The sequence below is a fragment of the Cytobacillus sp. QJM3NY_8 genome, from assembly GCF_056173585.1.
On the sequence record NZ_CM149681.1, the window covers coordinates 3032739 to 3090409 of the forward strand.

The following is a 57671-nucleotide window of genomic DNA, read 5'->3' on the forward strand; positions in this document are numbered from 1 at the left end:
TGCTCATTATTATTTAACTTTTTTGTTGCCTCATGTTCAGGTTCAATCTGAATTTCAGTGCTTCCGTTATGTTGTTTCACTGGAGTATTTCCCTGGGAAGCTTTATCTTCTCGTTCCTTTATCTCCACTGAAATAGAGGAGAGGATCATTTCTAGTTTTTCAAAATCTATCTTTTCCCGTACTTCCTTTAACCTGTTTTCTACGTTGAGCAGCCCTTCAGAAACATAATCAAAGGTATGACCATTATCATTAGTTTGGTTATGATAGTCGGAAAGTTCATTATAAATCTGTTGAAGAGCCGTAAATTGCTGATGCAGCTCCTTTTCGATAGATTCAACTTTAGTAAATCTATCATGTAACACCTGTAACGATCCTTCTGCTTGAACAGTATTAATCCGTTCATACTCGTGATGCATCTGATCTGCAATTTCATCTGCCCTATCTTCTAGTAATTTAATAGTTTCAGGAAAAATAATTGCTGCAGATATTGTTATTGGTTTTGTTGAAACTTGGCTTGAAAAGGAAGCTTCTGTTTCTCCTATTACATGCAGCCCTAAATAAAATGACATGGAACATAAACAAGTAAGTATGATGGCTTTATGAATAGCAGCTTTTTTCATTTTTCACCCCCCTAAGCAAAATGACTTGATAGAAATCATTATTACTTATTTGTCAGAAAATTGTATTGAGAAATTTCCATTACAAAACAACGCTGAAATTTGTCGATTAGACCCGAAAACACTTAAAACACCGCAAAACCCGTCTGAAATTTTCTCAAATTTAATTTCTCTGGTTAATATTGATTTTGCCGAAACTTTTCTGAATAATTCTAATTGTTCCAACAAAAATTCAATAAGGGGTGTGTTTATGAAAAAGAAGAATCAGAATAAGATGAGTAAAAAGGTGGTTATTCCTGCTGTATTGGCTCTTTCAGTGACATTCGGGGGAATAATGCCAACCGTACCAGCTTTTGCAACAGATTCAACCAGCAATTCAACTATTCTCTTTAAAGCTGAAGGATTGAGTAAGCAAGAAGTTGTAAAGGCTTACCTCCAATCAAAAGTGGAAAATCCAGCTGCGAGGTCATTAACCAAAGGAGGGCAATTTAAAATTGTAAGTGAGAAAACGGATCGTGCGACAGGTACATACCATGCACGCACTGTTGAGCAATACAATGGTATTCCAGTATATGGTTCTGGACAAACTGTAGCATTAGATTCGAACAATAACGTATTTGCATCATTTGGCAAGGTCACCCAAACTTTGACTCGTTCAGCCATTCCAACTGAGGCATCCATTTCAGAAGAGCAGGCTATAGAAATTGTCAAAAATGACGTAGAATCAGAGATTGGTGAAGTGAAAAATTATGATGATATAGATTCTGAATTAACGATCTATCCTTATAAAGGCAAGTATTATTTAACCTACCTAGTTAAAGCATCTACTTCTATCCCGGCACCCGGGTACTACCATTACTTTGTGGATGCAGCAACAGGAGAAGTGATCGACAGCTTCAATAAAATTCACAGTGCTGAACCAACGGATCTTTCCCCAGTTACCGCTAGAGGACTGGACGTACATGGCGATATGCAATCTTTCAACGCAGGTAAGGATTCGGAAACTAAAACAAGTTATCTGCATGGTACTTCTGTTGCCAACAGCAATACTGTGCCAATATCGACTTTTGACGCTCGTCGTATAGATGAAACTTTATTCTTAATTTCTTCAGCAATTTTTGGCTTCACGGGATGGGAAGTTTCAACAACCAATACTAGTAACTTTTTTCACAACCCAGCAGCCGTTTCAGCCCATTTCAACTCTGATAAAGTGAACAAATACTATCAAAACGTTCATAAGCGTAACAGCTTAGATGATAAAGGGATGAAATTAATTAATACAGTTCATATTGGGGAAAAGTGGAATAACGCCGGCTGGAATGGAGAACAAATGCTATATGGAGATGGGGACGGAATTGAATTTGGTTCATTTGCAGGTGGTTTGGATATAGCAGGGCATGAAATGACACACGGTGTTATTGAGCATACGGCAAACTTAATTTACGAAAATGAATCGGGAGCGATCAATGAATCAATAGCAGACATCCTCGGTAATTTCGCGGAAATGTACGCAACAGGAGAGGTTGAATGGGATCTAGGAGAGGATAACACCACTCCAAACATTCCTGGCGACGGAGGACTTCGTTCGATGAGTGACCCCGCTTCTAAGAGTGTTAGCACAAAATATATGCCATCAGGGCGTTATCCGGATACCTATCAAGATCGCTACCAAGGTGAATTAGATAACGGTGGGGTTCATATTAACAGCGGCATTAATAATAAAGCAGCTTACTTAATTACTGCAGGCGGTACAAATAACGGAGTAGATATTACAGGAATTGGCAGGACAAAAGCGGAAAAAATCTACTACCGTGCTCTCACTTTATACTTAACGCCAACTTCCGGATTTAAAGAAATGCGTGAAGCAGCTATTCAAGCTGCTCGAGATTTGCATCCAGATAGAAATGGGCAGCCTTCTGCAGAGACCAAAGCTGTTATGGATGCTTATGCTTCTGTAGGAGTAAACTAAGAAACTTACATTTGGCCATGAATGAATTTAGTTCATTCATGGCCTTATTTATTGACATCCCTTTTCACTTTTCTACTTTTCAAAAAACACTGGGTCATTCTAACAACCCACTCAATAACATGATTATGTGCTAATAGTAACTAGTCATAAAGTTGAAAATTGTGGTACTATTGTAAAAATATTATAACTTATTACATAAAGTCATTTAAGTCGCATAAGGAGAGTATCACATGATAGAGGGAGAAATCATTAAATTTTACAGAAAAAAGGCCGGTCTTACCCAGGAACAACTTGGTTTTGGAATTTGCACTCTTTCCTATATCAGCAAGATTGAGCGAGGGCATACAGCTTGTTCTGCAGAGATTATCGAATTACTATCAGAACGTTTGCACCTCGACATAAAGAAAGAAATCCTTCGATTTGAAAACCTGGGGAATCAGCTCAATCAGTGGCATAAGGCCATTGTTATGCGGAGATTAAAAGAAGTAGATGAAATCAATATAGAATTGAAAAAAATCCCTTATATTAAATCTTCGAAATATGCCGCATTATACCAGCTGTTACAGGCAAGGTATTATATCATAAAGATGAATTATAAAAAGACATATTCTATTTTACAGTCTGTACAAAAGAAACACCCCAGCCTCCCCCCTTATGAGAGAAACCTGCTGAAGCATGCATGGGGAATATACTACATATGCAATTGTATTTCATCCAGAACCGAAAATCATCAAAAGGCTATAGAAGTCTTGAAAGAAATAGAAAAGGATGAATATGGAAATCCTGAATACAATTATGATTTAGCCGTTGCTTATCACTGTATCGATTCCAGAGTGATGGCTTATGTGCATGCTGAAAAAGCACTCCGCTATTTTAGAGAAACCAATAATTCCATTATGGCGATCACGGCAGAGTCGCTGATGCTTCTCCAGATTGGAAACGACATACACCTCAATCTAGAAGAGCTAACGGAATCCTATCATAATTTGATTCATCACAGTGAATTAGTGCAAGCCACTGATAAAAAAGGAATGCTATTAAACAATCTTGGGTTTGAACATTTTAGAAGAAAAGATTATGCTCATGCACATAAGTTTTATAAAGAAGCACTTTCTATGACTAATAAGCATTCCACTTCATATCTTCAACGCCTGTACAATTATTTGGAAAGCGGTCTTGCGGGAAAGATAATGCGTAAAACCTCAATATTAAGAAAAGCACAAGAAGGACTTTCCATGGCAAAAAACTTGGAAAACGAATTTTACCATCTATTATTCAAACTTTTTATTTTACTTACAGAGAATAATTTAAATAAGTATTACACCTTCTTAGAGAAAGATGCCCTACCCTATTTTATTACAAATAAGCATACGGTTTTTATAAACAAGTATGCCAAAGAACTATATGATCACTATATGGAAAGCGAAGACTTTCAGAAAGCGGCCCAAATTTCAAAGGTACTTATAGATCCAAATTAGGCTTACGATGAAGATGGCCGGAAAATGATCCGAACTTCTTGAGCTAAACCTTTATTAATGGGATTTAATATAAGTATATTGTTTTAGGAACATTAGTGGACTGGGGGAAATCTTCTCTCAGCTAGTTTAGAAAGGGGTATGATCTTTCCAACAGACTTTCCATTAAGATATGGATTTTAGAACGAAATATTATTTTTTGAAAAAGTATTGATCGCCATGCACTATTCTATCTTTGCTGGGTGCATGCGGTTTTTTCGTGCAAGAAAGCAGTAATTAGCACATTCTTACATAGACAATTTGTAATCCCCGTTCAGAGGAAAATTAAACAAACTTTCCCGAATGATGAGGATTATTAATAAATCTGGTATGGAAGGAAGCTAAAACAGGTAATTCCCCTTTTCACTTTCTTCACTAAAACTTTTTCTTTAACAAGCAAGGATAGCTGCCCTCATTGTACAGGGCAGCTTTACTTTAAGTGAGAACATTCACAAAATCTTGTCGGTAAAAACTAATTCCCTGAAAATTATTGATTGATTTTTAAGATTTCTTCTTTTTTATATTAATGACAAGCTCTTAAGAGCATTATAAATTCCATGCTCATTACAACTATCCGTGATTAAATCGGCTTTCTCTTTAACTTCTGTTTCAGCATTTCCCATTGCGACCCCAATTCCTGATAGTTCCATTAGTTCAATATCGTTCATTCCATCCCCGAAAAAAACAATATCTTCCCGCTTAAATCCATTTTGTTCGGCGATTTTCAAAATGGTATTTGCTTTCGAACCTTCTTTAGGAATGACATCTAAACCAAATTTGTGCCAACTCACATATCTGAATTCTTCGATCGCGTATTTTTGAAGATCTTCTTGCTTGCAGAAAAGCATAGCTTGAACAATTGGGTTTCGTTCCCAATACAATCCATCATAGTCAGGGATCGACCATCCTAGACTTTCGTAAGCCTTAATTAACGACTCTCCAGGTTCTTCGAAATGTCTTTTTATTCCGTTCACTGTTTGGAACACAATCTGATCATTGTTTTCCGCTGCAATTTCAATAAGTTTCATAATAGACTCTTTTGATAACATTACTTCATGCGCTAATTCATGACGAACATATCCAAGTGATCCGTTGCATAAAACATATGTTTCAATTTCAAGCTCGTCAACGATGGATTTTGCTGAAGCGTAGTCCCGTCCTGTCGCAATGCAGATGTAATGGCCTTTTTCTTTAAGAGAAACCAAAGCTTGTTTTGTACTGTCGAGAAACTTCATTTCTGTCGTTAATAATGTTCCATCTATATCAAAGACAATAAACTTTTTATGCACTAACTTTCACCACATTCCACTACTATTTTTTATTCAATCTTTACCACCGTGTTAAACACCTTCAAAGCAGGGTTTTTAAACAGAATCTCTCTCCACAATATGATAAGGTATTTTTACTTTTTCTCTAGATTTTTTTATAACTAGGCTAAAAGCTTGCTCACCAATTTTCGTTAACTGATGATCTACTGTAGTAATCCCCATACCAATACCAATTGGCTGATTTTCTTGACCAATGATTGCTAAATCAGCAGGGATTTTTAATTGCTGAAACTTAGCATATAAATAAATACCACCAGCCACTTCATCTCCATTCGCATAGATAGCTGTGGGTCTCTCCGGTAAATGCAGGAAATGCTCCGCTGCTTTATATCCGTCTTCTAAGCAAAGACACCCTGAAATATGATATTTAGGTTGAAATTCACCAAAAACCTCCTTATATGCACCAATCATTTGCTTCGTGCTATTGCTTTCTATCCTAGCTGTTGTGAAAGCTACAGCATAATGCCCTTTGTTTTTTAATAATTGAAAGGCATCTAGATAAGAAGAATAACGGTCCATATAAGAACATCCAATTTCTTTGTGCTGTGTATATTCACAAGAAACGATAGAACCATACTCAGTATACGGAATGATCGTTTCCCAATCATTTGCTCTTGAAGTGATAATGATGCCATCATACAGCTTGCTTTTTAATTTTTGTAAATACTCCACTTCTTTCTCTTTACTATAGATTGAAGGAAGTACCGTAATCGAAAAATCATGCTCTAATGCCTTGTTCAGTATACCGTTTAATATCTGATCAAATGCTGGATTGTTGTTATATGGGAGAATAACGCCTATTGTTCTGGTTTCTCCTCTAATTAAATCAATCGCATTTTTATTTGGCGTATAGTTCATTTCTTCTATAACTCTAAGAACAGACTCTCTTTTATCTCTGGCAACGTGCTTATAATTGTTAAGGACTCTAGAAACAGTAGAGACAGATACACCTGCTAATCTTGCAATGTCTTTAATATTTGTCATCACATACCTCCCACATATATCAGGAATCAAGAGAACCTACACATTTACATCCAATTTCTGAAAAGCTTTTATAAAGTAAAGGAGGTTTCCATTGTATGCCCATCTTATCGCAATCCTGTGTTTTCCTACAATGAGTGTCGAATGTTCAATGTTTCTCATTTCTCCTTTAAACCAAAAAGATTTTTCAACATTTATTGGCTTGGTGCTTATTACATATAATCTTTTATTAGTTAAAAATAAATCACCATAGTAGATATTTTGTACTCCATCAAAGATTTCCAATAACCCTGTAAGGGTATATAGTACATGTTCATCTTGTTGAAGGTTAATCATTCTGTTCATCTCTCTTCTCCCTTCGTTGAAAATCAGCTTACTTTCAATCTAATTTATGAAATGCATTTCAAGTCAATAGAAAAATCAATAATTGCTAAAACAGCTACAAAGAGACGGATTAACTTTTTAATAAAGCTACCCATTATTAAACTAACATGCGCCTTGATTTTATTAGAAAAAAACTGACAAATTTGAAAACCTTTCTTCAATTACCTCTCGGTCCTGGCGGCTTATTTAAAGTTATCAAACTAAAAAACAGTAGGAAACGATTGCCTCCCACTGTTTTTGTAGTTTATTCAGCTGGTTTTCATTAATCTATTGGAATGGTTAACTGATTTCAATTCACTAACTAGTGTAGAGCCTAATAGCAGTATACCACCAAGCATTTGAATAATTGTCATTTGTTCTTGCAGGATAATTGCGGAAATCAATATAGCTACAAATGGGTCAACATAACTTAGCATAGCTATGCTCTGTCCTTTTAATTTTTCCATACCGGAGAAAAATAACCAAAACCCAATCCCTGTGTTGACGACTCCTAATATTAGAATAAAAGGAATAGAAGAACTTGATACTTCAAAGATGCCAAATCCTTCGGTAAGGAAAACATATGGCATTAACAGTAAAGTGGTTGTTCCAAGCTGAATGATGGTCAGCTCTAACTTTCCCATATCTTTAATAAATTTATTTAAAAGCAATAACGCAGCATAAAATGCTGCTGCGATTAATCCAAAGGAAAGTCCAAGAATATCATCTGATTCTGATGCACTCATGCCTTCACCTACAATCATTAACATACCTATGATTGCTGCACCAATACAAACCATTTTTTTAACGGATAAATGTTCCCTAAGAACATAGGGAGATAGAATCATTACAATCACAGGAGCAAAGTAATAACCTAGCGTTGCATTGGCAATTGTCGTATGGTCATACGATTGATAAAGAAAAATCCAATTTCCTCCCAATGCAATACCTGAAAGAATCAAAAATAAAGCATTCGTTTTTACTAAATTCCAAGGTATTTTTTTCTTCATCATGAAGAATACCAGCAATAAAAATATGCATCCCAGGAAACTGCTTAGTAAAGCACTTTCACTCGAAGCTAAATCAATATATCGGACCACCAAACCAATTGTACCGAAAGTAATCATTGATAATATAAACTGAATTTTAGGTTTCATCTTCTGCTCCTGCCCATCTGCGAATCAGCTTGTATTTCGCAGATTCTTATTATGTTTATTTAACTTCATTTTCAAATCTCAGTCGGAATGCAGACCCTTTCTTGGGGCGGAAACTAAAAGAAGACAGGTGCTTTTTTCATTATTTCACTCACAAAAAACAATTTTTATAGCTCCCCTTTCCTGCCTTGAATTTTTGATATTAATAACATATCATGGTGTCAGATATTACAAAAACGAATGTTTCTCATGATATATATGACAAAACCAGATGGGGAAGGAAAAGAAATATGAATATCCAAAAATATATGGCATTTGTCAGGGCAGCAGAATTCGGCAGCTTCACAAAAGCTGCCGAATCACTGGACTATACACAGTCTGGGATCAGCCGTATGATTAACGATTTAGAAACGGAATGGGGGGTTTCCCTTTTTGAAAGAGGACGTGCGGGTATCAGTTTAACTTCTGATGGCTTAAAATTACTGCCCCAAGTAAAGAGAATCTGCAATGAGTACAAAATCTTAATGACGCAAATCGAAGACTTACACCATATACAGTCCGGGATTATTCGTATTGGGACATTTTCCAGCGTAGCAACTCATTGGCTCCCTAACATGATCAGAGTTTTTAAGAAGGATTACCCGAAGATTGATTTTGAACTTCTGCTTGGTGATTACACAGAAATTGAAAGATGGGTTTTAGATGGACGTGTTGACTTCGGATTTGTACGGCTGCCGTCAAAAGCAGATCTTGAAACGGTTTTTTTGGAACAAGACCGTTTGCTGGTAGTGATTCCCCAAAACCATCCGCTTGCTAATTGTGAGAAGTTTCCAATTAGCGGCTTACTGAACAGTCCGTTTATGCTATTGGAAAAGGGAGCAAAAGCAGAGATTTCAGAGATTTTTGAGATGCACCATATTTCACCGCAAGTTAATTTTACAACTTGGGATGACTATGCCATTATGTCTATGGTGGAAAACGGGCTGGGAATCAGTATATTACCAGAATTGATTTTACAGCGTATACCTCACAAAATTATAGCGAAAGAGCTGGAAGTTCCTGCTTTTAGAAATATTGGTATTGCTGCCAGAGATCAAAAAACACTTTCTCTTGCTTCCAAGAGATTTTTAGAATATTTATCATACAGAAACACGGAGTGATAATACTATATTCTAAATTTAGATTAGCGAAAGCTTATTCAATTAACATGCCCGTTTAGTACAATAAGAAAGCGCCTTAGACTGCAGCTGGTTCTTTAAGTAATGTACCCTATAGATTATTGTGTAATGGTTCACCATTTTTAGCTTAAATGCCATAGGTTCAAGTATTACAAGGAAAGCTGCCCTCATATTTGAGAGCAGCTATATCAAACTCATGTAAATTTTTTCTTAAATTTGATAACTCATATTCGAGAATATCCTTTATATGTTTATCTCCAACTATACTAGAATGAAATGTATTGGATTCAGTCCAATAAACGTCTCTAAAAGTAACCCCATTCTTAAGTTCAATTTCTAAATAAACACGACTCCCATCATGTTGTCCATTAGTATTGAGGGTTTCTATATCTTCTAATTTTAAATTAAGCACGCATCTAGGAAATTCTCCTTAAAAGTTTGTGAGAAAGTATGGATTCTACCTCATCTTCAGTACTTTCAATATATATTTTTCACTAATTTACCCAATGGGTATAGTTCACCTGCTGTTTTTGCTGCAAGAGGTAAGAAGGAAAGTAAATAAAAAAATTACTTCCACGTTTTTTAGAATATTCATGGTTATTCCCTAAAAGAAATTATGAATTAGACAAACCATTTGTTGTATTAAATTCTATAGGGTAAGAGCGAACTCCTTCTTTCCGGTCTGGGACTACTTTTTAGAGGTGGTTATATTTTTGCGGTTCAACTCCAGCTTTTGCTGCATTATCGGCACCCTGTAATTATTTCTGCAAAGGTAATCTTCTGTAAATTCACTCTGGAAAGGATTGAGGTCATTCTTCTTCTTCTCGCCACTCTCCCCTATAACCGCTTTATATTGACCTATTAGATTATCAAAGATTTCATCCCACTTCTGCTTTAACGCATAATCCCTGCCATCAAACCCCATTCGGCTTCTGACTTTATGGTTCTTGAGCAGATTTATGATCGAAGCAGCGAAATCCTCCGCATTTCCAGGTTCACACAAATAACCTGTTACACCATTCTGAATAATGCTTTTAACTCCCCCCGCATTCGCACCAATTACAGGCGTTCCGCTGGCCATTGATTCAAGAACAACGTTTCCGAAGGTTTCTGTAGGAGATGGAAAAACAAACAAATCTGATGCTGAGTACACTTCAGCTAGCTGCTGGGCTGCTAAATAACCCGTAAAGGTCATGTTTTTTGGAGCTGCTTCCTGTAATTGTTTTCGAAGTGGTCCGTCCCCAACAATTAGCCAATGAATATCTTCTTCAAAATGAGGTGGGAGTAATTGCGCTATATCAGGGAGGATATCTACATTTTTTTCAGGTGCCAGTCTGCCTGCATAGGTGAGAAGGTATTTTTTGCTGATGGAGTATTGCCTGCGGACTGATAATTTATCATAGTATGGGTGGAACAGCTTGCAGTCGACACCTCTTGGCCATAATTCAAGGTTTGTAAATCCATGCTGCTTTAATTGCTGCAGTGTTTCTGCCGAAGGAACAAAGATTTTTTCTAAGGCGCTGTGAAACCAGGTCATGTATTTCCAAAGTATGTTTGACAGAAATTTGAGATCATAGAATTCAAGATAATAGTCAAAGTCAGTATGGTACGATCCCACTAAAGGGATATTTAACTTTTTAGCACAGTAAAGACCGCTAAGCCCCAGATTAAAAGGTGTGGCAACATGTATTAAATCGGGCTAAAACTTTTCAAGTTCCTCTTTGATTTGAAAATAATTTGGAAAAGCCACCCTGCATTCTGGATATAGGAAAAAAGAGGCACTTTTGAATCGGCGAATATGGGAAGAAACATACTCATCTGATTGGCTGGATGGCGCAAAAATTTTCAAGGTGATTTTCTGATCGCTTAAATAGTCTGTAAATCTTTTGAGTGTTTTCGCGACTCCGTTGATGTCAGGGTAAAAAGTATCAGTGAAGAAAGCTATTTTCATATGATCTTCCTTCCATTATTTTATCTTGGATGATATAAGGCCTTCCGATTGAAATATAGCTGATAGAATGTCTGCTGATGTCTCGAAGAGAGTAGCAGTTTCTCCCGTCAATTATAACGGGGGATTTCATTCTTTCTGTATATAACTCCAGCGGAAAATGTTTGATTTGTTCCCATTCAGTTGCAATAATAGCCAAGTCGGCATTTTCTAAGGCTATTTGTACATTCATCGTATATTCGATTGCATCTCCTAAAACCTTTCTTGCATTGGGTACCGCAGCAGGATCATATGCGATAACCGATGCGTTATTTTCCAGAAGTCTTTTGGCAATCATTAATGACGCCGCTTCCCTAACATCATCTGTATCCGGCTTAAATGCAAGACCCAGGAGAGCCACTCTTTTGCCTTCTAATGAACCTAATATATTTTTGGCTAGGCTGACGGCCAAGGTCTGCTGACGATTATTCACTTTGATTACGGATTCGAGAAGCTCAAATTTGTGCTGTACATTACCCGCTAATTTCACAAGGGCTTTTGTATCTTTTGGAAAGCAGGAACCTCCATAGCCAATTCCCGCCTGCAGAAAATACGGCCCAATCCTCTTGTCTTTTCCAATCCCATATGCAACTTCTTCAATGTTGGCTCCGGTTTTTTCACATATTGCTGCAATTTCATTAATAAAGCTGATTTTGGCAGCGAGGAAGGCATTTGATGCATACTTAATCATTTCAGCGCTTCGCATATCAGTCTTAATGATAGGTATTTTTAAAGGAAGATAAAGTTCCTCCAATTTTGCTGCTGCGCTTTTTGAATTGGTTCCTAATATTATTCGGTCACCGTTGAAAAAATCAATAATTGCAGAACCTTCTCGCAGAAATTCAGGATTGGAAACAACCTCTGCCTGGTGAGGCGGAGGCTTTACACTTTGAATAATTTCTTTGATTTTTTCATTTGTCCCCACAGGAACTGTGCTCTTTGTACAGACAATAACATCATTTTCAATACATATACCAATAGAATAAGCTGCTGCATGAACGTAATCCAGGTTACTTGTCCCGTCATGGTTTTCCGGTGTACCAACTGCAATAAAGATTATTTCTGCATCCTTATAGGCAATTTTAGGATTTACAGTGAATGCTAAACGGCCGCTTAAGAGGTTGTTCTTCAGCATCTGCTCTAGTCCCGGCTCAAAAATAGGCGATCGCCCCGTTTTAAGAAGCTGAATTTTTTCTTCCATAATATCTGTACAAATCACCCGATGTCCCATTTCTGCTAAACAAACACCTGTAATTAATCCCACATAACCTGTTCCTGCAACAGCTATTTTCATGCAATCCCTCCTCTATACTGACATTGTACTGATGGAAATTTAAACCTTTCTTTAGGACGTGTTAAACTATTGTAAAAAATATGTTTCAGCATTTCTGCCAATCCTTTTTTTCAATAAAAAACAGCCCTGATTGGGCTGTCCGTACTTGCTATTCCTCATTCTCCGATCCTTTCCCGCCAGCCAAAAAGCCACAGCAATGGGTGCATAAAAAATTCAGCCATGCGCTTCCCTCCAATGCATAGTCATCTCTAAGTTTCAAAATGTTGTTTTGGTTAATTAATAAACTGCCTTTAGTTTAAAAAGAAAGAAGTTGCCTAATATGCAGCCAATTCTTGAACAAAAGCACCCTTTAGCCCAATAAAGTTTTTACTTTTTTTATCAAAGTAATGGATACTAGGGTCATTTGTATAACGTTTAGCAGGAAAAGTATTTGTTCTAAGTATGGCGATGATATGTTTTTAAATAAGTAATTTCTATCAGACTGTGAAACAATAATCATATTCCTACTTCCAACATTTTCGCCGTCACTTCTTCGACTCTACGTTCTATATCCGACCCGTTCAGCTTTGGAAGCTTCAACTCACTTACAATTTTTCCGTCCAGCATAAACAGAATACGTTCCGTCCGCGCTGCAACCTTCGCATCGTGAGTTACAAGCATAATCGCAGTACCATCCGCATTGATTTCAGAAAAAATGTCCATTATTTCATGGGCAGATTTTGAGTTAAGGGCACCTGTTGGTTCGTCGCCGAAGATAATTTTCGGACTGCTCATCAATGCTCTGCATATACCCGCACGCTGAAGCTGACCTCCCGAAACCTGTGTAGTATCGCGCGTTTCAAGCTCCGCAATGCCTACCCTTTTAAGAAGCGTTCTTGCCTTCTCCGAAACTTTTGCGATGTTTTTTCGGTTTCCGCGAATTGACGGAAGAATAATGTTGTCGAGAATATTCAGACTTTTTAGCATGGTCGGCTGCTGAAAAATTAACCCCATTTTTGTTCTACGTATATCTGAAAGCTCAGTCTCCCCGAATGCCGATAAATCCTTGCCGTCAAAAACGATCTTTCCGTCATCAACACCATCGATTCCGCTTAAAGCAAACAGTAGTGTAGATTTTCCAGAGCCCGAAGGTCCCATAACTGCTACGAACTCACCCTCGTTTATTTCAATAGATACTCCATCGAGAACAGTGCGCTCTTCATCGCCCTCACCGAAAGTTTTTACTATATGCTCACCAATAATAATCTTCTCCATATGTCTACTCCTCCTACTCCTTTATATTTTCGGAAATTTTTATTTGTCCCGCGCTCGAGGTGCCGATCATGGTTGCAATAAGTGCAATGAATATCATCATCAACGGACTTAGCAGATATGCCGTAAAAGGATTGACCGTAAAATTAAACGTTGACGCTCCGAACGAAGAGATTAGCACGCCCGCAAGGAACTCTCCGAGAGTATTCGCGAGTAGGGTACCGAGAATAATTCCGACAATTAGAACGAAAACTGAACGAGAAACATACTGCGCCCTAATATCCGAGTTTGTAAAACCGAGCGCCTTCATAATGGCAATAGAAGGTCTGTCCTTTGCAACTAGCATTTTCATGAATAATATAGTAACCAGTACTGTAATAACAAGCGCAACAGTAACTGCAGCGTAAGATGCTATTTCAACGGATCTTATTGTCGAGCCGAGGGTCTGAGATACAAATTTATCTATATCTGAAGTCTTTGCAAAATCAAATCGGTCTGAATACTCCGCAACCTTCCTGTCGACAAGGGATTTATCCAAAAGTTCAACACAGAGGATGGTCCACATGACTTTCGCCGAATTGTCGGTGAATACAGCCTTTGCAGTTTTGCCACCATTCGTAACGTCGGAGTATATTCCTGTAACCGTGAGCTTTTTCTCCTTCCCTTCAATCACCAGCGTTATAATTTCGTCTATCTTTGTGCTCAGTTCACCGGCATTTATAGCTGAAAGCGCAATTTCGTCATCACGGGAAGGTGCTCTTCCCTCAGAATACTCTATTGGAAATGCAGAATGGTCACCAAGTTCAACTTTTATATTTTCTTCTAAACCGTTTCTCGCTTTTACTTTAAAGGTCTTTGTTGTCAAAACAGCATACTTGGAAACGGCGTCGTCGCTTTCTATCGTCTTTTCAATTTCATCGGTATTATCAGATGAATTGGCCTGAATACGCATATCGTAGTTTCCAATCCCCATATACTGAATGAAGCTTTTTGAGGAAATTGTGCTGTGCAGGTTCTGTGGAACAATAATGATAAATGCCGAAATCACCAGGACAATAAGTATTGTTGCGTAAAGTTTTTTTCTTGCTAGAACATCCTTGATTCCCAGAAAAACATTCGTACTAAACAGTCTGTTTCTAACTAAGGAAAAACGCTTAGCGTCATTTGTCTTTACCTGAGAAGTTCCAAAGCGTAAAGCTTCCGCAGCGGATATTTTCCGAAATCGTTTCAGCACACCATTGACATAAGCAATAATTGCCAGGAAAACGAGAAGGATACCGATAACTCCTAAGACATTCGCATAAGAAGAATTTTTACTTTCACCTATGAAAAGTCGGATATTTTCAAGAAGCACGCCTTGGAACATAACCGAAAGAATAAATCCAAGAATACTGCCTATCGCCGCTAAGCCTAAGTATTTCGCAAGATAAATCCGCTTTATGTCGGAAATACGCATCCCAATTGCCTTCATTACCCCAATTTCGCGGTAGTCGTCCTCTATTTTCGCAAGGAGCGTGAAGCGTATGCACATAAATGCGATTGTAACCACAAGTGCGCTTACAAGAAGAATAACTGCAATCATCATCCCGTCTGAAATAGCGTTCATCGTTTTGAAAAGCGTATAGGTAACGGTTGGTCCGTTCGCTTCAAGGCCTGCGGAAGCATAGGCTGTTTCAAATTCGCCTATCGCGGAGAAATCCTTTAATCTAAATTCAATTAGATATTCGATACTACCAAAGTCTTTTATTTCCGCAAAATCATTGTTGCTTACAAGAAATCGTTTTGACGCGGAGAGCGAGGAATTCATGGTCGAGTCACGGAGAAATCCCGCAACGGTAAATTCCTTCCCGCTGATTACGGCCTTTTCACCTACTTGGACTGTGCTATCTTTCATAAAGGTTACTGGAACATAAAGCTCGCCGTCAGATACGTTGTTGATGATTTTGCCGTTAAGGTCAAGAAGATAATCGAACTTTTCGTTCTGTAAGCTGAAGCCGTTGTCCTGAACACTATCTGCTAGCGAGTTATCACCTAAAATAATGTGAGCACCGTCCATGCCAAGAAATTCAACTACCTGATACTCTTCGACATTGTTATGTTGCTCTGCAAAGGATTTAAGTCGTGCTCTATCAATATCACCGGAATGCATTTGCATAAAATGTGGAGTTTCAGATTTTGTCATTAACGTGTCCAGTGCACCCGAAAGATTGACCGCCAGTATTACTGCGAGTGAAACAAGCATGGATGCTGCAGCAACAAATATCATTGTTGTAAATGTTATTGCTTTGCTCTTTAAAATGTCATTGCGGAGTATTCTGAAATACATAAGCCACCTCTTTTTTTAAGCTTTTAAATCGAATTCCCAAATTTATTCATTATTTACAGCATTTTCGCTACCAAACATTTGCATAATATTCATCAGACTTCCGCTTTTTGCACCGAGCAGCCTTTCTCCGTTGAATATAATTGCTCGTATCCGTGATGCACGCTCCTCATAGGTCATCTCTACCATATCATCATCAAAAACGGTATTAGCATATGTAACAATCATTTCCATACATTCATACGGGTACGGAGTATTAAATAGGCCCTGTTCAATGCCCTCTTGGATTATTCCCGTCAGTATTGGCGTAACTCCATTGATGATGACCTTTTCTATTTTCTTATGCATAAGGGCATTCTGTGGCTTGTGAATATGCTCCATAATTTCCTGGCTGCTTCCGCCACTTAAATTAATTGATATAACAACTCGGATAATACGTTCGACTACAGGAATACTCTCATCTGCAGCAATTTCCTGCGCAGAGCCTAAAAGACGAACACTATACCGGTCAACCAACGAGTCCATAATATCCTCTTTCGACTTGAAGTGATAATACAGTGTACCACGCGCAATACCGACCTTTTCGAGAATATCATTTGTACTCGTTCCATCAAAACCCTTCTGACCAAAAAGCTCATCGGCTGCATCAAGTATTTCGTTCCTGCGTTCCTCCGCTTCTTTTCTCATTGTTTCACCGCCTTTATGAACCGACTGTCTGTCGATTAAATAGTAACAGACAATTTTTAATTTTATATGGAGTGTTTGTAAATTTTATAAAAATTTCAAAATTTATCCTCAATAGTATTAGTGGAGTTTTCAAAAAAAGAACTGAGTTCAAAAAAAAGTGCGATAATCCCTCATGGATCACCGCATCTAATTTCTCCCCGGTCAATAAACGGTTAAAATCACAATATGATAATACCTGCTAGTATCTAAAAGCAAGAGAGGTTAACACAGTACCGTACTCAATCATTAAATCTTCTGAAATTACACGAATAACTTCCTCCAAAACTGAGAAAAGCCATTCAAAGTAATGAAGAACCGTCTGGAAAATTAGAGATTGGAAAAGTTAAAACCCTAATTCATTTACCAAAAATATTGTCCAGCTATATTAAGAAATATAAAAATGTAAATCTATCGCTAATTACTGGTGTCACAGAAACACTAACAGAAGAAGTATTAAATCATAAGTTAGACGGATCATTCGTTATAGAATCAGACTTTCATCCCGATCTTGTTTCGCATGAAGTGTTTCAAGATTAGAACGGTTCCTCTCTTTCAACTCTTCCAGTGTGGATGGACGCTTATCTGAAATTAAAACAAGTCTAGTGAGGTGTATACAAATTACCCTTCATTAAGTAATTACTGACGAACATCCCTAAAAGCCACAGCGATACCGCTTATTCTACCTAAAATAACCATAGCTGCCCCTGCTTATCCCCCTGGTAATCTCGCATTATTATTACAACTCATAGGAAAAAACAATAGCATAGGCGGCATTAAATTAAAGGTAAGGATGAAAGATAACCATCCAATTGTTAGGAGTATACCTTTACCACTTGTTCATCTTCCATCAATACACCTAGTGCAGCACCATAACCTTTACATTTATACCTCATTCTAGTTTTCGCTTCCCGGCTTCATGACTCTCTCATTCTACCAAGAGGTTATTTTCTTGTTCAAACTCCATTCTCCTTTATTACAGGAATGCTGCCTCTTTAGTTTAAAAAGAAAAAAGCTGCCTGATTAGCAGCTATTTAGCATAAGCACCCCTGGAATCTAAAGTTATAAACCTTGCCACTCTTAAATTAATGCTCCATCATTTCATGGGCAATGTCATGGCCATCCATTTCTGATGGATAGTAAGTAGGCCAATGGGTAACTTCCTCCAACAATTTTTCTCGGTCATCACCCCAATAAAGGTGATAGTGAGCAGCTTCTGTCGGATAGATACTATGATCACTAAACTGAATATATTGAGGAAGACCTTCAGCTTCTGCTTCTAGTTTAAATACATATCTAACCCCTCTATTCCCCGCATCATATGTTAGAATTTCATACCCATCATAGATATACTCACCAGTATATTCTTCTCCATTTTTGAAAAACGTTACCTTGTTCCCCTGAATCTGAATTCGTCCAACATTTGTTTGGTATCCTTCATTATAATATTCCTTATATTCTTTAGCTGTCATCTCACCCTCATGTTCTGCTTTATAAGTAAATACTTCGTCAAGCGTACCATCTTGAAGATATGGGTATACAGACTGCCAGTCTCCTTCCCAGTCGGATAAGGATCGATCCTTCACCTGACTGTCTTCAAAATACCCTTCATAAATTTTTGCTGTTTCTTCATCATGTGCATGAGTATGGCCGTGATCGTGTTCACCCTGTTCATTTGTCTGAGCTGCCCCCTCTGATGAAGGTTCAGATAAAGCTTTTGTTAGTTCCTCTAAGTTGTGCTGCATGAGAGTAAAGTAGTCCTCATTATTCTTTATATCTTCTTCTGTTAAAACCGATAAATTGTGTATGCGTAAAGCCTCTGCATCAATTTCCTTCCTTACTATGTCCGCCACTTTAGGAGTTATATTCTGTTCAAAAAATACATGTTTCAATCCATGTTTTTCAGCGGTCTTAATGATGTTTTGTACCTCTTTATGTGAGGGCTCGTTAGCAGGGCTCAATCCAGATACTGCGATTTGCTCGATCCCATAGCTTTTCTCCCAATAGCCATAAGCAGCATGAGATACAATAATTTTATTTTCAGGTAAATTTTCAAGTTGTGCACGGAAGTCTTGGTCTAAGTTTTCGAGCTTTCCTTTCAACTCCTCAAAGTTTTGGTTAAAGAAATCTTCTTGATCAGGTTTTAATTCAACTAATAAATCTTTTATATGCTCTGCAAGCTGAATAGAACGAATAGGATCCAGCCAAACGTGAGGATCTTGATCCCCATGATTATGTCCAGCATGCTCGTCCTCATGACTGCCTTCTTCTTCATGAGTGTGGTCACTCACTTGGCCATCCTCTCCTTCATGGTTATGTACATGCTTTTCCAAGTTAATTCCTTTTGATGCTTCAAGTATCTTGACGTCATCAGATTGAATAGTTTCCGAGATTTTGTTTGCATATGATTCTAAACCTGCCCCATTATAAATAAAAGCATCGGATTCAGATATTTTTATCATATCTTTGGTGGTTGGTTCATATGTATGCGAATCTGATCCCGGTGGCAGAATAGACTCCACAGAAGCTTGGTCTTCTGCGATTTGTTCAGCAAAAAACTGAAGTGGATATACAGTTGTAAAAATCTTTAACTCTTTGCCAGATTCTTTTGGTTCCTTTTCACTTTCACTGCTGTTTGTAGCTTTTCCTCCACACGCAGCTAGCGTAAAGATGACAATAACTAAACTAAGTAAGCCTGCAAATTTTTTCAACAATTTTACTCCCCCTTTACTTTGTAAATATTTTATCGTAATGATTACGATTTGTAAATAGTAATCATTACGATTTTTTAGTTATAACCATTCAACTAACCTGCACTTCAGTTTAAATAAAAACCACGCGTGAGAACGCGTGGTTTTCTCTGAGGCTGAAGCCAGACCCTAAATGCCCCTGAAGGTTGCCAAATGTACTGCTGTTACTAGCCAGACCTAAAAAGGTCTTTTATTCAAAGTTTTGTTATTATTAATGAATTTCTTCAGAATGTTTTCTTATTATTTTCAATTTCATATTGCTTGCTAAATTGGTAAATAATATGACAGAGGTGATAGCGTGGAGGATAAGAATAATTTAAAACTCACAGCTTCCGAAATAGGCACTCTTTGGGGAGAATTTATAAATGGTACAATGACTGATGTTGTAAATAGATATATGGTCTCAATTATTGAGGATGAGCAAATCAAAGCCATTTTTGAGGATGCTATTAAGACATTCGGAAAACAAAAGCAACAAATTGTATCCTTTATACAGAGTGACGGGTTTCCAGTTCCAATTGGATTTAATGATTCTGACCTCTTCAATGGTAAACAGAGATTGTTTACGGATATATTTTGCTTGAATTATTTACATATCATGACGTTACACGGTTTACTGGGCCACAGCACTTCATTAGGTGTTTCTGTCAGAAAAGACTTAAGGGAGTTTTACGATTCCTGCAATACGGATGCAAAAAATATGTACCACCAAACAATTGAGTTATTACTGCAGAAAGGAAATTTTCAGAGAGACCCTTTGTTTTATCCTGCTAAAAACCCTGAATTTGTTTCCAGCCAGGATTTCACAGATGGATATTTCGGCAAGGGCAGAAAATTAGCAGCAACAGAAATTATTAGTATATCCTTCAACCTTAAAAAAAGCATTATGGCTAAAACCCTTTCTATTGCATTCAGTCAAGTCGCTCAAACAAAAGAAGTAAGGAAGTTTTTAAGCGATTCAGAGAAAACAGCAGATGGACAAATAAAAAAATTTTCAAAAATAATGCAATCAGACAATTTACCCGTTCCGAAATCCTGGGAAACAGAAGTGACAACTTCAACGGATTCACCATTTTCCGATAAGTTAATGTTGTATCATATTGGTTTCTTGTTCCAGGCTGCACAAAACTATCATGGGGCAGGATTAGCATCAGCAATGCGAACAGACCTTGTAACTGCTTATGAAGGAACAATTTTAAAAAATCTTATGGTTACAAAAAAGTGGTTTAACCTTATGGAACAAAATAGGTGGCTAGAACAGCCTCCACTTGCTCCTAATAGAAAAGAGATTTCAGAAGAAGTATAGAGAAAATGGAAAATTTCAAAGTAAACATCTTAAATAACCATCCGCTTTTATAAGCAGGTGGTTATTTTCTTGAAAGTGCAAGAATACTTATTTAACTGACCTGCCCCTTTAGCCAACAAGAAATCGCTTATTTTGGTTAGCTGTCTTGAACATAAGCACCCTTTGCTGTAAGTACTTTTCTTCACAAAGTGTGCTTTTATATGTTCATTGGCTCAATCTTCCCTTTATAAAGAGCGTTGTTGTCGATTAAGCTGTTTTTGTTTTGGAGTAGGAAATTTAAATTTGATATCGAATGAACACATTAATTCATACTAATTTTATAGTATCAACAAGTGAATCAGCACATAAAAACGCTTGGGTTTCCCCAAGTGTTTTGTCATTTACACAATATAAACTGATAAAATTGTTCTACTGTTTCAAAGTAATATTTAGATTCTAATTTCATTTGTTCCTTTATTTCGGGAATACTGTGAGACCATCCAGCAGCGGCAAAATCAACATGACAACTTCTCGCCATCTCCAATCCAGGTTTTAAGTCATCTAACATTAGTGCTTCAGTTTCTTGAAGATTAAAGCGTTTTAAAATCTCCTTAATTGGATATGGATGTGGTTTTCTCTGATGTTCAGGAAGTTCCCATCCAAAGATAGCGTCTGGCACAAAACCACAATGAATAGAATAATCTCTTTCAATTCGGCTTCTCTCAGAATGAGAAACAACCGTCACAATTCCACCTTGTTTTTTAAATTCTTGAATTGTTTCTGCAAACAGTTCATAGAAGTCTGGTACAGTTGATTCGGTATATTTTTTCCATACTGCTTGCTGATATTTTTGCTCTTTCTCTGTGAATTGAATAATGTCTTTGCATAAAGAAGAAAAACCTGGATTGAAACAGTATCTAACAAAATCTTCAAAAGTAATAAGTTTATCACTTGGCCGCAAGTATTTAAGAGCCTCTACAAATGATGGATAGTGTATACCTGGTGTACTTTTTACCCCTGTATCATCGTGGTCTAAGATTAAACATTTATATTTTAAAACCATTATAATCTCCTTTTAAACTATAATATCCTAATCATTAAACATAACTTTTTGAAGTTTAGGCAGAAGTTTCCACGCCGTTTAAATCGTCAACAAAATCGGGTCTTAATGCGATATATGTTGAGGATGTTTGTTCAGAAACAATTGAGTACCTCTGCAACATCAGTTTAATAATTTTAATCTTTTATCTTTTATCTTTTATCTTCGTTATGTATTAATCTAATAAAGGTAAAACACCTTAACTTAATACAGCCTAAGTATAATATTCCTGTATGTTCATGTCATCCTTCTTCTACTAAACTGCCCAGTTAGTTTTAAAAGAAAAAAGCTGCCTGATTAGCAGCTTCCGTTCAACATAACCCCTTTAGTTCACCAACCTCAACCATTTTTTACGATAAATAAGAAGAATCCATTTTGAAAAAAGAAGAATCAAATGGATTCCTTTTTAGCAGATTTAAGTTTGGATTACAACAAAGTTTGATCATTTTCTACCTATGATTTTCAACAATTGCATCCTTAAATTGGATTTTACATATTCCTAAAAAGATATATCCCAAATCCAAGGGTATCTCTGCCCCATTTCAGATATGTACTTCTCCAAGTCCGGATTTTTTGCAGCATCGCATCGCGATCTGGATCTTCAGGATGTTCGCAACAATAATTCTCAATGGACATAGCATAAAGCCACTCATATTCATCCCATTCATCTTCGTTAGCAGTGTAAGACCATAGTGGAATTAAGCCAAGGTTTTCGCCAGCCTTCACATTCTCGAAGTGGGTTAGTAATTCGGATTCTTCAGCTCCCCCAAGCGCCTCTAAATATTCTTTACTTGGCTGCTGCTTCCAGTAGCCTTCACCGATGAGCACATATCCACCCTTTTTTACACACTTTCTCAGCGTATCCAAAGTTTCATGTAACCCTCCTAATGCATGAGTTGAACCAATACAAATTGCTGCCTCAAACGGTTCATTAATTGTCTTCATTGCTGCTTTAGCATCTTTTGTAATGATTTCAATATTATTTAAAACCCCTCTTTTTTCAGCATTTACCTGAAGTTGTTCTGTGAAACCAGCATATTTTTCGATAGCAATACATTTAGCTCTGTATCTTTCAATAATCCGAAAAAGAATCTCACCTTTCCCAGCACCGATATCAATTACTTTGTCATTATCTTTTAAATCAAGTAATTCAATAACTTTGTCTATCTTTGATGAATTCACCGGATTATAAAAAGTGTGGCTTTGATGGGCTATTGCTGAATATCTGTTTCTATCCATAAGACCTCCAGAAACTTATTTTATTATTCTCTATCAAATTTCAAGAAATGGGCAGCTGTTCAATCATCTAGCCTTTTATTTGAACATTACAGCTAGAGTCTTTAAATCAAAGAAATTCTAATAATCTTTCATGCACTTCTATATTTTCAGCAGGCCTCTGTATTTTTATTTTGTATAAAGGGAATAAGCATTCTTATTATTAAGTTTCTCAATGGTGATTTTGAAAAAGAGTTAATCCTCTTTTGGTTTTATACCTTAACTGGTTTATATTTCATAGAGCTCGGCAGCAGCTCCAGGCTTTATTACTTATTCAATTAAAACCCCTTATTCTCCTGCAAAGACTGTTCCACTAGCCTTCCCCTTTATCCATCCATGAAGCGCAAAAATCAGCGCTTCACCACAGAGAGTGAAAATGGATAGGAAGTGTCAATACTGGTAGTTTAAAAAGAAAAAACTGCCTGATTGGCAGCTGAACATGAATATAAGCATTCTTGATTCTTTGCAGTATTAGGTAACCCAAGTATCGAATATATCTTACTCAACTAAGTACCTCCACAGTAAATCCTCCTGGGGCTTTAACATAGAATGTCCATCGATGAGCCATCTTAGGCGGCTTCACATCAAATCCATCATCCTTCAATCGTTGATTGATCTCGTTTACTCGTTCATTACTCTCTTGAAAAAAGCCAATATGAAAGGACTTGGGGTAGTTGGCCCGAGTATCTTTCATCAAAGCTAATAACAATCCGTTATCGTCAGTCATTACAGCAAATGAATCGCTATTTATGCTCTTGGTTTGCAAGTAGAAATATTTCTCCAAGAACTCTCGAGCAGCGTTAACATCGGTGACCGTAAGATTGATATGGTTTAGTTTCACAGGATACACTTCCTTTACTTAGCATTCAAAGTAATTTTACAAGCTTGATTTAGACTTCTTGCTTCCTCCTCTATTGTAGTGAATAAAATAAATTCAGGGATCGACAAATGGAATGAAGTTCACTGCAACTTTTGATTGAAATTAAGCCTTCGGTTTATTGAATGATTAGCACAGTAACAATGTAATTTACTGTAAAGTCTGCTCATATATGACAAACGGGCACTTATCCTTATTCAGGAAAAGCACCCGTTCGTAATATAAGGTTAGCCAGATATTTCTGGTTGACCTTTTTATTTATGGTCTTAATATTACGGTAGTCGGGGTAGAACGTCGCACCCGTGGGTTAAATCCCGTCAACTAAACTGTTCACCCCCTACTTGTATAAACATGTTTCAGGCTGGTTGGGACAACGATCCCGTTTAACAAGCGAACCTATGACATTACAAGAAGCCTTAGGGGATACCGACAATTGTTGTTTTACAAAGGAGGAGATATGATTATGAATCCAGTCATTGGTCTGGATGTTTCAAAAGGTGAAAGTCAGGTTCAAGCATTTTTAGACAAAGGCAAACCGTATCGTAAGAGCTTTAGTATCAAACACAATACTGATGGTTTAGGTAGTTTATTAGAGTTCCTTCATGAAGTAGAGAGTTCAGCTGGTGGTCATCAGCCAACGGTGGTTTTAGAATCAACAGGACATTACCATTTTCCTGTAATTCAATTTCTTGAGGAGCAATGTTTTGTTTATATTGTTGTCAATCCTCTTATCTCCCATCGAGCCAAAAGTTCGAGTTTAAGGAAGGTAAAAACAGATACAATTGATTCTTTTCACCTTTGCGAACTGTTTTATAAAGAAGAATTAGAGCCTTATAAAAAAAGAGGAATTCAACTATTAAATCTTCGTAATCTAACAAGACAACAAGAAAGTATTGCCGAAGTATCAGCACAGACTAAAATACAGCTGCATACCCTTTTGGATCAGGTATTTCCTGAATATAGAGGAGTTTTTGGAAGTTTATATTCCAAAGTCTCATTGCTTACATTATTAGAATTTCCTACTTCAGAAGTAGTGTTAAGTGTGAGTGAAAGAGAAATAACAGAGAAAATAGCTTCGCTATGTATGAGTCGTTCAGATGCATGGGCAAACGAAAAGGCCAAAAAATTAAGGGAAGCAGCCCTTCGTAATCCGTTTCAAAGCAACCTCTACCAGAGTAATATTTTTAATCTAGAGTTATTAGTCAAGATCGTTCTTCAATACCAAGAGCATCTATCTAAGATTGCAGGTGAAATAGATGCCCTCGCTAAAGAAATTGAAGAATATCATATACTGCAGTCTATCCCTGGAATTGGAGAGAAAATCGCCGCCACGATTATTTCCGAGATTGGTGAGATAGATCGGTTCAATGATGCCAAAAAGCTCGTTGCATTCGCTGGAGTAGATCCTAGTGTTTTCTCTTCTGGTAAGTTTACCGCATCTGTAAATCGAATTACCAAACGAGGTTCTAGTAGACTTCGACATGCCTTGTATAAGGCAGTTCAAAGTGGTATTCGTGATGCTCGTAAAAAGAAAACGACTGATAAAATCATCGCACGCAATAAAAGATTAAGAGAGTTTTACGATAAAAAACGTGAAGAAGGAAAACCCTTCAAAGTAGCAGTTATTGCATGTGTTAATAAGCTCTTACATTGGATTTTTGCCTTATTAAAAAGCAGAACTATTTTCCAAGATACAGTTTAAAAACTATATCTAACTAAATACAACAAAACCTTCCAAATTAAACATAGAGGAAGGTTATTTGGCATGAACATTTTTAGTATATCATGACGTTATTATTCTTTTTATTGAAAAATGTTGACAAACTATTAGCTGGTTTAGTCGAATATGAAAAAAGCGCTGCCAATCATACTGATCTTCAACTCTTGCACCATGTAGTTAAATAAGAACTGCCTATTTGCTATGAAGAAAGCTGCTTTTCTTATGTTGTATAAACAGACAATAATACAAATTTATTTTATATAGTGCTTTTTAAAATCTGGGTAAATAGAGAATTTCCGGCGTAAATTCACGAGGTTTTCTCCAAAGCTTTCCTCCAAATGGTCTCTATGTTTCTCCATAATTTCCATTAGGTACAAATCATGAATCATGACTTCTGTAATTGGCATTACTAAACCTACATGCCTTGTCCATGCTGCACGGCTATCTTTCCCCAACGAGACAATACCTGCTACTACTTCTGAATCCATCTGCACTAATAACAATCCATCGTCCACCATACTCTTCTGCAATTTCATGGCCCATATAATGAAGGTAAACATTAGCAAAATCAGAGGCGATTTCCCCATAAGCAATATTTGTTACGTTGACCTCTCTATTTGCTGACTGTCTTATATCAGAATCCAGTTCTTTGAATTCCTCTTTCCATACCTCTAAAAGAATTCTTTTTTTTTCAAATAAAATACATTCTTTTACCTTATCGAGTATTTCATTGCGTCCAGTGATGGTCCAGATATTTTCACGGTCATTTGCAGAACGTTCGAACTCTGCTAGTGATTTTTCTGCCAGTTCAAAATTTTCTTCTGCTTCCCTTCGTCGGTTTTTAATTAGCTCCTTTGCAGGTACAGGAGTATATTGAGGTGTGTTTCCATGACTAACCAGAATGTCTCCTCGTATAGCGATACTATCTAGAACTTCATATATTCTTGAATTATTAGAGTTATATATACAAAGTTTAAAAGTTATTCCATTCATGGTCAGGGCATTATACTTGTTACTAAATTTGAGAATTAATACATAAAAAAGGGTGGATAATCTAAAGATCCACCCGCACACCAAGATTTACCTATTGTCGCGCTCCTGGTTGACATCACCAGGACTAAGGGGGTTCTAAGTTCCCTTAGTTACAATCCATTATATGCCATTTCCTGCTTGTTTATGTCCCAAATAATGTGACCCCTTCTTGTTTGGGGTTTTATTCTGTTATTAGCTGACTCTTCGATTAGAAATTGAATTTAACCAGAGTTTTTACTGGGCTTTCTGCAGGGGAACCGGCTTGGCTTGTCCTTTTGCTTCTTTTCTCTCCCTGGACAATGATTTATAGAGCGAAATGCTAATAATGCCCAATATGATGGTAAAAGGAAGAGCGGAGACCAAGGAAGCAGTTTGCAGCCCTTTTAATCCGCTGCTGGCAATTAACACGGCAGTAATCCCAGCCATTAATACACCCCAGATAACTTTTACCATGTTGGATGGATTCAAATCCCCATCAGACGTCATCATGCCCAGGACGAAAACAGCTGAATCAGCTGAAGTTACGAGGAATATGACGATTAGGACCAGCATAAGCACTGATAACAATGTGTATAATGGAAACTCCTTTAACAGAACGAAAATGGCAGTTGTCACATCTTGCGAAACCGCTTCGGATATGGCGGTACCCTGGAATAAATCCATGTATAATCCCGTTCCTCCGAAAATGGCCATCCATACAAACCCAATAGCCGGAGGGACAACCATTACACCTATTACAAATTCCCTGATCGTTCTCCCCTTTGAAATCCGGGCAACAAAGGAACCGACGAAAGGAGACCAGGCTATCACCCATGCCCAATAAAAAACTGTCCAATCCTGAACCCACGTTTCTCCTGTGTATGGGGTCAAGTAGAAGCTCATTTCCATAAAATGCTGGATATAATCGCCGATGGCAAGGACGAAGCTTTCAAATATGAATACCGTGGGACCTCTGAACAGGAAGAACACCATTAAAGCAAGGACCAAAATCATGTTTGTATTACTCAAAATCTTAATCCCTTTATCAATACCGGTAGTAGCTGAAACAAGATAAAGGGCGAGCATGATGCCTACAATGCCGATTTGCACCCAAGGGTTGTTTGGAACTGAGAAGACATAGTTCAAGCCGCCATTAATTTGCAGGACACCCATTCCCATCGAGGTGGCAATTCCCGTTACCGTAGCAATGACAGCAAGTATATTGACCGCTGACTTCAGCCTTTTTCTTTTTTCTGGGTGATTTGCGCTTAATACTTCGCCTACAAGAACCCTCCTTTTATGACGGTATTGATAGTAAGCAAGAGCCAGTCCGACAATGGCAAAGACTGACCATTGATGAATGCCCCAGTTAAAAAAGGAATATCGCATGGCTACCCGTGCGGCTTCTGCTGATTGCGGCTCTACTCCAGGAAGCGGTGGAGAAGAAAAGTGAGACAGCGGTTCTGCTACACCCCAAAAGACAATTCCTACACCGAAACCCGCGCTGAACAGCATACTGATCCAGGCAAATAAGGAATATTCGGCTTTTTCTCCATCCCGCCCGAGTTTTATGTTTCCATATTTACTAAAAGCAAGGTATAAACAGAAGAAAACAAAAAGAGCTACACTGAGTAAATAAAGCCATCCTAATGATTTACTTGTAAAGTTAAAAACGATAGAGGCATTTTTTGCAAGACTATCAGGTGAAAAGGCTCCCCAAATGGTAAAAAGTCCAACGATTATGGCTGAGATTTTAAAGACTGGATTGTTATATGAAGCGCGGTCACGGTTTTTCTTCAAAATAAAATCCTCCTTATTAATCCTTCTTTTCTTTTATTTGGCTCAATCAAAGCAGTGACCCTGTGTGCCTGCTGGAAAACTGCAATGCAAGTTTGATAGGGCTTTTAATATAAAGCCTGTCTGCATTTCAAAGGTTTAGGAATGTTGTTGAATGACATAAATTATGACTTCAGCTATCTAAAAGGAAAGGAAGACCCTCCGGAGCAGCCGGATCGTTCTTCCTCACACGATATTCAGGCAGCTTGACAGCTGTCTGGTATTATTAAATTAAAAAACTTCTAATAGCTCGATAATTTAAAGCAGACTACTTTCGGTTCTGTCATCTCCTGAATGGAGAATTTGATTCCTTCCCTGCCTAACCCTGAATTTTTCACACCGCCAAATGGCATCGCATCAATCCGGTAATCACTGCTGTCATTGATCATTATTCCGCCTACATCCATTTTGGCAATGGCTTTATGTGCTTTTTCGATATCCTTGGTAAATATTCCGGCCTGCAAGCCATAATTTATGTCATTCGATTTACTGATTGCTTCATCAAGACAAGATACTTGGTACAAAAGTACAACCGGACCAAAAATTTCTTCTTTCGCAATGGTGCAATCTTCCGGGACATTTTCGAGAACAGTAGGCGAATAAAAAGACCCATTCCTTTTCCCGCCTGTTAATATGGCTGCTCCTTTTTGTTTCGCTTCATTAACCATTTTTTCTACCCGGACAGCCTCTTTTTCCGTAATAAGCGGCCCCATATCCGTCAATTCTGATTGCTTATCCCCTACGCAGTATTGATTTGTCCTGGCTACGAATGCCTGTTGAAATGCCTCATAAACGGAATCCTGGATATACACTCTTTGGACACCGAGGCAATTTTGCCCTGCTGCCCAAAATGCCCCGGAAACCGTTGATTCAACAGCCTCTTCCAAATCAGCATCCTCCAGCACAATGACAGGAGAATTGGACCCCAGCTCCATACTTATCTTTTTCAATCCCGCTTTCCGTGTAATTTGTTCCCCGGCGTCCAGACCGCCAGTAAAGGTAATCATCCTTACAGCAGGGTGGGTAACAAGAACATCCCCAATTTCGCTTCCATAACCAGTGATGACCGATAACACTTTAGGCGGCAATCCGGCTTGTTCAAATGCTTCGGCGATTAAAAGGGCGCTGAGAGGAGTCACTGTTGCAGGTTTTACGATAATGGCATTCCCGGAAGCAATGGCGGGACCCACCTTATGCGCTACAAGATTTAATGGATCGTTAAAGGGTGTAATGGCGCCTATAATTCCAATCGGGAAGCGGCGGTAGTATCCCAGACGGTTTTCACTCCCGGGCATTTGGTCAAACGGAATGGTTTCTCCATGAATCCTTCTTGCTTCTTCTGCACTGATCCGGAAAGTCTGAATGGCTCTTTCCACTTCCTTTGAAGCTTCCCGAATGGTTTTACTTCCTTCCTTTGCAATCGTTTTGGCATATTTTTCTTTATTTGCTTCAATGTAGTCTGCAGCCCGATTAATAATCGCCATTCGCTGATGGACAGGAAGGGAAGCAGCAATCTTAGCCCCCTCTTTCGCTTCTTCAATACAATTAAGCATATCTTCCTTCGAAGCTGCTGGTACAGTATCAATGATGCTGTTATCCTGCGGATCACGAACTTCAATTAATCTTTCGCCTGTCGTCCATTCGCCTGCGATAAACATTCTTTGTCCGGTTAGTTGAGTGGTCATGCTTATTACCGCCTTTCCGATTTAGATTGAAATAAGCTGCCTTTCACGATTAATGGAAATTAAGTCAATCAAAAGGGAGAATCCTGTCTCTATTTTCCCTGCTCCTGCACCGCTTAATGTGACTGTGCCCAAAAGATCGCATTGATACGTAATGGCGTTTACAGAGCCTCTGATGGAAGCCAAAGGATCTTCAGCATCCAATTTTTCAGGTGCTATCGAGGCAATAACCTTGCCGTTTTCCTTTTTGGCTTTCGCAATTAGCTTCCAGGACTTTCCTTCCGCCTTTGCCTTCTCAATATCCTGTAAAGTGATGCCTGTAATGCCCTTGCATTCCACTTCCCCTACTGATAAAGGAGCATTCATAACATGGTTAGAGAGGATAACAATTTTATATCTTGCATCGTATCCCTCTACATCACTAGCAGGGTCCGCCTCTGCATAGCCGAGCTCTTGTGCCTCTTTAAGGGCTGCTTCATAAGAAACTCCATCCTGTTCCATTTGGGTCAGAATATAATTGGTTGTCCCATTCAATATGCCGCGGATTTCCGTAATATCATTCCCGGCCAAGGCAGCAGCCGGCATCCGCAACGCTGGTGTACCGCTCATGACCGTCCCCTCGAATCCCCAATAGGCTCCATGCCTTTGCGCCATTTCAGATAGCTCCTGGTAAGCGAGGGCAACAGGGCCTTTATTGGTCATCACTACATTCTTTCCTTTTTCAAAAGCAGCCTTACAGTGGTCTATGGCGGGCTGGCCGGTTTTGACATCTGTATAGGAAACCTCAATAATCGTATCTGCATTGGTGTCCTTGATTGTTCTGATGCTGTCCCATCCCCTGATTAATCCCGGTCTTTCCGGATAATTCTCCAAACTCCCTGTTTCTTGCAATACTTGCAATACTGTACTGATATCCAGGCCGCCTGGATGGTAGATCGACCCTTTCATTAAATCGGAAATGGCGACAATTTCAGCTTCAAATCCTTCGTTCTGTTTAAGTGCTTCTTTCTTATCACGCAGAATTTCCGCCAATCCCTGGCCAACAACCCCAAATCCTATAAACGCCAATTTATGTGCCAAGCATTTCCACCTCCAAGTTTTGGTCAATTTGTAATTTCGGATTCTTTTTTAAAAACATGCCCGCCGTTTGTGCCAAAATGGCTGTTCCGATCGGCAAACAGGCTTCATCCAAATCAAAAATCGGTGTATGAAGATCACGCTGGACCCCCTCTATTGGTGCACATCCTAGGAAAAACATGGATCCTGGTATTTTTTCAGTCACATAGCCGAAGTCTTCCCCGCCAAGGCCAAATGGGCGCCTGGTAATCCCCATGCCTGGATATGTCTTTGTAATGGCGTCCGTTATCCATTCATTGACAGCAGGATGATTTTTTAAAGCTGGCTCCCCTCTTTGTATATTCAATGAAAAGGTTCCGCCCAAATGCTCCACGATAGAAAGCGCTTTCTTTATTTCTGATGCCAAAAAATCACGGACTTCCGGTGTATAGCTCCGAATTGTGCCCTGAATAACTGCCTCAGTCGGAATGATGTTGCTTGCTGTACCTGCATGGATTTGCCCAATACTGATAACGGCAGCATCCAGCGCTGAAACTCTCCTTGCTGTAATTCCATACAGTGCCTGCATGACCGGGCCAAGCATCCAAATAGGATCAGTGCCAAGCTCCGGATAAGCTCCATGGCCGCCTGATCCATGGATTTTCACTTCAAAAACATCCACATTCGCCATACTATAGCCATCACTGATTTGCACTTTCCCTACTGGAAGCCATGGACAGACATGGAGGGCAAGGGCAGCTTCAGCCTGGTCATAAGCCCCTGCACGGACCATATACGATGAACCGGAAAGTCCGTTAGCGTCAGTACTCTCCTCTGCTGGCTGGAAAATAAATTTAACCGTCCCTTTCAATTCGCCCTTTTTAAAATGGTCCGAGAGGAGGAAGGCAGCCCCGAGGAGAATAGAGGTGTGTGCATCATGGCCGCAAGCATGCATCACACCTTCAGTCTTGGACGAATAGCCTGTTCTATTTTCCTCCGTAATCGGCAAGGCATCCATATCAGCCCTCAGTGCAATGACTGGTCCATCTCCCGAGGTCAAAGTGCCTACTACTCCTGTTTCAAGCCCAACTCCTGTTTCTACTTCTATTCCATCTATGTCCTTTAACACATCCGCAACAAAACGGGAGGTCCCGAACTCCTGAAAGCTAAGTTCGGGATGCTGATGAAAATGACGGCGCCATTCCACCAGACGGCCTGCCAAATTATTCGCTTGCTCAACGATTGGATGATTATTTGACATCATCTCTCACCTCGATCGGAACTAGTAATCTACTTTACCTGCAAAACACTTTCTGCATGGCTAAATGCCTGTTCAAAGTCTGCAATGATGTCCTCAATTTCTTCAATTCCGCAGGAGACACGGATTAACCCTTCCGGAATGCCAACAGCTGCACGCTCCTCAGGCGTACATTCTACATGGCTCGTTGTTCGGGCCGGCCCTACTGTTGTTTCAACAGCTCCGAGGTTTGCAGCGCGGTTGGCAAATTGCAATTTCGGTAGCAAATCACGGACTGTATCTACTCCGCCTTTAACAGCAAAGCTGAGCATCCCGCCAAAATCCTTCATTTGTTTTTTGGCAATATGATGGTTTGGATGTGTTTCAATCCCTGGATAATAGACAGATTCCACCATATCTTTTGTCTGCAGGTACTTTGCAAGCTCCATTGCATTTTTACATTGCTGGCGGACACGAAGGTGAAGTGTTTTCATTCCGCGGATCATCAGGTAAGCTGCCATCGGATCCATTGTGGCACCATTGATTTCGCGATAATGATAGATTTTTTCCACAAGTTCATGCGGACCGCAAACGACTCCGCCCAGTGCATCAGCATGCCCGCCGAGGAATTTTGTAGCACTGTGGATAACCAGATCCACACCCAGTGAAATGGGGTTCTGATTCATTGGCGTTGCAAAAGTATTATCCACAATGACGATCGCTCCGGCATCGTGCCCGGCTTTTGCCATGCGCTCAATATCAGTAATCTTGACGGTTGGATTCGTCGGTGTTTCGAGGTAAAGAATTTTGCACCCTTTTGCCACTTCTGCCTCTATTTGCTCGTGATTCCCCGTTTCGCAAAGAACCACATCGATTTGCTGGCGGGGCAGAAATTCCGTAAAAATCTTGTTCGTTCCGCCATATGTGTCCTTCATCGATACAATGCGATCACCCGGCACCAAGAACGTTGATAACGTATTGCTGATTGCAGCCATACCTGTTGAAAAGCTTGTCGCTGCTTCGGCGCCTTCCAGAATTTTCACTTTATCTTCAAATGCCTGTACGGTTGGATTCGTATTTCTTCCATAAATATGTCCCTTTTTCTTTCCAATCGCTACATCATACCACTCATCCATATCATCATATCCATATGCCACACTGAGTACGACCGGCACCTGGGTGGCTCCATGCACCAAATAATCCTTTTCCCCAGCCCATACTGCTTTTGTACCTGCCTGAACATTTTCTTTTACCATACGATCACTCCTTCTCAGTTTTTTATTACCAGTTTTTCGTTCTCAGCCTTCAAGCCGATTTCCCGCTTGACCAATTCACTGTAAGCAAACAGGGCAATGACAGTATCCTGGACTCCTGTACCAGTTAAATCACAAACCGTAATCTCCTCGTCACTTACCCGCCCTCTTAGCCTTCCCGAAGTTAATTGACCCAGTTCGATAACGTGCGATTCATTCGTTAATACTCCTTTGTCAAGGGCGTGATGCAATTCTCCAAGCCTGGCACACTGTGCTTTTGTATCGCATATAAGCTTATCCGCCCGGGCAAGGACTTCTGCTTCAAGCTCCTGCTTATGCTCAGCATCTGATCCCATAGCCGTAATATGAAGTCCGGGATGAAGCCATTCCGCTTTGATCACCGGTTCTTTTGCCGGAGTCGTCGTAATGACCGTATCACTATTACGGACTAAGGCTTCGGCACTCTCAGCCACTTGGACCTCAACCCCCAATTCGGCGGACATATCGGCGGCATATTTTCTCGAACGATCCTCTGACCTGGAATAGACCAGGATTCTTTTATAATCCCGTACGAGTTTGAGTGCCCTTGCCTGGTATCTCGCCTGGCTTCCTGCTCCTATCACGCCTACTGTTTCAATGTTTTTGCGGGAAAGGTAGTTTGCAGCAATCGCTCCCGCTGCGGCTGTCCGTACCTCGGTCAAATAGCCGTTATCCAGCAGGATTGCCTGTGGGATGCCTGTTTGAGTGCTGATCAAGAGCATAAGTCCATTTCCGCTTGGAAGTCCCAGCTTATAATTATTAAAAAATCCGGAAGATACTTTAATCGCAAACATGTCTTCCCCTTTTACATAAGCGGTTTTGACATCCACTTCCCCGTTTTGGTCGTGCAGGTCCACACGCATAATCGGCGGCATGACGGCTTCATCATTTGCAAGTTTCGTAAATCCTGCTTCCACAATAGCAATCGCTTCATTATTCAGTTGCACATACTGTTTAAGTTCCTGCTCTGTAAAAATTAGCATCCTTCCGGTTCACCTCCTAAATTTTTGAAAGTGATGCTTCTTTTATATATAAGTGCCTTGGGAGTTCTGCAAATGTTTCGCATCCATTTTCGGTTACCCTGAATGATTCACTTGCTTCGAAACCGTATTGATCAAGCCAGATACCCGGGATCAAATGGAATGTCATATTGGGCTGAAGGATGGTTTTGTCTCCTTTGCGGATGCTCGCTGTATGCTCACCCCAATCTGGAGGATAGTTCAGACCCATGGAATATCCCAGGCGCGATTCCTTTATAATTCCGCTTTTTTCAATCGATTTTCTCCATGCTTCCTCAATTTCTTCGCAGGCAATCCCTGGCTTAATCATATCCAGACAAGCGTTCAATCCCTCGACAACTACTTCCGAAAGTGATTTAATTTTTTCGGAGGGCTGGCCGATATGGACGGTTCTGGCAAGAGGGGAATGGTAACGCTTATAGCATCCGGCCAGTTCCAGGATCACTAGCTCGCCTGATTTATATCGCTGGTCCGTCCAGGTTAAGTGCGGAGTAGAAGTTCTTTCTCCAGATGGGAGAAGCGGCATGATTGCCGGGTAGTCCCCGCCGAATTCATCCGTTCCTGTTATTTGTGTATGAAAGATTTTCGCTGCCACATCACATTCACGTACGCCTTCATTAACCAGTTCAATTCCCGCTGCCATTGTTTTCTCCACAATTTTAGCTGCTCTTTTCATATACTCGATCTCTGTATCGGACTTTATTATGCGGACCCAGTTTACCAGCAGGGATGCATCCCGGAAACTGGCATTTGGAAGTCCTTTTTTCAGCTGCTCATAACATTTTGCAGTAAAATAATAGTTATCCATCTCAACACCAATGAAACGGTTTTGCTGTCCGATTTGCTTTAAGATTTCTGCCACAAAATCCATTGGATGCCTGGTTTCAGATTGTACATAATCGTCAGGGTAGGGAATAATATTTTCATGATAAAGCCATGTTGTTACTTTGGCTCCATTTGCATCCTGCCCCCTGCCAATCCAGATCGGCTGTTCCTCATCAATGATGATGACAAGCATTTGATGAACATAGAAGGACCATCCGTCGTAACCGGATAAATAATTCATATTAGCGGGATCCGTAATAAGCAATACTTCAATCCCCTCTGCTGCCATTCTTTCTCTTGTTTTCAAGATTCTCTCTTTATACTCTGCTGTTCCAAATGACATGGTGGCGCTCCCTCCTACCAAACCAGTATTTAATTTCTGTTTATAGGTTAATTATAGAGTCAGAGTAAGTAATCTATCATCCGTAAAGTTGTATGAAAATTCAAATTTTATTTTAGTCAAGTTATCGAAAAATTAAGAATTCAAATGATTTAAAAGGTCAGTAAAAATATTGTCTTAAAATATACTAATCGTTATAATGAGTTGCATTTAAATGATAGGAGAGGATGGTTCGTGATTCTCCGGTCAAAGGGAGATCAATAGCTTCAGGGATCCTGGGAAGGACAGAAATCCGAGGTTTATGAAGATCAAAAAAAAAACTGCGGGAGAATCCCTAAAGGATTTTTCCCACAGCTCTCCATTTTTCAATAAAATTAATTTTGACCTGCCATAACGGCATGTTCTCCTATTTTCCAAATTTTTATGCTTAGATCCAAAAGAAATAAATCATCCGGATCAATAAGGGATAAACCAGTCAAAGATTCAATCTTCCTTAGCCGGTACAGCAGGGACTGCCGGTGAAGATTTAGCGATCTCGCTGTCTGACTTACATTTCCATGAAACTGATTATAGGCGATGAAAGTGCCGATCAAATCCATATGCCGCTGCTCATCATATTGTACAAGAGGCTCAATAGTTGACATAATGATTTCTTTCATCTCATTATTGCCGGCCATATTTAATAGCACCCTGTCCACTCTTGTTTGCTCATACATCATTCGCTGTCCGGAACCCTTTTTCCGCCGCCCGATGCTTAAAGCAGTGCTTGCATGACGAAAGCTTTCCCCAAATCCTAAAATTCCTTCAAAAGCATTGCCGATACCCCAGGATATGATAACTTCAGGAAGCAAATTTCCCAGGCGCCGTTCTACAAGATCAAGGAAATTTGTGGCGTTTTCATTTTCCTTTACCCCCGGAGTTTCCAGGAAAATGACAAGCTGTTCACCCTGATAGGTCATCAGCATGTCCTTTTTAAGGGACTGGGCAGCATAGTAGATTTCTTCCTCGATATATTGAATCATGCTTTCAAGCCAATGTTCATATGAATCATAGTCCTGTTTGCGTTTTTGGAATAGTATTTTCATATTTTCCGGATAACCTACAATACACACATATGGTAGTTTAAGATTATATCCCAGCAATTTTGCCCTTGAATCGGCTTGGTCAAGTGATAAGAATTCACCTTTAGAAAGTTCATGGACAAAATCGCTGCGAAGGCGCATTTTTGTCTCTTCAATGGCATTTCTCCTTGAAAGCCAAAGAGCAATCGTAGTTGCAGCATGCTCTAACACGTTAACTCGAAAAAGAGTGAGAAAGGATTCGATTGATTCGGAATCAGGAACCAATACAAAAATATAACCTTGTGGATTGTCGGCTACCTGGAGGACCGGAATCTGAAAAACAAACCGGTTTCCTATCTTAACCATTTGGAACTTTTGAAACATGGGGTCTCCTTTTAATAGAGTGCTTTCTGTCCTTGATGGAAGAATTCCTTGCAGGACATATTTTTTCCACTCCTTTATAAAGGCTTGTGTGTGGATGCTTTTTTTTTGAAGGGTGCCGGATCGGTCTGTAATGGCAATCGGGTAACCAATATGCTTTTCAACGAATTTTGAGATTTCTTTCAGGTCGGTGTTTTTTAGAATGAGCTTAAGAAGCTCCTGCTGAACCTTTTCCGATTTTTCACGTTCTTTATATTCGATATCATTAATCTCTTTCATGACCGATTCGATAATACTGGAAAAGCGGATTTCCCATGGAATCACAATAATAATAAAATTATTCTTTTCGGCCAATTCTATTACCTCAGTGGGAATATCGAAAATGTATCTTCCCAAAGCCACCATCAGGGCGGAAGCGTCGGAGTCGATCACATCCTGAACAAACACTTTAAAAGCTTCAGAGTCATCCCCGCAGCCAATCCCTGTCGTCAATACCGCTTCATTTTTTCGGACAAAGTTTTCCACCGGCATTTCGATGGCTGAAATCCACTGGATATGCCGTTTTTCAGCATATTCCTTTCCCGTAACAATCTTGGCACTATTGAGAATCTTATATTTTAGTACATCTTTAACTGTTAATCTCATGTTGGCTCCCCTCTGAATACCTTAAGATTAGAAAGATCGAAGACTTTTATTATAGGAAACCATATTCAGATAGCAACGTCTACTATTAATTTTACACTTTTCTAGTTTATATTCTATTAATATAATAATTTCAGTATATTTCCATATCATGGGGACCAGTGCTTTACTTTGCCAAAATGGCTCGGGGAAACCTGGATTAGTCATTATATAAAGACTTAAAATAAGCTAATGCCACCGATTTTTTTACTAAAGCCAAAGCTTTAAGGCTAAGCTTTCTTGAATGCAGCGGCATTAAATAGTGATAACTTCTTTGGCACTTATATTATTAAAATGCCATAACTGGCATCTTTCGGTACCTCCTTCACCCGAATAAACATAATACAATCAATTCAGACATTCATTCCCAATCTTCATTACAGATGGCATACTCTTGAATTACCCGATGAATGACAGAAAGATCGACATTATGCCCGCTGATGATTACAGCAACGTCCCCCTCTTGCCGGGGAATTTTCCCGCCTAAAACCGCTGCAACTCCAGTAGCTGCCGCTCCCTCCATAATCATTCTGTGCTTATCTATCATAAAAGCCATGCTGTATGCAATCTCCTCTTCGGAAATCAGATAAGCGTTATCCATGTATTCTTGAACTATACGGAAGGTGTAGCTGTTATCCTGACCAATTCCGCCCAGCAAGCTGTCAGCAAGAGTCTCACTCTCTTCAAGCAATACCGGTTTCCCTGCTTTTAAACTCTCATACATTACAGCAGATTTTTCCATACAAACACCTGAAACCCTTATCCCCCTGTCATTTGATTTTACCGCAAGCCCAACCCCTGAAAGAAGCCCGCCGCCTGAAAGGGGGACAATAACATCTGTTAGATTCGGAAGCTCCTCCAAAAGTTCCAAACCAATCGTTCCCTGTCCGGCAATCACATAAGGATCATCGAACGGCTGAATCACAGTCAGTCCTTCCTTCCTCTCCAGCTGATAGCATCTTTCCCCGGCGGCATCCTGGCTGTCACCGTAAATTTCTATTTTGGCTCCCAGCCTTTTTAATGAGTCGACCTTAGCTCTAGGGACACGGTTAGATAAGCATACAACTGCCTCAATTCCAAGCTTTTTTGCCACATACGCAACAGCCAGCCCATGGTTTCCCGTTGAATATGTAGCTATGCCCCGTCCTCTCGCTTCAGTGCTTAAACTCAAAATTTTATTCGCTGCCCCTCTGACTTTAAATGCGCCAATTTCTTGAACATTCTCCAGTTTCAAAAAGACCCTCCTGCCCATTTTTTCGGACAGGACTGCTGATTGAATCAATGGAGTCTTATATATCATGGAAGAAATTCGTTTCTTTGCTTCCCAAATATCGCGGATGGAAATATCTTTTCTTCCCTTCATACATTTTGAATGCACCAATGTTTGTTCCCCTCCATAAAAGAGTTTCTTGAATCAATAATAGTTCGATATTTCAGATAATTCAATTGTCCAAAGTGCTTATAAAAGGGGGGATTTTTTCATACAAATTTTATAACACTGTTGAAAACTCTATTAACTTAACCATAGTTAAGGAGTGATTATCAATAAGCTCCATTTTTACTCCATTTTAAATAGGACGCTGTTAGAGCAGTAAGTTATCTTTCCATCATCAATTTTGTCTTTGCTCACATCGCTTACATTAAATCCATAAGATCTATACCATTTCCTGCATTTAAATTCCATAGTTCAATTTCAATCACCATCTTTTTATCAGCATTTTTCTAATTATTAGAGCCTGTCAGTGATGAATGGTTTAATAAATTATAATTTCAATGAAAAAAGCCGGTTTTATCTAAAATCGGCTTTTTTCTATGGTTTAATAGAAATTGTACTTAGACTCCCTCAGTTTAATACAATTTTCTCACGAATACTCGCTTATTAGCAGGATTTCACCCTCCTATGATTGCATTAAATTAACCTGTAAGGAGCAGCTTTTGGACATTTGACTACTTGAAGACATAGTTAAATAGATATCGAACCCCACCTTTTACCATATAGTGCACATTACATCTCCAGGCTTTCCTTCCTAAAAATCTTATGAACTGCGTTTCTCACATGCTCCCATTCACTAGATAAAATAGTTAATACATCTAGTGATAGTAACCTTTGTTTTCGGCCGCTAGATCCAAGACTTGAATCTGGCTTAAATATTGTTTGGAAAAAAGCATCAGGTTTTTTCCGCTGCAGCTGAAATGTTTTTAAAAGAATTACAAGGAAATTTGCAAGTTCATTATCAGATTTATAGGATTATCTACTAAAAAATTATCTATTATTTATTCACAATCTCCCCCTTGTGGATGCTTTCATAGGGTTTTACCTGGGTTATTGACCAGTACATCAATGCGCCAAAAACAGCAACAAATCAACATAAAATATATAAATGCTAACTGTAAGGATATTCCTTCATAAAGAAAAATAACAATTATGGTCTGCTTAAAAATCTTGATCATCGCCTTGGCGAGCTTGCCGGGTAATAGCCTGCTTGCTATTCCGGGCATTGTACGCAGCTTATTACTTTCTCTTAAGCAGGAATAGTCCTCAATCGATCAATCATCTTCAAATAATTTTTCTCCTCTGTGGAGGCGCATTGCAATTTGTGCTGTATGCGGCATTTCTCTGGCTGTTGGGGCATGGCCTGCCAGATAACGTGTTACTGCGAGGATCAAAGTTTCCTGTGCATATCTAGCAAACCCGGAATCCTCTTTTTCCCAATGATCATGTTCGATCATTGCTGCTTCATACATTTGAAATGAATGAAACTCTGCATCCTCTCTTAGTAAAGCGTGCCCGAGCGTATTGAAGAGTTCGCTTTTATCACCACCGCGTGCCAGGTAATTCACTACCCATCTCGCTGATTCTGCAACCTGTTGCTGTTGATTCATCATCTCCAATAATTCTGAAGGATTCTGCGGTTCAGTTTCCACATTCTTTGGTTCCGGCCTTCTTGCAGATGGAGTATTGAGAAAACGATCAAGATACACACTCATTGCTCCATGGAAAACAGCTCGGGTCAATTCAGGTGTAGTAGAGCGGCGTAACGATTCATGTACCGCATGTGCGTGAGTAAAAGTATGAAGCACAGTAATCCAATCCCTGAAATCATTTTGTACATGAAAACGGGAAATCCGATCAGCAGCCGCTAAAGTTACGATCTGGGCCAAACGGGAAGGAGTGACGCCGTTTTTAAGTGCATCCAACATCGTATTTATCGTTTTTATAGGGTCATCTGATAAAATTTGTTCAACCAATGTTGCTTCATCGATATCAGCGTCGCTTCGTGACGAAACATTAGCAAGGATATCAGGTAATTTCGGGAACGCCTCCATTAATGGCTTGACCATGTTCACAGGTGATTGCCAACTATGGGATTCTTCACTGCGGGCAACATCACCGATACCAGGTAACAATGATGACAGTACATAGGGCCGATGCTCAAAACCAATCTGATTTAAAATCTCAAATGCTTTATTATGAAAATCAAGAGTATGACCTGTATTTATATATAAATGATCTGTGACCGCTGTCAACATCATGTCAGCAAGCTTCTCGTTCGGGAATCCCAATTCTATCGCGGTTAACAGCACCCGCTCAGCTCCCTGTGAATCACGCACCTCCACACAATGACGATACCATTCTGATAATTGTTCGAATGATTGGGCATTCTTTTCATTTGATACAGGAAGGGATCCAAGCAAAAAGCGTGTTCCCATTCCAGAGCTTTCCCGTGCAACATGAACCAGGCCTTGGAACAACGCTAAAACCTGTCCGGTTTTATCCAATTTAGGCAATACATTTGTCATGGCTGTTAAAATCGTTAACCCAGAACCCCATCCGCTCCTCCGATGTGTCGTTCCGAATTCGACGCCGATCTTTGCAATCTCAGTCGCCGGAAAACCAGCTTCCATCAATCCAACAACCGATTTTGCGATGACAAGACTAATATTTTGCTCAAGGCCGTCCCGTAATCGCTGCCTCAATTTTTCGATTGTCACCTTATTAAAAGGAACCGGGTAAACCCAAACCTCATTTTCCTTAATCTCGACAGGATAAGTAGGGACATCATCTGCCCATGGATCCAAGGTTCCACCGCTTTTTATATCAAAGCGAGCATGATGCCAGTGACAAGTCAAAATCCCATCACATAGGCTTCCTGTATGGAGGGGAAAGCCCATATGCGGACAACGGTTATCCACCGCATAGACTTGTTTTTCGTAAACAAATACTGCAATTGCATGACTTCCGCCTTTAATTACCTTTGCACCTTCATCTTCAAGCGTCTTTAATGAACCTGCATAAATCAATTCTGACAATGGTATCACTCCCAAAAATGAAATTTCAATGGACCCTCTGGATGAGGATAGAGGGCGTATAAAAATTGTTATCTACTACTTTATATTATGGATGGAATACAGTAATCCTTCATAAGTGTGGACTTTTCTCATCCAAAAGGCTGAAAGATAATCCCCAAAAGAGTTGGATTAACATAACCAGATTGAAGAACTTAAAAACAATGCAAGTTATCGAGCTTCCATGCTGTTATTAAATGACTGCATTGAATGCTGAACGGAAGCAATTCATAATAACGATAAAATAGAAAAGTTTAATTAACAGAAAGCCGCCTTTCCTTCATATCTTTTGCTTTGCAAGACAGATGGCTCTATTTCATTTTCTATTTCTTAACTCTCATGTCCATGCTGGTTTTTCAAATAAAACCCTTAAGCTTTGCTTATTTATTTAACAAAAATAATGAGAATAAATTTTCTCATTAATTGCCTGGATACTTGAAGAAACATCCAAAACAAGCTTTAATCCTTCTTAATGCTAAATATGATATAATTATAAAAACGACCAAACCCTTTTACACCAAGGGTTTGGTCGTTTGCTAAGTCAAATTTATGACTGCGTTAATTTGTATTATACGAACATTTTTTCCATTATTTTAAATCCATTGGTCATACAAATCTTTTCTTGCTTCATGATATAGCAACTGTAATTGTGCGGGCCGTTATGTCCAAATAGAACGTTTATACATACTAACGACATGCCCTTCCATGTTAAATGAGCAGCAAATGTATTGCGAAATGTGGACAACTAGCTCTTAAAAATTTGAGTGTGAGCTCGCGTACGTCTAAAAAGCTTTTCTGGTGTTCCCCACACTCTTGATAGCACAATTCGCTCTTTTTTACGTTCCCTTTTTGGATCGTTAACATGCGTTCCGGTCAATTAATATGCTTTTTTCATGTCAACTAACTCTATAAGACACACAGACAGCCCTGGCATAGTGTCATAATGAAATTAAGTTGTACTCTAGAAAAACCAAAGGACTTTCTCACTTTTAATGACATTCCTTTTTCTAACTAGAAATTTAGTTCCCCTTCTTAAATAATGGCCCATATAGTTTAAGTTGAAAATATTCACAGTTTTTTATGTAGAAACATACAAAAAAGACTTCTTCTTACTAAAGAAAAACGCCTTTTTATGATTAAATAGCCCTTACATTCGTGATTTTACTCCTGAGAGGTTAATGATTTTAATAATCTAATATTAACGATTCCTTTTTTCCTCCCAAAGTCGTATACGCTCTTCATGACTTACAACTTTGTGGATTTGGTGAAGCATCCATACATAACCAAAAGAGTCCATAAATATTGCATTTGACACTCCATAATCAGGTAGATCAGCAACCGGTTGTATCTCGGTGCATCCCAAACTCATTGCCTTTGTATATGTTTCCTTAATATCAGGGACAGAAACGTTAAACCAAATTGTTTTAGGGTCATCTTTGGATGGTGCTATCAATTGAAATTCTGGATTCTCATCCAACATGTGAAAGCGTACGCCGTAAAGGGTAAATACTGCTTCATTTGTTCCTTTGGGTAAATCTGAAACCTCAATACGTTCGATCTCAAATATGTTTTCGTATAATTCCAATGCTTTTAAGCTATCTGTAACAACCAAATCAATTTCTACTCCTACCATTAGGATCACACTCCTTTTATTAGTTATTAAACATTCTTTACTTCATTTTCTTCTAATATATAATTAAGTATAACAAATTCTATATGTTACCCCTGAATATATGTCCATTTTCAATGATCCTGTCCGTTACATTAAGTCCACTTTTTCATAATATCTTCCTAATTCAAGCACAATACGCTAACTGTGTTGCACCAGAATCTGGCCAATTATTGAAAAAAAGCTAATGACGTTTGTTCAACCAACCTGCCCCGTTAGTCGAATAAAAAAAGTGCTGCCGATCCCATTGGATCTTCAACTCTTGAACCCGTTAGATAGGCTTATTTCTTCACAAACTGCTTATATGTTTCACTATTAGGTCTTGAGCAAAAAATAAGACTAGCCAAGCTGCAATTCCCAGACCTAATGAAGCAAATAAATGAATGGAATGTTTTAATGCTATTCCTATAATTAGCAACATCACTACTGTTCCAGGAAGCCCCCACACAACACCAATAGCAAACTTACTTATTTTGTCCATTTGTTCACCCTGAGTATATAGCCATAAAATACTTAAAAGGCTGACAATTGGTAAAGCCGCAATGACTCCACCTTGTTGAGGATATCTTCGGGAGAATTCTGTAATAACGCCCATTATAATGGCTGAAATAAGTATTTTAACTATTGTGAACATCTTTTGCTCTCTCCTGTAATAGTGTAAATGCCTCTAAGATTAATTCCCTTTCTTCAGCACTCATTTGTTTGAATAGAACTTTTTTTAGCTTTTCTTCATCGAGACTGGAATGACGGTGCAATACATCACTTCCCAAATCGGTAAGCCTTAAAATGACCTTACGCTCATCCTCTATGCTGCGGGTTTTAAATACATATTTTTTTTCAAATAAGCGTTTAATATGCTCTGAAGCTGTATTGTGAGACACTTGAATAGCTTCCGCAATCTCTTTGATTCCTACTTCTTCCTCTTTTTGAATAACTTGTAGAATGCGTATGCTTTGGTGAGGAATTTTTTCTTGGTGGTTATAACGTAATTGGTAGTAAATGTCCGTCCAAAGATGATTTAAAAGTGCAATTTCTTTCATCAACTTACCTCTCCTTATATCGTAATTTAAGAATATATCTTATAATACGATATAAATGGATATATAGCAACAGTTCTTTACTAACCTGCCCCGTTAATTGAATAAGAAAAGGCTGCATTTTAGCAGCCAGAATATTAAAGCAAAGCACTCGTTAGTTCATTAAGGAAAGCATACCTTATTAAAGAATGGCGCTCTTTAATTAAAAATGCGCTGGTCATAACAGAGAACTTCTTTGATTTTATTTCTTGAGATATTGGTGCAGCTTACTGATCAAATCTTTATTTACTTCTACCCTATAGTGTGCAGCCAATATATAATTTAGTTTTTCTGCTAATTTCAAAGCACTCTTATAAGCATTTTTAATCTCTTTTTCTTTTAATGTTGAGGTAATTGCAGCATAATCATTGTAAGACTCGGTGCTTATATCTTCTTCCAAGTTTTTTGTACTGTTTAACCAACGCTCAACTGTTTGTTCTTTGACCCTTATTAATTGTAATATAAACTTTTGAACCTGAGTTAGAACCTCTAAAGAACGTGCTAACTCTCCTCTTTTCATTACGTTTACACCCATCAGCCAAGTATTCACGAAATTATTAAATGCAAAGTTTACATTCTCATCTGTCATTCGGTCTGGTCCATCCCCACCTAAATCATCAAGTAAAGGCTTTAACTGATTGGTGGAGTCATAAATATACATAGAATCAGTATCTGGGAAAACACCAGTCGGTTTAAAACTTCTTATGATTTCTATTTCTGATTCAGGAAGAAAATGAAATTCTCCACGAATCATATTTGAAAAAATCACTACCTCTGTTCCATAATCATTGTAAAAGATTAAGACAACTGAATATATTTCAGAAATCCAAAGTCTTGAGCTAAAATTCTCTACCTTATCATCGTCAATGAATATATAAAACTCAACATCAGAATACTGATCGCCTTCACCTTTAGTAAAAGACCCATACATCATACACGCTGAAACCGATTTATCTTGGATACATTTATCTCTAACACTTTGAATAATCTTCTTTTGAATTAACATATCTTAGTCCCCTTTTCAATAATTTTCTTTTAGAAAAGGGATATATCAACTACTGGACAGCATGAGCAACACATGTATAATGCTCCTTCCATTTCTTAATCCACATAAATATAACATAACACAATAATTTGGTGTGATTTTCAGTTCAACCTTATTCTTCTTATACAATGAAATTTAAGCAGGACAACCTTGTTTTATTTAATATAACCATTAGTTATTTTGATCATCAGTTGCACCTAAGCTAAAGGGTACATTCGTATTATAGAGTTAACCAGTTTTTACTGGTTGCTCTTTTTTTTATAGGACCTATTATTTCAGTAGCCAGGGTAGAACGTACGGGTGCGTGGGAGGTAGATCTCGTCAACTAAACTGTTCGCCCCCTACTTGTAGAATGATGTTTGAGGCTGGTTGGGACAAATGATCTCGTATAACAAGCGAAGCTATGGAACTACAGGAAGGTATAGGGGTTACTGGTGAGTAAAACTAAGGGAGAGATATTAATGAATCCAGTCATTGGCCTAGATGTAGCCAAAGGAGAAAGTGAGGTTCAAGCCTTTTTAGATAAAGACAAGCCGTTCGGGAAAAGTTTCAGTGTAAAGCATACCAAGGAGGATTTAGATTCGCTTATTTCTTTTTTGAGAGAGATAGAGGGACATACTGGGGTTAGGCCAGCAGTTATTCTTGAATCTACAGGACATTACCATACACCGATTATTCAATGTCTTGAGGGAAGTCAGTATCTATACATCTTGGTAAATCCCATCATTTCTTATCAAGCTAAGAAAACAAGCCTTAGAAAGGTAAAGACTGATGCAGTTGATGCATATCACCTTTGTGTTCTTTACTACAAGGAAGAATTTGAGCCATATAAGAAAAGAGGACTGAGACTTCTAAACCTGAGAACATTGTCAAGGCAATACGAAACCGTTACGAACCTTTACATCCAGGCAAAACTTCAGTTTCATACTCTTCTTGATCAGATATTTCCTGAATACAGGGGAGTCTTCGGGGATTTATTTTCGAAAGTTTCTCTTAAAATATTAAAGGAGTTTCCAACATCCGAAGATGTACTGATGGCAGGAGAAGCAAAGATTTTGGCACGAATTAAGGAAATGCGTATTAAACGATCCCCAAGTTGGATGAGGGAGAAGGCACACAAATTAATGGCTTCAGCTAAGCGGAATCCATTCCAACAAGGTGTTTATGAAAGCCAGTTGTTCAGTTTGGATATGTATATCAATATGCTTCTTCAATACCAAGAACACCTATCAAGCTTGGAGAGGCAGATAGATGTCCTGGCAGAAGAAATTGAAGAATGTAAGATAATCCAATCAATTCCCGGTATAGGAGAAAAAATCGCGGCAACGATTATTTCTGAAATCGGGGAAATTGACCGGTTTAATCACCCTAAAAAACTTGTGGCTTACGCAGGAATTGATCCAAGTGTCCATTCATCAGGTAAGTTCACAGCTACGATAAATCATATTACCAAACGAGGTTCAAGCCGATTACGGCACGCTTTATATATGGCCGTATTATGCGGTATAAGAAGCTCGAGGAACAAGAAGCTAAAAGAGTATTATGATCGGAAACGAAATGAAGGAAAGCCTTCAAAAGTAGCGATGATAGCTTGTGTAAACAAGCTTTTACACTGGATTTATGCAATCCTAAAAAGGAATGAGCAGTTCCTAGATATGGCTTAATCAACAAGAAAAAGCAGCTAATGAAAAACCTTCCAAAAGGTATTTGGAGGGTTATTTGGCGTGCCTTCCAAAGTATAACACGGAAGAAAAAAATTTTTAATAAGAAGTTCTTGACTCCTATTAGCTGGTTTAGATAGTTAATAAAATCCCTATAATCCCATAAAGATAGCAGAGAGGCAGTAAAATCCATTTAACTTGTTTACAAATAAGCGTAATTCATAAATAAGCGTTAATCCTTCTTAACCTTAACTATGGAAAATGCCCAACCCCGTGTATACCAGGGGTTGGGCATTTTTTAACCATTTTTTGAAAGCGTTAATTTTTATTATAAGAACGTTTGTTTCTTTTTTATTTGAGAATTTATTTCTGGAAGAAAATTCTATCGATTATTTGTAAATCTTCTCTTCAATACACTTTTTATAATTCTTGGATGCATCAAGGTGGAAGTCGGGCGAAGAAGGTGCATAACCTTAATAAATGAGTTATAGATATCTTTATCCTCAGATGATAAAAGAAAAATGTTTTTCGCATACCATTGCTGAATAGAAAGACCTGCGGGCTTTTTCCCAATAGTTTCCGGATAACGAAAATCCTCTGTTATAACCATATTCCAAATAGGAGAAATGATTTTCACAGCCTTTTGATGAAAGGTTTCAATCATTTTTTGATTTGTGTACGTTTCGTTCGCAAGTAATTCTTTTAATGCTAGCGCTTCCATGACCGCAATACTCATGCCTTGCCCAAAAAAAGGATCGATTCGGCATATCGTATCCCCGATCATTAAAAGACCGTTTGGAAAATTATTCACCTTATCAAATCTTCTCCAAGTGATATTCGGTACACGGTAGGTAGAGGTGCTGGATAAAGCAGTGGCAACCTTTAGTTCTTGATAGATGTCCAGTTTTGGCAATTTTTTGGCTATGTCTATAAAGCTGTTGTCACTTTTCAGTATTTCTTTTTCGTTTATTTCGTTATGATATCCCATAAACGTGACTAAAAAACGATTTCCCTCAACCTTAGAAATGCCTCCGCCGATTTTTTCAAAGGGAGGGGTTGGATACAGAAGTTTAATGGACCAGTCCCTGTTTTGGTTGTCAGGGAGTTGAAGCGTCTTTGTAAAATAACTTAAGTCAATTTTAACCGTCTCCTCTGGAATATGTACTTCTCGTTTGTTTAGCCATCTTGAGGAAAGACCGTTTACTCCGCTTGCATCTACAATCAGGTCCGCATTTATGGTTCTTATGGAGTTGCTGCCATTGATTACTTCGATTCCAGTAATTCGATTTTCTTCTTCAATATATATAAAGTTTTGAACGTTTTGGCTGTACTGAATGGTTACGTTTGGGATATTTTTAAAGTATTGTTCAATATGCCATTCTAGATGCGGGCGGGTTTGAAGAATGGTTGTGTAGTCTCCAACATAGCGGAGTTTCCAAACCCCATGGTGAAACCAAGAAATGTCTTGGGTGGAATTGATTTTAACAGCTCCGCTTGCGTTAAACTTCTCAGTAATACCAGGAAACAGCTCTTCGAGACCATTCGCACCGGAAAAAAGAAGCGCATGGATATGCTCGCCTTGTGGTACACCTTTCCTCGGAAAAGGTCCATGGGGTTCTGAATCACGTTCTAAAATAATTACCTCTTGGAAAATTTCAGACAGTACACGTGCAGCCAATTTTCCAGAAATACCTCCGCCAATAATAACAGCCTTTTCCCTTCGTAACAAATCACTGCAACTCCCATCAATATTAATACTTAATAAAAATAGTATACTATCCGCATAGAATTGGAAGAAATTTAAAATCTGTTAGTTCCATATTGATTAGAATAATCGTTTCCTTATTTTGAATATGCAGATACCTTTGCTTTAATAACCCTCTTAAAATTATTTAGTCCCATTTACAAAAAGGTCTGCTCTTTCGGAAGGTTAATGTTCTTCACAATATAGAGGTTTTCTGAAATCATTCTATTATTTTCCCACATATCACGAGCATCTTCCCCGTCTCACTCAAGTCCCCGTGAATGCCTGAGTTCTCTTGGACAATCAACCCATATAGTATTTCAGCAAATTCTTTACGAGTAAAATAAACACCCTCTAGTATGACAACTCCCCCAATGGGAACAGTATGCCATTCTGCTAAACTATCCGTTTCCCAATCCTGCCGCTGATAAAGTCCTACTTTGTTTTAACTAATATCGTCTGCAGTATAGCTTTGACGTATACAGGGAGCCTTGATCTAAATGGAGAACGGCTCCAGTTACGTCTTTTTTCTTTGTAATGGAAAAAGTAAAATAATGAAAAAACGGAAAATTTTAAAAATAGAGAGGAAAATAAGCTTCATTTATATCAATTTATTTTTTCAACTTAAAAAGGGGTAGTATCTGCGAAGCTGAAACCACCCGCAATCTAGATGTAATTAAATGGGGAATAATTTATATGACCTCGTTATATAACTGCTGGGCATCGGTGATTGCAAGCTTTTATACACTTCCAAGGACTTGCGGCTATGATCTTGGCCGTTTACACTTTATCCAACCAACTCCCTGTCATGGCAAGGCTCTGCCCCAATAATGTCGATGATTCACCGTCCTTTTTTTAAACGAACGACGAACCGCAGGCTCGGTGTCAGTCTTCGATTGCCTGGTAGACCATGGTCCAGAAGTCTAGCATAAGATGCATCGGATCCGGAACGGTCGACCCAAGTTGGGTGAGCAGGATTCCGATGAGCTGATTTTCCGGGTCAGCGTAGGTCGAGGTCCCGCTTCCTCCGTCCCAGCCGAATTGGCCGATTGGCGCGTAGTCGCCACGGTAGGTGCGCACCGCCATCCCCATGCCCCAGCCACCGTGCTGCCCTTGGCCGAATGATATATGGACGTTGTTGGTGGCCATTTCGTTTCGGACGGCTTGTTGTTCGGGTGTAAGGCGGTTGGTAGTCATCAGCTCAACGGCGGCTCGGGACAAAATTCGTTTGTTCCCGTGCATCCCTTTGTTCAGCAGCATCCGGAAGTAGGCGTGATAGTCATCGACGGTGGAGGAAAGTCCGCCACCGCCGCTCTCGAACGCAGGAGGCTGGCTATGGAGTCCCCCCTTCGCCTCATCCCATACGATGAACTCTCCGGTTTGCGGATCGGGGGCGTAGAGTGGCGGCAGCCGGTCAATCTTGCTTTCGTTCACGTAGAAACCGGTGTCTTTCATGCCCAGCGGATCGAAGATGCGTTCGCGTAGGAATGTTCCATACGACTGGCCAGTGACTCTAGCAACGAGCACGCCGAGTAGATCGTTGCTGATGTTGTATTGCCAGCGCTCTCCGGGCTGGTACTGCAGCGGAAGTGAACCAAGGCGGCGCATCCACTCATCCGGATCGGGCATCGGCGGTACATTGGCCGCGAGATTCTTCTCGAGGATCGCGTTCATGATCGGAGTGCCCAGCGCCGTGAAATCCAAGCCGAGCCCAAACGTGGAGGTTAGCAGATCCCGTACAGTAATCGGCCGCCGTGCTGGCACAGTATCGTCCAGCGGACTGTCGGGCCGTTTCAGCACCTGCCGATTGGCGAGTTCAGGCAGCCACTTCTCTACTAGGTCATCCAGCCGTATCTTACACTCGTCGAGCAAAACCATCACCGCCGCGACCGCGACTGGCTTGGACGTTGACGCCATCCGGAAGATCGTGTCCCGGCGCATTGGCCCACCACCGTCATGGCGCATTGTTCCCATCGCTTCGACGTGCGTCTCACCGTATCGGCTAACTAGGGCGACGAGCCCAGGAACCTTCCCTGAATCGACATACCGTGCCAGCACCTTACGCATTCTGCGCAGCCCTATTTCTGAGAAGCCGTTGTTGTTTTGCACCGTTGAACTGTTTTTCATTTGGTTTCCCTCTCTTTGCTTTTTTATCCGCCTATGGATATGTCCTTCGTTTAGCATAGAGCAAATTGTTCATTGGACGTTTTTTCTCGTTTTCATCAAAATTAACGTCACCATTATTCCCTAATAAACTTCTTTGACAACCGTTGTCTTGCCCGCCCCATTAGAGCCGAGCAGGTTGAAAATACTGGCCTTATCCATTTAAACTCTCACCTTCCCATTACCTAATTATGTATATTCCGGCAGTAAATACATATTCCATATTCAACAATCCTCTTTTGAACACTAACCTGCCCCGCTTTCTTAAATAAAAATAAAAGCGTTAATCCTTACCTGAGAGAAATAAGAGTTATATATCAGTTGCCTGTGCTTCTAATTTCATAATGGCACCAAAATATTGTGAAGCAGTTGCAAAAGTGATAAACGCACAAAGCTCGCTAATTTCACCGTCAGACATGTACTCTTTTAACACTTTAAAAATTGCATCTGGAACATCCCCTTTTTGTTTAATAAATACCTCCGCAAATCCTACCGCAATTGATATTTTTTCATCGTACAAATTAGGTTCTGGTTTTCCTTTTGCTTTGCAATATGCACAACCACTACTTTGTGCAAGAGTTCTTCTTACTTGCTCTTTTAAATGAGCAGTAAGCTTCCCTTCTTTCTCCAACTCATTTCCCAGTCGACTCCACATAATCATTATTTCCTTGTTATGTCCCAAAAGTCTTTGGAAAGGGGTCGCCCCGAACTGTGATTCCTCAATTCTTGCCATAATTAATCCCTCCTTGTATTATTTATCATATCGAATTATTTCATCGCTTCACATTAAGTTTGAAATGTAGTTTTCAATATTTCATTAAAAATTTAACGAAAATGAGGGAAATAAGATTTGATATGAAAATCGATGATATTGATAAGAAAATAATAGATGTATTAAGCGAAGATAGCAGATTATCAATGAGCGCACTTGGAAGAAAAATCAATTTATCTTCTCCATCAGTTACAGATCGTGTTAGGAAAATGGAATCACTTGGAATAATTAAAAAGTACACATTGGAAGTGGATTATGAGAAATTAGGGCTTCCAATCCAATGTATAATAGAAGCAACTGTTAAAAATGGGAACTATAGCTCTTTTAGGAAATATATTGAGGAGTTACCAAATGTAGAATTCTGTTATCGGATTGCAGGAAATGCCTGTTATATGCTAAAAATACAATTCGACACTTTTAGAAAGGCAGAAGAGTTTATTGAAAATGTAAGTCCGTATGCCCGTACTGTCACACATTTTATTTTTTCGGAGGTCCACACCAATTTGAAAATGAGTACCCAATAGGTAATAATCAAGTCTATTTAACTAATCTGACTCGTTAACACAATAAGAAAAGCATCCGCAACACAGTCTGGACTAATAGTGGTGAACCATTATATATGGAAAAGGAGGTCCTAAGGGCCTCCTCTCTTTCTTTTTATGGCCGCAAAAAAGTACTTTTTAATTTAATGATATTGCAATACATGAACGAATAGGAAGAGAATGAGGTCAAGCTAGTTTTCCTGTTGAGTGTCGCCACTAGAAATACGGTCATTTGTCAAGAAAAACACGAAAAACAACGCCAATACGGATGGTATGAGAGCCCATGTGAATGTATAACTTATTGACTCTGCAAGGGCATTAATAATTTTATCCAGTAATGGCTCTTGCATAGTCTTACGTGCTTGCTCAGATAGAATAGAGCGTGGATCATTTTGAGCTCCTCCAGTAATCAAATGATTGTTTCCACTGGATATTTCATGCGTTTTATATGAAAAATAGGAACGTTGTATAATCCCATAAATGGTAATTCCCAAACTCATCCCTAGCTGTCGTAAAAACGATACTGTTGAAGTAGCTGAACCTCGGCTTTCTGGTCCAAATCTATGGATAGCTGCCATATTTATTACAGAAAAAGAAGCTCCTGTGCCTAATCCGATAATTATCATATACAATGTAATTACAAATCTTGATGTTTCCGCTGAAACTGTACTTAGCAAATACATCCCAATTAGCAAAATAACGGAAAAAATGAGCATGACACTCCGAAACCCGAGTTTTGGAGCCGACATTGCCCCTATTTGTGAGGACACTACCACACCCAGCATCATAGGAAGTAGGATTAGACCTGAATTTGTTGCACTGCCACCTGTTACCCCCTGAATAAAGATCGGTATATACACAATTCCTACAATGAAGGAGACCCCATAAAATAAGCCTACCATCGTGCTTGAAGCAAAAAGGCGATCTTTAAACATAGAGAAAGAAATAACAGGATCTTCAGCGCTTTTTTCCGTAATAAAAAACATTGTAAATAAAATCGCAAATCCGGTAAATAAACTTAAAATTACAGTAGAGTCCCAAGTGTACTCATTGCCCCCAAGCTCTAGAGCAAATAGCAGACATACTATAGCTCCAACTAATGTAATCGATCCCATCCAATCAATTTTTTGTTTCTTGCGTTTCTGAGATTCTTTGTAAAATAAAGCAATTAACATTAATGAGAGAACCCCAATTGGAAGATTGATATAGAATATCCAATGCCAGCTGATATAATCAGTAATATAGGCTCCAAGCAACGGACCGAATATACTTGATAAACCAAAAACAGCTCCGAATAGCCCGCTCATCTTTCCCCGCTTACCAGGCGGGAAAAGATCGATTATAATGGTGAAGGTTATCGGTATTAATGCACCACCGCCAATTCCCTGTATAGCACGGTAAACACTAAGCTGTTCAATGGTCTGAGCAGTTCCGCAAAGAATCGACCCAAACATAAAAAAGATTAACCCCATCATAAAAAAACGTTTCCGTCCAAACATATCAGAAAGTTTGCCAAATATCGGCATACCTGCCATTTCAGCCACCATATAAGCTGATGTTACCCAAATAAACTTATCAAGCCCTCCTAAATCCCCAACAATGGTCCCCATAGCTGTTGCAACAATTGTATTATCCATTGAAGCCATAAGAATAGAGAGCAACAATCCTGTTACTACCAGATTTTGTCTACTTTGTAGCTGCTTCATAAATATCTCCTAGCTTTTTCTAAAATTAAGGCTCTTTTATACTTACTTTGTTGATTTCCACTCTAGGAAATCGCTTCCGCATGCGTTTCGATACTCCTTCTATAAGACATACCTCCATCCGCTTCCATCAACAGGGTACTAAGTTAAAATGAGTTTTAACACGTAGCATAAAAAGTATTGATGGTCTCTCAATATCCAATTACCTCCCCTTTTACATTTTAGAAAATAGGATGAAATTGTTAAATTCCAAGAATGATTTATAATCGAATTTGCCATTTAGCAATAGCATAAATATCCACTTCTTTTAGTCCTTTATATAAAACAGCATCTAATATATTTTCTATATATAGCAGAAAGCTGGTATAATCTTATTATCATTTTATGAAAGGACTGAACTATGCCCAGATATCAATATCTTGACCCCAAATAAAAGCATAATGGAGGTAAAAATATTGATTAATGAACTTAGCACAAAAAGATTAATGTTAAGAAAAATGCAGGTATCAGACTTAGAGAAATTGTTTCAAGTTTGGTCTAATCCAGAAGTAACTAGATTCATGAATATTGATAAGTTCACTGATAAAAAACAAGCAAAAGAAATGATTATATTATTTGATAAACTATCAAAAGAAAACACTGCAATCCGATACTCAATAATTGAGTTAGAATCAAATGAAATTATTGGTTCTTGCGGTTTTAACATTTTAGATTTTGAAAATGCAAAAGCTGAAATTGGTTACGAAATTAATAAACCTTTTTGGGGAAAAGGATTTGCTCCTGAAGCTATTACTTGTTTAATAAGGCATGCCTTTAACGATTTAGAACTTAATCGAATAGAAGCACAAGTAGAACCTGAAAATTTCAACTCAATTAAAGTCCTGAGAAAATTAAATTTCGGCTTTGAAGGAACAATGAGAAAAGTGGAAAGATCAAAAGGACGCTTTATTGATCTCAATCTATATTCGTTGTTAGTAACAGATTAATTCGTCTGCCTATACTTGTAAAAGTATGGGCTATTTATCATTAACAATTCGATGGGGCTGCCTAACTAGTTATAAAGTATTCATCTAATATGACATACCAGCATATATCTTGTTGACATAACCTGCCCCATTCGTAATATAAGATTACCAGGAGTTCAGCTGCTATACCTTGGGAACCTTATATGACAACACAAGAATATTACTGGGGTTTTCGTCCATACAAGCTGCAATTTCAAGCAAATCTAGACCAAGTCTTCCCCGAATATAGAGGGGTTTAAAGTGATTTATTTTCAATCGCACCACTCTTAACTCTTTTATAGCTTCCCTCTCCTGTAGATATATTAGCGGTAAGTGATGTATCAATAGTTGATAAAATCGCTGAATTATGTAAGAGTCGATCTTAAAAATGGGCAAATGAATAGCTACTGAGCTCAAAGCTTCGGCAAAACGAAATCCTTTAGAAAAGACGTTTTATCAGAGTCATATTCAATCTAGGAATGTATAAAGAGCACCTATCCAAATTAGAGTCTGAGATAGATGCCCTCGCTAAAGAAGTTTAAGAATATAATATTATCAAATCTATCACGGGTTAGGAGAAAAGATCGCTGCCATGATTATTTCAGGAATTGGGGAGATAGATTGATTTACTGATCCTAAAAAGCTGATAGCTTTCGCTGGGGTTGAACCTGGTGTATTCAAAATCTAGTAAGTTCACAAAAAATTGAATCTCAAAAAGAGGATCTAGTAGGCTTTGTCACGCCTTATACTCTGCAAATAATAGTATCTAACTACATATTTAGGTAAAATAACAGCCTGTGATTGATTTAGCTCCATTAATGAGTTTAGTTCAACGAATTAAAATTAAAAGTAAATCCTACAAACGTTTTGGATACCTTTGGCATAAGGATCTGCCGTTATCGTATCATGCAGTTGTTTTGCTTCTTCTGTAGCATTCTTCAATAAATATCCATGCTTTACGGCTTTAAGCATCTCTATATCATTCCCACTATCTCCAAACGCAAATGTATTCTCAACAGAGATGCTAAACTGTTTTATGACGAAGTACACTACTGCACGTTTGCCTGTATTTTGTGGAATAAAATCTACATCAAATGCATTTACCGGATCTCCAGCTAGAGGGTTACAACGGTTAATATTGAAATTTATTCCGCTATTGCGTGCTAGTTGTTTTATGATATCTAGATCATACTTAACCCTCGCACTATCTTCTATAAAATAATAATAATTCATTTTAAACGATTGTTGACCAAATTGTGTTTGTTTTTGTAACTGTATTCCATATAACTGTCTTAAATCATTAATAAGATCTTCAACCACTCTATGGCTAAATCCTGACCTTTTGATTCTTTTCCTCCACTCTTGATTTTGATAAAATTCTCCTTTAGAATTGATCTCCCATAACTCCGTTCCTAGATTTGATGCAATAAAATGCGGAAGGTAGTTCATCCGAGCTGCTCTCATTTTTTTATGGATATCAGCCAAACTACTGCCTGTTACCCAACCAATTCTGATATTTTTCTTATGAACAATCCTATCAAGATACTCCTCAAGCTCATACAAATCTTTTAACTGCCAGCCTTTTAGTTCATGCGGATAGTATGTTTCATCAAAATCAAATATCATTAAGTAGTCAGGATTTCCATTAGAATGGTACACTTTAAATGTCACGTTTAATACCTCCCTGTTCTATGTTATTTTTAGGTTACAGGCAGGGAACGTTCCCAGGTCAAATCTTTTTTAGAGGTAAAAAAATGGCTACTATTCTAGATATAGCTCGACTTAGTGGCGTTTCTAAGTCCACGGTATCACGCGTTATCAATAATCATCCTCATG

43 protein-coding genes and 4 pseudogenes (2 of these 47 cut by a window edge) are annotated in these 57671 nt (G+C 38.8%); 12 read left to right on the forward strand and 35 right to left on the reverse strand.

What is annotated here, in order from left to right:
• Nucleotides 1–620: the 5' portion of a DUF4047 domain-containing protein gene (locus AC0VZ9_RS15710; protein WP_475396426.1), read on the reverse strand. It extends 193 nt beyond the left edge of the window; 620 of the gene's 813 nt are visible here — the first part of the coding sequence; the start codon lies at nt 618–620; its stop codon lies off the left edge, out of view.
• Between the two features lie 271 nt (nt 621–891).
• Here AC0VZ9_RS15710 and AC0VZ9_RS15715 point away from each other — a divergent pair, with 271 nt between their 5' ends.
• Both AC0VZ9_RS15715 and AC0VZ9_RS15720 read left to right on the forward strand, forming a co-directional pair.
• Nucleotides 892–2586, forward strand: coding sequence for a M4 family metallopeptidase (locus tag AC0VZ9_RS15715; protein WP_372675463.1), 1695 nt, complete (start codon nt 892–894; stop codon nt 2584–2586).
• A gap of 230 nt (nt 2587–2816) precedes the next feature.
• Complete coding sequence (locus AC0VZ9_RS15720) at nt 2817–4064, forward strand: helix-turn-helix domain-containing protein (RefSeq protein WP_475396427.1); 1248 nt, start codon at nt 2817–2819, stop codon at nt 4062–4064.
• Between the two features lie 554 nt (nt 4065–4618).
• Here AC0VZ9_RS15720 and AC0VZ9_RS15725 read toward each other — a convergent pair.
• The 4 genes from AC0VZ9_RS15725 to AC0VZ9_RS15740 form a co-directional block, all read right to left on the reverse strand.
• Nucleotides 4619–5389, reverse strand: a complete 771-nt coding sequence (locus AC0VZ9_RS15725; protein ID WP_019382076.1) for a Cof-type HAD-IIB family hydrolase — start codon at nt 5387–5389, stop codon at nt 4619–4621.
• 75 nt (nt 5390–5464) lie between these two features.
• Complete coding sequence (locus tag AC0VZ9_RS15730) at nt 5465–6412, reverse strand: LacI family DNA-binding transcriptional regulator (protein WP_475396428.1); 948 nt, start codon at nt 6410–6412, stop codon at nt 5465–5467.
• Nucleotides 6413–6448: 36 nt separating this feature from the next.
• Entirely contained in the window at nt 6449–6754 is a 306-nt protein-coding gene (locus AC0VZ9_RS15735; protein ID WP_071158864.1) for a hypothetical protein, read from the reverse strand.
• A 287-nt stretch (nt 6755–7041) separates the two neighbouring features.
• On the reverse strand, nt 7042–7929 hold the full coding sequence (locus AC0VZ9_RS15740; RefSeq protein ID WP_009334040.1) for a DMT family transporter: 888 nt from the start codon (nt 7927–7929) through the stop codon (nt 7042–7044).
• 287 nt (nt 7930–8216) lie between these two features.
• On the opposite strand from AC0VZ9_RS15740, the gene AC0VZ9_RS15745 reads away from it, so the two are divergent.
• Nucleotides 8217–9086 carry a LysR family transcriptional regulator gene (locus tag AC0VZ9_RS15745; protein ID WP_019382080.1) on the forward strand — a complete coding sequence of 290 codons (870 nt, stop codon included), beginning with the start codon at nt 8217–8219 and terminating at the stop codon, nt 9084–9086.
• Nucleotides 9087–9246: 160 nt separating this feature from the next.
• Here AC0VZ9_RS15745 and AC0VZ9_RS15750 read toward each other — a convergent pair whose 3' ends face one another.
• The 6 genes and pseudogenes from AC0VZ9_RS15750 to AC0VZ9_RS15775 all read right to left on the reverse strand — a co-directional run bounded on the left by AC0VZ9_RS15750 (nt 9247) and on the right by AC0VZ9_RS15775 (nt 16646).
• Nucleotides 9247–9516, reverse strand: a complete 270-nt coding sequence (locus AC0VZ9_RS15750; protein WP_475396429.1) for a hypothetical protein — start codon at nt 9514–9516, stop codon at nt 9247–9249.
• A gap of 276 nt (nt 9517–9792) precedes the next feature.
• Nucleotides 9793–11055 (reverse strand): annotated as a pseudogene (locus AC0VZ9_RS15755) (glycosyltransferase family 4 protein).
• Nucleotides 11033–12385 (reverse strand): UDP-glucose dehydrogenase family protein, encoded by a 1353-nt coding sequence (locus AC0VZ9_RS15760; protein ID WP_009334037.1) that lies wholly within the window; start codon nt 12383–12385, stop codon nt 11033–11035. Before AC0VZ9_RS15760 ends, AC0VZ9_RS15755 begins: the two are co-directional and overlap by 23 nt.
• A gap of 495 nt (nt 12386–12880) precedes the next feature.
• On the reverse strand, nt 12881–13639 hold the full coding sequence (locus tag AC0VZ9_RS15765; protein ID WP_019382084.1) for an ABC transporter ATP-binding protein: 759 nt from the start codon (nt 13637–13639) through the stop codon (nt 12881–12883).
• A 13-nt stretch (nt 13640–13652) separates the two neighbouring features.
• Nucleotides 13653–15962 carry an ABC transporter permease gene (locus AC0VZ9_RS15770; protein WP_019382085.1) on the reverse strand — a complete coding sequence of 770 codons (2310 nt, stop codon included), beginning with the start codon at nt 15960–15962 and terminating at the stop codon, nt 13653–13655.
• A gap of 42 nt (nt 15963–16004) precedes the next feature.
• Entirely contained in the window at nt 16005–16646 is a 642-nt protein-coding gene (locus tag AC0VZ9_RS15775) for a TetR/AcrR family transcriptional regulator (RefSeq protein WP_009334034.1), read from the reverse strand.
• 336 nt (nt 16647–16982) lie between these two features.
• On the opposite strand from AC0VZ9_RS15775, the gene AC0VZ9_RS15780 reads away from it, so the two are divergent.
• Nucleotides 16983–17222, forward strand: a complete 240-nt coding sequence (locus AC0VZ9_RS15780) for a LysR substrate-binding domain-containing protein (RefSeq protein WP_226280780.1) — start codon at nt 16983–16985, stop codon at nt 17220–17222.
• 545 nt (nt 17223–17767) lie between these two features.
• Here AC0VZ9_RS15780 and AC0VZ9_RS15785 read toward each other — a convergent pair.
• Nucleotides 17768–19396 carry a metal ABC transporter solute-binding protein, Zn/Mn family gene (locus tag AC0VZ9_RS15785; RefSeq protein ID WP_251267277.1) on the reverse strand — a complete coding sequence of 543 codons (1629 nt, stop codon included), beginning with the start codon at nt 19394–19396 and terminating at the stop codon, nt 17768–17770.
• 334 nt (nt 19397–19730) lie between these two features.
• Between AC0VZ9_RS15785 and AC0VZ9_RS15790 the strand changes: the two genes are divergently transcribed.
• Nucleotides 19731–20738 (forward strand): DUF3231 family protein, encoded by a 1008-nt coding sequence (locus AC0VZ9_RS15790; protein WP_475396430.1) that lies wholly within the window; start codon nt 19731–19733, stop codon nt 20736–20738.
• 376 nt (nt 20739–21114) lie between these two features.
• Here AC0VZ9_RS15790 and AC0VZ9_RS15795 read toward each other — a convergent pair whose 3' ends face one another.
• From AC0VZ9_RS15795 to AC0VZ9_RS15805, 3 genes are all read right to left on the reverse strand, one after another.
• Nucleotides 21115–21780, reverse strand: a complete 666-nt coding sequence (locus tag AC0VZ9_RS15795; RefSeq protein WP_475396431.1) for an HAD family hydrolase — start codon at nt 21778–21780, stop codon at nt 21115–21117.
• Nucleotides 21781–22305: 525 nt separating this feature from the next.
• Nucleotides 22306–23055, reverse strand: coding sequence for an SAM-dependent methyltransferase (locus tag AC0VZ9_RS15800; protein ID WP_475396432.1), 750 nt, complete (start codon nt 23053–23055; stop codon nt 22306–22308).
• 538 nt (nt 23056–23593) lie between these two features.
• The gene (locus AC0VZ9_RS15805; RefSeq protein WP_475396433.1) at nt 23594–23932 is read right to left on the reverse strand and encodes a VOC family protein; all 339 of its coding nucleotides are present in this window, start codon (nt 23930–23932) and stop codon (nt 23594–23596) included.
• Nucleotides 23933–24431: 499 nt separating this feature from the next.
• Between AC0VZ9_RS15805 and AC0VZ9_RS15810 the strand changes: the two genes are divergently transcribed.
• A complete protein-coding gene (locus tag AC0VZ9_RS15810) occupies nt 24432–25670 on the forward strand; it encodes an IS110 family RNA-guided transposase (protein WP_475396434.1) in 1239 nt (412 codons plus the stop codon).
• Nucleotides 25671–25939: 269 nt separating this feature from the next.
• On the opposite strand, the pseudogene AC0VZ9_RS15815 reads toward AC0VZ9_RS15810, so the two are convergent.
• The 10 genes and pseudogenes from AC0VZ9_RS15815 to eutB form a co-directional block, all read right to left on the reverse strand.
• A pseudogene (locus AC0VZ9_RS15815) lies at nt 25940–26636 on the reverse strand (TrmB family transcriptional regulator); the annotation flags it as partial.
• 318 nt (nt 26637–26954) lie between these two features.
• Nucleotides 26955–28499, reverse strand: a complete 1545-nt coding sequence (locus AC0VZ9_RS15820; RefSeq protein ID WP_475396435.1) for a BCCT family transporter — start codon at nt 28497–28499, stop codon at nt 26955–26957.
• 278 nt (nt 28500–28777) lie between these two features.
• On the reverse strand, nt 28778–30220 hold the full coding sequence (locus AC0VZ9_RS15825) for an aldehyde dehydrogenase family protein (RefSeq protein WP_217027036.1): 1443 nt from the start codon (nt 30218–30220) through the stop codon (nt 28778–28780).
• A 21-nt stretch (nt 30221–30241) separates the two neighbouring features.
• Nucleotides 30242–31297: a homoserine dehydrogenase gene (locus AC0VZ9_RS15830; protein WP_019382094.1), complete on the reverse strand. Its 1056-nt coding sequence runs from the start codon at nt 31295–31297 to the stop codon at nt 30242–30244.
• Nucleotides 31287–32534 (reverse strand): M20 metallopeptidase family protein, encoded by a 1248-nt coding sequence (locus AC0VZ9_RS15835; protein WP_009334021.1) that lies wholly within the window; start codon nt 32532–32534, stop codon nt 31287–31289. Before AC0VZ9_RS15835 ends, AC0VZ9_RS15830 begins: the two co-directional genes overlap by 11 nt.
• 29 nt (nt 32535–32563) lie before the next feature.
• Nucleotides 32564–33766 carry a cystathionine gamma-synthase family protein gene (locus tag AC0VZ9_RS15840; RefSeq protein ID WP_192908735.1) on the reverse strand — a complete coding sequence of 401 codons (1203 nt, stop codon included), beginning with the start codon at nt 33764–33766 and terminating at the stop codon, nt 32564–32566.
• Between the two features lie 14 nt (nt 33767–33780).
• Complete coding sequence (locus tag AC0VZ9_RS15845) at nt 33781–34785, reverse strand: cyclodeaminase (RefSeq protein ID WP_475396436.1); 1005 nt, start codon at nt 34783–34785, stop codon at nt 33781–33783.
• 16 nt (nt 34786–34801) lie between these two features.
• Nucleotides 34802–35989 (reverse strand): M24 family metallopeptidase, encoded by a 1188-nt coding sequence (locus tag AC0VZ9_RS15850; protein WP_009334016.1) that lies wholly within the window; start codon nt 35987–35989, stop codon nt 34802–34804.
• 371 nt (nt 35990–36360) lie between these two features.
• On the reverse strand, nt 36361–38073 hold the full coding sequence (locus AC0VZ9_RS15855) for a PucR family transcriptional regulator (protein ID WP_019382097.1): 1713 nt from the start codon (nt 38071–38073) through the stop codon (nt 36361–36363).
• Between the two features lie 397 nt (nt 38074–38470).
• The gene (gene eutB / locus AC0VZ9_RS15860) at nt 38471–39472 is read right to left on the reverse strand and encodes a hydroxyectoine utilization dehydratase EutB (RefSeq protein WP_033196584.1); all 1002 of its coding nucleotides are present in this window, start codon (nt 39470–39472) and stop codon (nt 38471–38473) included.
• 703 nt (nt 39473–40175) lie between these two features.
• Here eutB and AC0VZ9_RS15865 point away from each other — a divergent pair.
• Nucleotides 40176–40355: pseudogene (locus tag AC0VZ9_RS15865) on the forward strand (LysR family transcriptional regulator); the annotation flags it as partial.
• 301 nt (nt 40356–40656) lie between these two features.
• On the opposite strand, the gene AC0VZ9_RS15870 reads toward AC0VZ9_RS15865, so the two are convergent.
• From AC0VZ9_RS15870 to AC0VZ9_RS15890, 5 genes are all read right to left on the reverse strand, one after another.
• Nucleotides 40657–42420, reverse strand: coding sequence for a Rieske (2Fe-2S) protein (locus AC0VZ9_RS15870; protein ID WP_475396437.1), 1764 nt, complete (start codon nt 42418–42420; stop codon nt 40657–40659).
• Between the two features lie 1234 nt (nt 42421–43654).
• On the reverse strand, nt 43655–44089 hold the full coding sequence (locus AC0VZ9_RS15875; protein ID WP_009334012.1) for a VOC family protein: 435 nt from the start codon (nt 44087–44089) through the stop codon (nt 43655–43657).
• A 325-nt stretch (nt 44090–44414) separates the two neighbouring features.
• Entirely contained in the window at nt 44415–44759 is a 345-nt protein-coding gene (locus AC0VZ9_RS15880; protein ID WP_475396438.1) for a DUF3147 family protein, read from the reverse strand.
• Nucleotides 44743–45165: a MarR family winged helix-turn-helix transcriptional regulator gene (locus tag AC0VZ9_RS15885; RefSeq protein ID WP_009334010.1), complete on the reverse strand. Its 423-nt coding sequence runs from the start codon at nt 45163–45165 to the stop codon at nt 44743–44745. The genes AC0VZ9_RS15880 and AC0VZ9_RS15885 overlap by 17 nt, the downstream gene beginning before the upstream one ends.
• Nucleotides 45166–45403: 238 nt before the next feature.
• Nucleotides 45404–46207, reverse strand: coding sequence for a nucleotidyltransferase (locus AC0VZ9_RS15890; protein ID WP_475396439.1), 804 nt, complete (start codon nt 46205–46207; stop codon nt 45404–45406).
• Nucleotides 46208–46707: 500 nt separating this feature from the next.
• Between AC0VZ9_RS15890 and AC0VZ9_RS15895 the strand changes: the two genes are divergently transcribed.
• Nucleotides 46708–47910: an IS110 family RNA-guided transposase gene (locus tag AC0VZ9_RS15895; protein WP_159871975.1), complete on the forward strand. Its 1203-nt coding sequence runs from the start codon at nt 46708–46710 to the stop codon at nt 47908–47910.
• 379 nt (nt 47911–48289) lie between these two features.
• On the opposite strand, the gene AC0VZ9_RS15900 is transcribed toward AC0VZ9_RS15895, so the two are convergent.
• The 3 genes from AC0VZ9_RS15900 to AC0VZ9_RS15910 form a co-directional block, all read right to left on the reverse strand.
• Nucleotides 48290–49636: an NAD(P)/FAD-dependent oxidoreductase gene (locus tag AC0VZ9_RS15900; RefSeq protein WP_009334008.1), complete on the reverse strand. Its 1347-nt coding sequence runs from the start codon at nt 49634–49636 to the stop codon at nt 48290–48292.
• Between the two features lie 900 nt (nt 49637–50536).
• Nucleotides 50537–51778 (reverse strand): serine hydrolase domain-containing protein, encoded by a 1242-nt coding sequence (locus AC0VZ9_RS15905; protein ID WP_217027044.1) that lies wholly within the window; start codon nt 51776–51778, stop codon nt 50537–50539.
• 346 nt (nt 51779–52124) lie between these two features.
• Nucleotides 52125–52547 (reverse strand): carboxymuconolactone decarboxylase family protein, encoded by a 423-nt coding sequence (locus tag AC0VZ9_RS15910; RefSeq protein ID WP_071157086.1) that lies wholly within the window; start codon nt 52545–52547, stop codon nt 52125–52127.
• A 122-nt stretch (nt 52548–52669) separates the two neighbouring features.
• On the opposite strand from AC0VZ9_RS15910, the gene AC0VZ9_RS15915 reads away from it, so the two are divergent.
• A complete protein-coding gene (locus tag AC0VZ9_RS15915; protein WP_256815233.1) occupies nt 52670–53110 on the forward strand; it encodes an Lrp/AsnC family transcriptional regulator in 441 nt (146 codons plus the stop codon).
• A 209-nt stretch (nt 53111–53319) separates the two neighbouring features.
• Here the strand turns inward: AC0VZ9_RS15915 and AC0VZ9_RS15920 are convergent, their stop codons facing one another.
• Nucleotides 53320–54834, reverse strand: coding sequence for an MDR family MFS transporter (locus AC0VZ9_RS15920; protein WP_256815218.1), 1515 nt, complete (start codon nt 54832–54834; stop codon nt 53320–53322).
• 452 nt (nt 54835–55286) lie between these two features.
• On the opposite strand from AC0VZ9_RS15920, the gene AC0VZ9_RS15925 reads away from it, so the two are divergent.
• Nucleotides 55287–55817 carry a GNAT family N-acetyltransferase gene (locus AC0VZ9_RS15925; protein ID WP_475396440.1) on the forward strand — a complete coding sequence of 177 codons (531 nt, stop codon included), beginning with the start codon at nt 55287–55289 and terminating at the stop codon, nt 55815–55817.
• Nucleotides 55818–55967: 150 nt separating this feature from the next.
• Nucleotides 55968–56539 (forward strand): annotated as a pseudogene (locus AC0VZ9_RS15930) (transposase); the annotation flags it as partial.
• A 139-nt stretch (nt 56540–56678) separates the two neighbouring features.
• Here the strand turns inward: AC0VZ9_RS15930 and AC0VZ9_RS15935 are convergent.
• The gene (locus AC0VZ9_RS15935; RefSeq protein ID WP_009334002.1) at nt 56679–57506 is read right to left on the reverse strand and encodes an HAD-IIB family hydrolase; all 828 of its coding nucleotides are present in this window, start codon (nt 57504–57506) and stop codon (nt 56679–56681) included.
• Nucleotides 57507–57589: 83 nt separating this feature from the next.
• Between AC0VZ9_RS15935 and AC0VZ9_RS15940 the strand changes: the two genes are divergently transcribed.
• Nucleotides 57590–57671: the 5' end (the start) of a LacI family DNA-binding transcriptional regulator gene (locus AC0VZ9_RS15940; protein WP_475396441.1), read on the forward strand. It continues 902 nt past the right edge of the window; the window shows 82 of its 984 coding nt (coding positions 1–82); its start codon is at nt 57590–57592; its stop codon lies off the right edge, out of view.

Bases quoted from the DNA above. Each gene is read 5' to 3' on its own strand.
- AC0VZ9_RS15715 (WP_372675463.1), top strand. From the start codon at position 892: ATGAGTAAAAAGGTGGTTATTCCTGCTGTATTGGCTCTTTCAGTGACA.
- AC0VZ9_RS15720 (WP_475396427.1), top strand. From the start codon at position 2,817: ATGATAGAGGGAGAAATCATTAAATTTTACAGAAAAAAGGCCGGTCTT.
- AC0VZ9_RS15730 (WP_475396428.1), bottom strand. From the start codon at position 6,412: ATGACAAATATTAAAGACATTGCAAGATTAGCAGGTGTATCTGTCTCT.
- AC0VZ9_RS15735 (WP_071158864.1), bottom strand. From the start codon at position 6,754: ATGAACAGAATGATTAACCTTCAACAAGATGAACATGTACTATATACC.
- AC0VZ9_RS15740 (WP_009334040.1), bottom strand. From the start codon at position 7,929: ATGAAACCTAAAATTCAGTTTATATTATCAATGATTACTTTCGGTACA.
- AC0VZ9_RS15745 (WP_019382080.1), top strand. From the start codon at position 8,217: ATGAATATCCAAAAATATATGGCATTTGTCAGGGCAGCAGAATTCGGC.
- AC0VZ9_RS15760 (WP_009334037.1), bottom strand. From the start codon at position 12,385: ATGAAAATAGCTGTTGCAGGAACAGGTTATGTGGGATTAATTACAGGT.
- AC0VZ9_RS15765 (WP_019382084.1), bottom strand. From the start codon at position 13,639: ATGGAGAAGATTATTATTGGTGAGCATATAGTAAAAACTTTCGGTGAG.
- AC0VZ9_RS15770 (WP_019382085.1), bottom strand. From the start codon at position 15,962: ATGTATTTCAGAATACTCCGCAATGACATTTTAAAGAGCAAAGCAATA.
- AC0VZ9_RS15775 (WP_009334034.1), bottom strand. From the start codon at position 16,646: ATGAGAAAAGAAGCGGAGGAACGCAGGAACGAAATACTTGATGCAGCC.
- AC0VZ9_RS15795 (WP_475396431.1), bottom strand. From the start codon at position 21,780: ATGGTTTTAAAATATAAATGTTTAATCTTAGACCACGATGATACAGGG.
- AC0VZ9_RS15800 (WP_475396432.1), bottom strand. From the start codon at position 23,055: ATGGATAGAAACAGATATTCAGCAATAGCCCATCAAAGCCACACTTTT.
- AC0VZ9_RS15810 (WP_475396434.1), top strand. From the start codon at position 24,432: ATGAATCCAGTCATTGGTCTGGATGTTTCAAAAGGTGAAAGTCAGGTT.
- AC0VZ9_RS15825 (WP_217027036.1), bottom strand. From the start codon at position 30,220: ATGACCACTCAACTAACCGGACAAAGAATGTTTATCGCAGGCGAATGG.
- AC0VZ9_RS15835 (WP_009334021.1), bottom strand. From the start codon at position 32,534: ATGTCAAATAATCATCCAATCGTTGAGCAAGCGAATAATTTGGCAGGC.
- AC0VZ9_RS15840 (WP_192908735.1), bottom strand. From the start codon at position 33,766: ATGGTAAAAGAAAATGTTCAGGCAGGTACAAAAGCAGTATGGGCTGGG.
- AC0VZ9_RS15845 (WP_475396436.1), bottom strand. From the start codon at position 34,785: ATGCTAATTTTTACAGAGCAGGAACTTAAACAGTATGTGCAACTGAAT.
- AC0VZ9_RS15850 (WP_009334016.1), bottom strand. From the start codon at position 35,989: ATGTCATTTGGAACAGCAGAGTATAAAGAGAGAATCTTGAAAACAAGA.
- AC0VZ9_RS15855 (WP_019382097.1), bottom strand. From the start codon at position 38,073: ATGAGATTAACAGTTAAAGATGTACTAAAATATAAGATTCTCAATAGT.
- eutB (WP_033196584.1), bottom strand. From the start codon at position 39,472: ATGAAGGGAAGAAAAGATATTTCCATCCGCGATATTTGGGAAGCAAAG.
- AC0VZ9_RS15875 (WP_009334012.1), bottom strand. From the start codon at position 44,089: ATGGTAGGAGTAGAAATTGATTTGGTTGTTACAGATAGCTTAAAAGCA.
- AC0VZ9_RS15880 (WP_475396438.1), bottom strand. From the start codon at position 44,759: ATGTTCACAATAGTTAAAATACTTATTTCAGCCATTATAATGGGCGTT.
- AC0VZ9_RS15885 (WP_009334010.1), bottom strand. From the start codon at position 45,165: ATGAAAGAAATTGCACTTTTAAATCATCTTTGGACGGACATTTACTAC.
- AC0VZ9_RS15890 (WP_475396439.1), bottom strand. From the start codon at position 46,207: ATGTTAATTCAAAAGAAGATTATTCAAAGTGTTAGAGATAAATGTATC.
- AC0VZ9_RS15895 (WP_159871975.1), top strand. From the start codon at position 46,708: ATGAATCCAGTCATTGGCCTAGATGTAGCCAAAGGAGAAAGTGAGGTT.
- AC0VZ9_RS15905 (WP_217027044.1), bottom strand. From the start codon at position 51,778: ATGAAAAACAGTTCAACGGTGCAAAACAACAACGGCTTCTCAGAAATA.
- AC0VZ9_RS15910 (WP_071157086.1), bottom strand. From the start codon at position 52,547: ATGGCAAGAATTGAGGAATCACAGTTCGGGGCGACCCCTTTCCAAAGA.
- AC0VZ9_RS15915 (WP_256815233.1), top strand. From the start codon at position 52,670: ATGAAAATCGATGATATTGATAAGAAAATAATAGATGTATTAAGCGAA.
- AC0VZ9_RS15920 (WP_256815218.1), bottom strand. From the start codon at position 54,834: ATGAAGCAGCTACAAAGTAGACAAAATCTGGTAGTAACAGGATTGTTG.